Annotated in this window: 47 protein-coding genes, 3 tRNA genes and 3 rRNA genes (2 of these 53 only partly in view); 25 read left to right on the top strand and 28 right to left on the bottom strand. The window is 61.4% G+C overall.

The window, feature by feature from the left end; genetic code table 11:
* From F7R90_RS16645 to F7R90_RS16635, 3 genes are all read right to left on the bottom strand, one after another.
* Positions 1-46 carry the start of a metallophosphoesterase family protein gene (locus F7R90_RS16645; protein WP_158058518.1) on the bottom strand. The gene continues 614 nt to the left of window position 1, outside the view, so only the first 46 of its 660 coding nucleotides appear in the window; it begins with the start codon at positions 44-46; its stop codon lies beyond the left edge, outside the window.
* Positions 47-70: 24 nt separating this feature from the next.
* A complete protein-coding gene (locus tag F7R90_RS16640) occupies positions 71-703 on the bottom strand; it encodes an IMP cyclohydrolase (RefSeq protein ID WP_158058517.1) in 633 nt (210 codons plus the stop codon).
* Positions 704-806: 103 nt separating this feature from the next.
* Positions 807-2186, bottom strand: a complete 1380-nt coding sequence (locus F7R90_RS16635) for an arylsulfotransferase family protein (RefSeq protein ID WP_225741201.1) — start codon at positions 2184-2186, stop codon at positions 807-809.
* Between the two features lie 391 nt (positions 2187-2577).
* Here F7R90_RS16635 and F7R90_RS16630 point away from each other — a divergent pair.
* A tRNA-Gln gene (locus F7R90_RS16630) sits at positions 2578-2650 on the top strand.
* A 148-nt stretch (positions 2651-2798) separates the two neighbouring features.
* On the opposite strand, the gene F7R90_RS16625 is transcribed toward F7R90_RS16630, so the two are convergent.
* Genes F7R90_RS16625 through F7R90_RS16615 form a run of 3 tightly spaced genes read right to left on the bottom strand, consistent with a single transcriptional unit; the run spans position 2799 to position 5948 of the window.
* Positions 2799-3143, bottom strand: a complete 345-nt coding sequence (locus F7R90_RS16625; protein WP_158058515.1) for a DUF5789 family protein — start codon at positions 3141-3143, stop codon at positions 2799-2801.
* A 55-nt stretch (positions 3144-3198) separates the two neighbouring features.
* Entirely contained in the window at positions 3199-3714 is a 516-nt protein-coding gene (gene cgi121, locus F7R90_RS16620; RefSeq protein ID WP_158058514.1) for a KEOPS complex subunit Cgi121, read from the bottom strand.
* Positions 3711-5948, bottom strand: a complete 2238-nt coding sequence (locus F7R90_RS16615) for an ATP-dependent DNA helicase (RefSeq protein WP_158058513.1) — start codon at positions 5946-5948, stop codon at positions 3711-3713. The genes cgi121 and F7R90_RS16615 overlap by 4 nt, the downstream gene beginning before the upstream one ends.
* 249 nt (positions 5949-6197) lie before the next feature.
* On the opposite strand from F7R90_RS16615, the gene F7R90_RS16610 reads away from it, so the two are divergent.
* Positions 6198-6443, top strand: a complete 246-nt coding sequence (locus F7R90_RS16610; protein ID WP_158058512.1) for a ferredoxin — start codon at positions 6198-6200, stop codon at positions 6441-6443.
* 306 nt (positions 6444-6749) lie between these two features.
* Here F7R90_RS16610 and F7R90_RS16605 read toward each other — a convergent pair whose 3' ends face one another.
* The 6 genes from F7R90_RS16605 to F7R90_RS16585 form a co-directional block, all read right to left on the bottom strand.
* Positions 6750-7532 carry a DUF7089 family protein gene (locus tag F7R90_RS16605; protein WP_158058511.1) on the bottom strand — a complete coding sequence of 261 codons (783 nt, stop codon included), beginning with the start codon at positions 7530-7532 and terminating at the stop codon, positions 6750-6752.
* Positions 7532-7624, bottom strand: a complete 93-nt coding sequence (locus F7R90_RS22920) for a hypothetical protein (RefSeq protein ID WP_449272370.1) — start codon at positions 7622-7624, stop codon at positions 7532-7534. The genes F7R90_RS16605 and F7R90_RS22920 overlap by 1 nt, the downstream gene beginning before the upstream one ends.
* 106 nt (positions 7625-7730) lie before the next feature.
* On the bottom strand, positions 7731-9224 hold the full coding sequence (locus F7R90_RS16600; protein WP_158058510.1) for an MATE family efflux transporter: 1494 nt from the start codon (positions 9222-9224) through the stop codon (positions 7731-7733).
* Positions 9225-9753: 529 nt separating this feature from the next.
* Positions 9754-10521, bottom strand: coding sequence for a Zn-ribbon domain-containing protein (locus F7R90_RS16595; protein ID WP_158058509.1), 768 nt, complete (start codon positions 10519-10521; stop codon positions 9754-9756).
* Positions 10521-10907 carry a DUF2073 domain-containing protein gene (locus F7R90_RS16590; RefSeq protein ID WP_158058508.1) on the bottom strand — a complete coding sequence of 129 codons (387 nt, stop codon included), beginning with the start codon at positions 10905-10907 and terminating at the stop codon, positions 10521-10523. The genes F7R90_RS16595 and F7R90_RS16590 overlap by 1 nt, the downstream gene beginning before the upstream one ends.
* A gap of 4 nt (positions 10908-10911) precedes the next feature.
* Entirely contained in the window at positions 10912-11553 is a 642-nt protein-coding gene (locus F7R90_RS16585; RefSeq protein ID WP_158058507.1) for an Era-like GTP-binding protein, read from the bottom strand.
* Between the two features lie 1653 nt (positions 11554-13206).
* Between F7R90_RS16585 and F7R90_RS16580 the strand changes: the two genes are divergently transcribed.
* Positions 13207-14697, top strand: coding sequence for a Cdc6/Cdc18 family protein (locus tag F7R90_RS16580; protein ID WP_158058506.1), 1491 nt, complete (start codon positions 13207-13209; stop codon positions 14695-14697).
* Positions 14698-14760: 63 nt separating this feature from the next.
* Here F7R90_RS16580 and F7R90_RS16575 read toward each other — a convergent pair whose 3' ends face one another.
* The gene (locus F7R90_RS16575; RefSeq protein ID WP_368408520.1) at positions 14761-15516 is read right to left on the bottom strand and encodes a S26 family signal peptidase; all 756 of its coding nucleotides are present in this window, start codon (positions 15514-15516) and stop codon (positions 14761-14763) included.
* A gap of 26 nt (positions 15517-15542) precedes the next feature.
* The gene (locus F7R90_RS16570; protein WP_158058505.1) at positions 15543-16304 is read right to left on the bottom strand and encodes a S24/S26 family peptidase; all 762 of its coding nucleotides are present in this window, start codon (positions 16302-16304) and stop codon (positions 15543-15545) included.
* A gap of 120 nt (positions 16305-16424) precedes the next feature.
* On the opposite strand from F7R90_RS16570, the gene F7R90_RS16565 reads away from it, so the two are divergent.
* A complete protein-coding gene (locus tag F7R90_RS16565; protein WP_158058504.1) occupies positions 16425-18101 on the top strand; it encodes a DNA-directed DNA polymerase II small subunit in 1677 nt (558 codons plus the stop codon).
* Between the two features lie 71 nt (positions 18102-18172).
* Here F7R90_RS16565 and F7R90_RS16560 read toward each other — a convergent pair whose 3' ends face one another.
* The gene (locus F7R90_RS16560) at positions 18173-18649 is read right to left on the bottom strand and encodes a hypothetical protein (protein ID WP_158058503.1); all 477 of its coding nucleotides are present in this window, start codon (positions 18647-18649) and stop codon (positions 18173-18175) included.
* Positions 18650-18806: 157 nt separating this feature from the next.
* Between F7R90_RS16560 and F7R90_RS16555 the strand changes: the two genes are divergently transcribed.
* The 4 genes from F7R90_RS16555 to pheT all read left to right on the top strand — a co-directional run bounded on the left by F7R90_RS16555 (position 18807) and on the right by pheT (position 25182).
* On the top strand, positions 18807-19979 hold the full coding sequence (locus F7R90_RS16555; protein ID WP_158058502.1) for an ATPase domain-containing protein: 1173 nt from the start codon (positions 18807-18809) through the stop codon (positions 19977-19979).
* Between the two features lie 156 nt (positions 19980-20135).
* Positions 20136-21317: an aspartate kinase gene (locus F7R90_RS16550; RefSeq protein WP_158058501.1), complete on the top strand. Its 1182-nt coding sequence runs from the start codon at positions 20136-20138 to the stop codon at positions 21315-21317.
* Positions 21318-21916: 599 nt separating this feature from the next.
* The gene (gene pheS, locus F7R90_RS16545) at positions 21917-23425 is read left to right on the top strand and encodes a phenylalanine--tRNA ligase subunit alpha (RefSeq protein ID WP_158058500.1); all 1509 of its coding nucleotides are present in this window, start codon (positions 21917-21919) and stop codon (positions 23423-23425) included.
* Positions 23425-25182, top strand: coding sequence for a phenylalanine--tRNA ligase subunit beta (pheT, locus tag F7R90_RS16540; protein ID WP_158058499.1), 1758 nt, complete (start codon positions 23425-23427; stop codon positions 25180-25182). Before pheS ends, pheT begins: the two co-directional genes overlap by 1 nt.
* 28 nt (positions 25183-25210) lie before the next feature.
* On the opposite strand, the gene F7R90_RS16535 is transcribed toward pheT, so the two are convergent.
* Together F7R90_RS16535 and F7R90_RS16530 are read right to left on the bottom strand one after the other, a co-directional pair.
* Complete coding sequence (locus tag F7R90_RS16535) at positions 25211-26263, bottom strand: quinone-dependent dihydroorotate dehydrogenase (protein WP_158058498.1); 1053 nt, start codon at positions 26261-26263, stop codon at positions 25211-25213.
* Positions 26264-26309: 46 nt separating this feature from the next.
* Positions 26310-26507, bottom strand: coding sequence for a hypothetical protein (locus F7R90_RS16530; protein ID WP_115798291.1), 198 nt, complete (start codon positions 26505-26507; stop codon positions 26310-26312).
* 253 nt (positions 26508-26760) lie between these two features.
* On the opposite strand from F7R90_RS16530, the gene F7R90_RS16525 reads away from it, so the two are divergent.
* The 6 genes from F7R90_RS16525 (at position 26761) to F7R90_RS16500 (ending at position 33040) form a co-directional block, all read left to right on the top strand.
* Entirely contained in the window at positions 26761-27069 is a 309-nt protein-coding gene (locus tag F7R90_RS16525) for a non-histone chromosomal MC1 family protein (protein ID WP_158058497.1), read from the top strand.
* 748 nt (positions 27070-27817) lie between these two features.
* Positions 27818-29289 (top strand): 16S ribosomal RNA (locus tag F7R90_RS16520).
* Positions 29290-29432: 143 nt separating this feature from the next.
* Positions 29433-29504 (top strand) — tRNA-Ala (locus tag F7R90_RS16515).
* A 165-nt stretch (positions 29505-29669) separates the two neighbouring features.
* A 23S ribosomal RNA gene (locus tag F7R90_RS16510) occupies positions 29670-32588 on the top strand.
* Positions 32589-32722: 134 nt separating this feature from the next.
* Positions 32723-32844: ribosomal RNA gene (rrf, locus tag F7R90_RS16505) — 5S ribosomal RNA — on the top strand.
* Together the 16S, 23S and 5S rRNA genes with 2 tRNA genes alongside form the textbook arrangement of a ribosomal RNA operon.
* Positions 32845-32964: 120 nt before the next feature.
* Positions 32965-33040, top strand: a tRNA-Cys gene (locus F7R90_RS16500).
* Positions 33041-33323: 283 nt separating this feature from the next.
* Here the strand turns inward: F7R90_RS16500 and F7R90_RS16495 are convergent.
* From F7R90_RS16495 to F7R90_RS16480, 4 genes are all read right to left on the bottom strand, one after another.
* Positions 33324-34034: a 5-formyltetrahydrofolate cyclo-ligase gene (locus tag F7R90_RS16495; RefSeq protein ID WP_158058496.1), complete on the bottom strand. Its 711-nt coding sequence runs from the start codon at positions 34032-34034 to the stop codon at positions 33324-33326.
* Positions 34035-34037: 3 nt separating this feature from the next.
* Positions 34038-35015: a Gfo/Idh/MocA family protein gene (locus tag F7R90_RS16490; RefSeq protein ID WP_158058495.1), complete on the bottom strand. Its 978-nt coding sequence runs from the start codon at positions 35013-35015 to the stop codon at positions 34038-34040.
* Positions 35016-35074: 59 nt separating this feature from the next.
* Positions 35075-36070, bottom strand: coding sequence for a hypothetical protein (locus tag F7R90_RS16485; RefSeq protein ID WP_158058494.1), 996 nt, complete (start codon positions 36068-36070; stop codon positions 35075-35077).
* Positions 36071-36231: 161 nt separating this feature from the next.
* The gene (locus F7R90_RS16480; RefSeq protein ID WP_158058493.1) at positions 36232-37725 is read right to left on the bottom strand and encodes a molybdopterin-dependent oxidoreductase; all 1494 of its coding nucleotides are present in this window, start codon (positions 37723-37725) and stop codon (positions 36232-36234) included.
* A 139-nt stretch (positions 37726-37864) separates the two neighbouring features.
* On the opposite strand from F7R90_RS16480, the gene F7R90_RS16475 reads away from it, so the two are divergent.
* A complete protein-coding gene (locus tag F7R90_RS16475) occupies positions 37865-38695 on the top strand; it encodes a hypothetical protein (protein ID WP_158058492.1) in 831 nt (276 codons plus the stop codon).
* 9 nt (positions 38696-38704) lie between these two features.
* Here F7R90_RS16475 and F7R90_RS16470 read toward each other — a convergent pair whose 3' ends face one another.
* On the bottom strand, positions 38705-38905 hold the full coding sequence (locus F7R90_RS16470) for a hypothetical protein (protein ID WP_158058491.1): 201 nt from the start codon (positions 38903-38905) through the stop codon (positions 38705-38707).
* Positions 38906-39005: 100 nt separating this feature from the next.
* On the opposite strand from F7R90_RS16470, the gene F7R90_RS16465 reads away from it, so the two are divergent.
* The gene (locus F7R90_RS16465) at positions 39006-39647 is read left to right on the top strand and encodes a methyltransferase (RefSeq protein WP_158058490.1); all 642 of its coding nucleotides are present in this window, start codon (positions 39006-39008) and stop codon (positions 39645-39647) included.
* A 21-nt stretch (positions 39648-39668) separates the two neighbouring features.
* On the opposite strand, the gene endA is transcribed toward F7R90_RS16465, so the two are convergent.
* Positions 39669-40712, bottom strand: a complete 1044-nt coding sequence (gene endA, locus F7R90_RS16460; RefSeq protein ID WP_158058489.1) for a tRNA-intron lyase — start codon at positions 40710-40712, stop codon at positions 39669-39671.
* A gap of 45 nt (positions 40713-40757) precedes the next feature.
* A complete protein-coding gene (locus tag F7R90_RS16455) occupies positions 40758-41537 on the bottom strand; it encodes a topoisomerase DNA-binding C4 zinc finger domain-containing protein (RefSeq protein ID WP_158058488.1) in 780 nt (259 codons plus the stop codon).
* 110 nt (positions 41538-41647) lie between these two features.
* On the opposite strand from F7R90_RS16455, the gene F7R90_RS16450 reads away from it, so the two are divergent.
* Both F7R90_RS16450 and F7R90_RS16445 read left to right on the top strand, forming a co-directional pair.
* Positions 41648-42292 carry an HAD family hydrolase gene (locus F7R90_RS16450; RefSeq protein WP_192498344.1) on the top strand — a complete coding sequence of 215 codons (645 nt, stop codon included), beginning with the start codon at positions 41648-41650 and terminating at the stop codon, positions 42290-42292.
* A gap of 108 nt (positions 42293-42400) precedes the next feature.
* Complete coding sequence (locus F7R90_RS16445; protein ID WP_158058487.1) at positions 42401-44743, top strand: DEAD/DEAH box helicase; 2343 nt, start codon at positions 42401-42403, stop codon at positions 44741-44743.
* 23 nt (positions 44744-44766) lie between these two features.
* On the opposite strand, the gene arsN2 is transcribed toward F7R90_RS16445, so the two are convergent.
* The 3 genes from arsN2 to F7R90_RS16430 all read right to left on the bottom strand — a co-directional run bounded on the left by arsN2 (position 44767) and on the right by F7R90_RS16430 (position 47269).
* Positions 44767-45240 (bottom strand): arsenic resistance N-acetyltransferase ArsN2, encoded by a 474-nt coding sequence (gene arsN2 / locus F7R90_RS16440; RefSeq protein WP_225741200.1) that lies wholly within the window; start codon positions 45238-45240, stop codon positions 44767-44769.
* A gap of 42 nt (positions 45241-45282) precedes the next feature.
* Entirely contained in the window at positions 45283-46743 is a 1461-nt protein-coding gene (locus F7R90_RS16435; protein ID WP_158058485.1) for an MATE family efflux transporter, read from the bottom strand.
* A 175-nt stretch (positions 46744-46918) separates the two neighbouring features.
* Positions 46919-47269: a DUF378 domain-containing protein gene (locus tag F7R90_RS16430; protein WP_158058484.1), complete on the bottom strand. Its 351-nt coding sequence runs from the start codon at positions 47267-47269 to the stop codon at positions 46919-46921.
* 180 nt (positions 47270-47449) lie between these two features.
* On the opposite strand from F7R90_RS16430, the gene lipA reads away from it, so the two are divergent.
* The 5 genes from lipA (at position 47450) to F7R90_RS16405 (ending at position 53670) form a co-directional block, all read left to right on the top strand.
* On the top strand, positions 47450-48388 hold the full coding sequence (gene lipA / locus F7R90_RS16425) for a lipoyl synthase (RefSeq protein WP_158058483.1): 939 nt from the start codon (positions 47450-47452) through the stop codon (positions 48386-48388).
* 415 nt (positions 48389-48803) lie between these two features.
* Positions 48804-49913, top strand: a complete 1110-nt coding sequence (pdhA, locus tag F7R90_RS16420; RefSeq protein ID WP_158058482.1) for a pyruvate dehydrogenase (acetyl-transferring) E1 component subunit alpha — start codon at positions 48804-48806, stop codon at positions 49911-49913.
* Positions 49914-49916: 3 nt separating this feature from the next.
* Positions 49917-50921: an alpha-ketoacid dehydrogenase subunit beta gene (locus tag F7R90_RS16415; RefSeq protein ID WP_158058481.1), complete on the top strand. Its 1005-nt coding sequence runs from the start codon at positions 49917-49919 to the stop codon at positions 50919-50921.
* A 1-nt stretch (position 50922) separates the two neighbouring features.
* Positions 50923-52425 (top strand): dihydrolipoamide acetyltransferase family protein, encoded by a 1503-nt coding sequence (locus F7R90_RS16410; RefSeq protein ID WP_158058480.1) that lies wholly within the window; start codon positions 50923-50925, stop codon positions 52423-52425.
* Positions 52426-52539: 114 nt separating this feature from the next.
* Positions 52540-53670: an acyl-CoA dehydrogenase family protein gene (locus F7R90_RS16405; RefSeq protein WP_158058479.1), complete on the top strand. Its 1131-nt coding sequence runs from the start codon at positions 52540-52542 to the stop codon at positions 53668-53670.
* Positions 53671-53713: 43 nt separating this feature from the next.
* Here F7R90_RS16405 and F7R90_RS16400 read toward each other — a convergent pair whose 3' ends face one another.
* Positions 53714-54841, bottom strand: a complete 1128-nt coding sequence (locus F7R90_RS16400; protein WP_158058478.1) for a methyltransferase — start codon at positions 54839-54841, stop codon at positions 53714-53716.
* 557 nt (positions 54842-55398) lie between these two features.
* Between F7R90_RS16400 and lpdA the strand changes: the two genes are divergently transcribed.
* Together lpdA and F7R90_RS16390 are read left to right on the top strand one after the other, a co-directional pair.
* On the top strand, positions 55399-56823 hold the full coding sequence (gene lpdA, locus F7R90_RS16395; RefSeq protein ID WP_158058477.1) for a dihydrolipoyl dehydrogenase: 1425 nt from the start codon (positions 55399-55401) through the stop codon (positions 56821-56823).
* A 237-nt stretch (positions 56824-57060) separates the two neighbouring features.
* A protein-coding gene (locus F7R90_RS16390; protein ID WP_158058476.1) for a bacterio-opsin activator domain-containing protein crosses the window boundary here: on the top strand, positions 57061-57671 show its 5' portion. 49 nt of this gene lie beyond the right edge of the window; the window shows 611 of its 660 coding nt (coding positions 1-611); it begins with the start codon at positions 57061-57063; its stop codon lies beyond the right edge, outside the window.

Genomic DNA, 57671 nt, shown 5'->3' with positions numbered 1-57671 from the left:
GTGCGACCCTGTTCGAGTGAACGTCCGAGAGGACCCCGACTTTCATGCCGGGTGATAGGACGCCCAGGCCTTAGTTTCCGTCGCCGTTCTCGACGGCGAACTCGAAGCCGTCGTCGGTTCGAGCGACGCCCGCGGCACAGACTGCGTGTTCGAAGTCGAGGTCGTACGCCGCGGTCGCGGCGACGGAAGCGGTTTCGGCAGCGAAGTCGAACGGCTCCGGCGCGTCTTTCTCGTAGGTCGCCACGAGCGTCGGTTCGGTGACTTCGCGGACGAGCAAGGCGTCTTTGCGGACAGTGCCGACGTAGGCGCCGCCGTTCTCCTCGCTACCGACCACGCCCGCAATCCGGGGCGTGTCGTAGTCGTCCTTCTCGTAGTCGAGTGCGAGCAGACTCTCTGCGAGCGCGTCACGCGCGGGGTAGCCTAGTTGCAGTTTCTCGGTGATGGGGTCTACGTGCGACCCGTTGCCGACGACAGCGGCGTCCGCTCGCGGTTGACCATCGCGAGCGCGTTCGGTCGAGTCGCGTTCGACCCGACGCGCGCAGTTGTACGAGATGTAGGGGTTGTCCGTCTCCGGAGCGTCTTCAGTCGGCCCGACGGTCAGGGCACCGTCGCGCTCGATTATCTTTCGGTTCGGGAACGACCGCGAGGAGACGCGGTAGGCCGCGACTTCGGGACCGACGACGACGAAGCGTCCGACGTACATACACGAACGTGCGTAGTTCACCGGCAAGTAGGTGTTGATTTAGGCATGGTCGAGCAGATATCGAGGAGTGGACGAAGAGACGAGCGGAAAACGTGAATCGCGTTCAGTCGTCGTCCGACTCCCCGCTCAGTGTGCTGTCCATCGTGTTCGACGCTGTCGGCCCACTGGACGCGTCGTGCGTGCCGAGTCGCACCGGTTTCGCGAACGAGAGCGTGTACTTGCTCCAGCGGAGTTCGAGGAGCAGCCAGAACAGCAAGAGACCCGCCATGCCGAGGATAGCGATGGCGCTCAGCGGGCCGACCCACGCCGGGAACACGTACAGCAGTGCGTGCAGTGCCTGCGTCGGAAGCAAGTCGAGGAACCCGTAGACGAGGGTCTCTGCGAGCGAGTAGTCGGCTTCGGCCGACTCGGCGGCGGTTCCGCTACCGAAGTTACGCGACGACAATCCGAGCGCGGCCGCGCTCTTCCCGCCCGTACTCTCGTCACCGGTACCCAGACGCTCTGCTTCGTACGGGCCGGGGAACTTCATCGACCAGACGATTTTGCCTTTCTCGTTGACTTCGAGGACGCGGTCACTGTTCGTGTCGGTGATGAGCGTGTTGCCGTTCGGGAGGCGGTCGGCGTCGCGGGGCCACTGCATCTTCGCGTCTCGCCAGACCCAGGACTGTTTCCACTCGCTTCCTTTCTTCTGGTACTCGATGACCCGATTGTTCTCACTGTCGGCGACGAGAACCGACGGGCCGCCGTTCGACTCGTTGATGTAGTCGGGGTTGTGCGCTTCGAAGAGAATATCGTGGTTGTCGTCTTCGCCAAGCGTCTGGTTGTCCAGCACGCCTTCACCAGGTTTGACGAACGCGACTTGGTCTTGGTTTCGGACGCTGATCATGATGCGGCCGTCGTCGAGCAGTTCGACGTCGTTGATGTGTGTCCAGTCGCCCGGATACTTGCCGCCGCTCGAAAGTTTGTAGTCCTGCTCTGCGCGCCACTTCCACTCGATGTCGCCGGTCGTCGTATTGTAGAGCGTGACGCCGTCGGGGTAGCCGATTTCCGCGACGAGAATCTTGCCGTCGCCGACGTAGTCGATGTCGTGAATCGCGCTCGAACCGCGCTTCGGTCGAGTGTCCGACCAGAGGCGAGTCACTTCACCGGTCGTAAGATTGAGCCGCTCGGCCACGCTGATGCGGCATTTCACTTCCGAGTGGCACTCTTCTTTCGACACTTCTTTCGTTGCGACGTAGAAGACGGTCGTTTTCCCCTCGTCGCTCGGGTCCACATCGTGGTAGTACTCGTACGTGTTGTTGTAGTATATCGTGTCGCCGTTGGAATCGTACGCCGCGATTTGGCCGCCACCGTACGCGTCGGTCGTGACGACGGTTATCCCGCTGTTGGTGGGTTCGACCGAACGGTTCTCCATCCGCGATTCGGTCCACTTGTCGCCGCTCTGCATGTAGGCACTCCCGATGGGGACCATGAGGCCGAGCATGACCACGACCATGAGAACGCGGAGTGTTCGACGTGAGGGCGCGTGCTTTCGTACCGAACTCGCGAGCTTGTTTCTTCTCGAATCGCCGCTATCGCTAACCATCCTGGTATTATTCTACAAAGGATTTTCTCATTAACACATAGATGTGTTTCACGAGAACCGACCGATGAAACAGAGTTAGCAGACCGATAAACTTCGTGAAACAGTTCTCTTAGCGAAGTGATAGCTATACAGCAACGGAAAATCAGTCGTGGTTGACTGTTTGGACCGGTCGATGTCGATGTAAGACTGCCAGTGCAGTCCGACTCGGAGAGATTCGACTGTCGGACAGTACCACGACCGATTCAACACGCAATGCTTACAAACCCCCAGAGTGTACCAGACTATGCGAAGTTCCATGGGGTAGTGGCCAATCCTGTTGCCTTCTGGGGGCAACGACCCAGGTTCGAATCCTGGTGGAACTATTCTTCGTCTCTCGTTGATCGTGAGCGGTTCCCCTGTGTACCCCTTCGTTTCGATTGGAAAAGGGCTATTTTCGGGATAGATAGCAGTCACGAAACGGGACGGCGGTCGATTCGAAACTGCGGTCTAGCGAGGAGAGTTTCGAGGCAATCAGGTCTCGTCTAACTCGTCCAACTCCCGCTGGTCGTTGTATTCCTCCTCGCCAGCGGCCTCACCAGTAATCTCACCGTAGACAGCCTCTCGTGCCTCCTCGGCTGACTCGAATCGCTCGTCCACGAGGCGGTCGAAGACGCTCCCCAACGTCTCCGTCTCGTTCGGCAGGTCGAGTCGCTGGTCGCCGTACTCCGCGGCGAGTTCTTCGCTGGTCGCCGGGTACTTGTGTTCGCCGAGCATCGCTCCGGCCTCACCGAGCAAGTCCTCGGTAATTTCGGCTCGTTCGTGCTGACGTTCGCGTGCGCTCCGCTGTTCACGCTCCGGGTCGGGGTCGTCACTCATGCGCAATCCTGCAACGATGAACCACGTAACCGTGGTGGCCTACAATTCAGGGCGACTACTTTTCGACTTCGAGCAGCGCGACTCGCTCGCAGACGAGGTCAGCGAGCGTCACGTCGGTGGCGGCGAGTTCGGCGTCACCAACGTCGAAGAACTCCCTGACTGCCTCGCGGTCGGCGTGGTCGATTCCGAGCGTCGTCGCTGGCGTGACCAGCTCTCGCACCGCGTCTGCGGCCGCCCCCTCGCGCACTTGGTTGTCTTCATCACCAGTTCCGTGGACGACCACGACGAGTCGATTCTCGCCTTCCGAGACGCCCATCCGGAGCGCGCGATTGATTTGGCGGCGACCGGCGGCGTACAGCAGAATTTCGACGGCGCGCTCGCGGGCGACGTTCTCGCCGCGGTCGAAGGCGCGGTCGGCGTGTTGGGCGGCGGTTTCGAGGTGTTCGCGCCCGACTACGAGGTCCGCGTCGAACGCCTGTATCGCGCAGTCGTACTCGTCGCCGATTGCCTCGATGTTCCCGAGGAAGCTATCGAGGTCCTCGATTTCGGCGTGGCCTTCGACAACTTTCACTGGAAATCACCGAGGCTCTGCTGGCCGTCGTTGCTACTGCTGGTCGCGGTCGCTTCGGCCTCTGCGTCCGCCGAGACGCCGTCGAGGTCGGGGTCCTTGCGCCCAACGTTCTCCAGAATCGTCTCGGTGGTCTTGCGCCGACCACGGAGCGCTCCGAGGACGACCGACTTGTCGGCCTCTCGGAGGTCTGCGCGGGATTCGATACCAGCAGCGAAGAGGCGGCGAGCGCGCTTTCGACCGACGTTCCGAACGCCCGCGAGGTCGAGCAGTTCGTCTTCGACGCCGTACTCGACGCGTTTCTTTGCTTCGCGGATTGCCGCTCCGAACTCCAAGTCGAGTTCGCCAGCGAGGCGTTCGGCGGCGTTGAGGAGCCATTCAGCTGTCTCGACCTTGCCACGGATGTCGCCGGGGCCGACGCCGTAGCGTTCGGTGATATCGTCTTCGTCCAGTTCGCTGGCCCAGTCTTCGAGCAGGCGGGCGGTCTTGAGCGCGGAGAGCCAGTCCTCGAAGGCGTGGTCCTCGAACTCCGAGGGCATCGACCCCAAGAACTCCGTCTCGCGCTCGTAGGCGAGTTCTGTGTACTCCTCGCGGTCGCCCGACCGCAGATAGAGTTCGTACATGTCCGGCGTGCGCGCGACGAGGTGGAACAGCCCCATCGCTGTCGGTCGGTCCTCGGCGGCGCGTAGGCCGTCGATAATTTCGGCGGCGCTCATCGGGTCGATGTAAAGTTGCGAGACGCGGTGGCCCAGACCTGTCGCGCGCAGGCCGCCGTCGGCCTCTCGTTCAAGGAACTCGTTGCGTTCCAGATATTCGAGGACGTTGTCTGCGACCGCGGCCAGTCGGCCGGATTCGGTGGTCTGGGTCGCGTACAGCGTCCGTTCGAGGAACGACAGCAGTTCGTCTTCGCTGTCGGCGAACCCGGAGGCGACGGTAGCGAGGATGTGCGTTCGTAGGGCAGGTTCGGCGGCGAGTTTCGACTGGACGGCTTCGGGGTCCGCCCAGACGTAGCGGTCGAACAGTTCGTCCATCTCGTCGTGGTTATTCGCGATGAGGACCGCCTCGCCGTAGGGGTCCAGTCCGGGTCGGCCAGCGCGGCCGAACATCTGGTGGACCTCCAGCACGTCGAGCGGTTGCATTCCTCCGACGTCGCCGTCGTAACGTCGCCAGTCGCGGACGATGACTCGCCGGGAGGGAGTGTTTACGCCTGCCGCGAGCGTCGGCGTGGCCGAGATGACCTTCACGAGTCTGTCGCGGAAGGCGTCCTCGACGAGTGCCCGGTGTTCGCTGGCGAGTCCGGCGTGGTGGAACGCCGCGCCCTTCGCCACTGCGTCGGCGAGGTCGTCGCTGGTCTGGGTGTCGCTGGCGTCCCGGATTTCCGCCGCGATATCCCGGAGTTTGGTTCGCTCTTCGTCGGTGAGGTAGTCACGAGTCACGTCCGCGAGTCGCCGCGCCGCCGCCTCTGCGTTCTTCCGGGAGTTGACGAAGACGAGCGACGACCCGTCGTCGCTCAGGGTGTCTTCGACCAGTGCGGCCGTCGCCTTCTCGTTGCCACGCGAAATCTGGGTCTTGCTGCCGTCGTCGAAGTGGAGCGCCTGTCCGTAGAGGACGCCCGCTCGGAGGTCGATGGGCCGCCAGTCCGAATCGACTAAGGTAGCATCGAGCCATTCGGCCATCACTTCGGCGTTGCCGACCGTCGCCGAGAGCGCGACGGTTTGGAGATTTTCGTTGAGTTTCCGGAGTTTGGCGAGCGTGACTTCGAGCGTCGGACCGCGATGAGAGTCGTCCACGAGGTGAACTTCGTCGGCGACGACACAGGAGAGATCGTCAACCCACTGCGCGCCGTTTCTGACGAGCGAGTCCACCTTCTCGCTGGTGGCGACGATAATGTCCTTCTGGGCGAGCCAGTCGCCGTCGCTGTCGTAGTTGCCGGTCGAGACGCCGACGGAGACGCCGTACTGCTCGAATTCCTCGAACTCGGCCTTCTTCTCGCTGGCGAGTGCCCGCAGGGGGACGATGTAGAGTGCTTTCCCGCCACGGGCGATACTGGAAAGCATGGCGAGTTCCGCGACGAACGTCTTCCCGCTGGCCGTGGGGACGCTGGCGACGACGCTGTCGCCCTCTGTGACGCCCGCTTCGACGGCCTCGGCTTGCGGCGGGTACAACTCCTCGATTCCTTGCTCGTGGAAGTGGTCCACGACGCCCTCGGGGAGGCCCGTGAGTTCCTCGACTTTCACGGCGACCACCCCCGAGAGAGAGCAGTGTAGGTGGTCATTACCCGACTTTGGCGCGTCTTCTGGTTTAAACTGTCGGGTGATGGCGTCGGGGTCGATGGTACGCAGTGCGAGACTGGGTGCTCGGGACTGCCGTCAGACGCCCGTCGTGCAGAGAGACGCCGAGTTAGCGCTCGTTCGACCCGAAACGAAGGGGTTCGCGGAAGAGAAGTCTCCGTCAGTGCTTTGGGGACACCCCGCCAACCCCGAACCATGCGAATCGAGTTCGACCGCGACACCTGCACTGGCATGTTCCAGTGTACCGCCGAGTGGGACGCCTTCGAAGAGAACCGCGACGAGGGGAAAGCCGACCTGCTCGACGCCGAGGAAGAGAGCGAGGACACGTTCGTCCGCGAAGTCCCCGAGGACGCCGAATTCGACGCGAAGATGGCCGCTCGTGTCTGTCCTGTGGACGCTATCCGGGTGTACGACGACGACGGCGAGCAGTTGATTCCGTAAATAGGCAGCGATTTCCAGTTGAAACGAGGGGGTTGAGAATCGTTATGGAGCGTCTGAAAGTCGGCTACGTCGGAGAGAATCTAGAGAATCGCGTCGATTGGCGCTTCGTCGCCGTTCTGTTGACGCGTTCGTCTGCGTCGTATCGTTATTCGGTCGTCAGTACGTCGTCCGTCGTGTCTTCTTTCTCCGTGGTGTCGGGGTAGAGCTGTTCTTCCCACCCGTCCGCCTCACCACGAACGTTCCAGATATCACTCATTTCGACACACCAGATACACGTTATGCGTGAAGCCACAAAACTATTGTGTGCTACTCCGACTCGTGTTCAAAAGTCTTCTCGGCCCACTTGACAGCGTACGCCGCGCCGTGGTCTCGGTAGGCCGACGTGTCGAGTGCCGCGAACGGCGCGGGCAGGTCGAGACCGTGTTTGACCGCGGCGCAGGCCAGTTCTGTGGCGTCGGCGAAGTCCGTCTCGTCTCGTGCCATCGCCGAGGGGAGACCGTCTACGCGCGGTTCGATGCGCTCGCCTGCGTCCTCCCACGCTGCGAAGAGTCGTGGATTGGTGTCTGCCCATCCTCCGAAGACCTGGCGAGTCTGGAGTCCGAGATAGGCGTCGTAGAGCGCCGCGGCTATCTGGTAGACGCTTCCCGAATCGTAGGGGAGAGCGGCCGCAAGGTCTCGGAACTCCCCGTCGAAGAAACCGAGGAAGTGTTCTGGTTCGCACGTGCCAACCTCGACGAGTGCTTGGGCGACGAGGAAATCGACGAACTCTTCGGGTGAACCTTCGACTCGGGCCTTCACGAAGACGGTCGGTGGAACCGTCTGGCGAGTCCACGCGACGCTGCCGTCGCCGGGCATGCCGACGACGAAGTCAGTCGAGGCGAACCGCCGGAGTAGTTCCGGAGTCTCCTCGGGAAGCCACTCGTCGGGGTACGAGAGCGGGTCGAGAGAATCCACCAGCAGACCGAGGTCCTCGGCTCGTCCCGGTGGAAGCGACTCGAAGTCGGTCTCGCAATCTAGTACGAGTGCGTCTGGTGCGTGTTCCTCGCGAACTGTGGCGACTTCTTCAGAGAGGGAGCGCTGTTCGAACATCAGGCCAGCAGCCAGAAGTTCGCCAGCAGTACGACCGCGAGAACTGACGTAATGGCGACTGTACCGACCACGATTTTCGTTGCCGTGCTCATAGCCGGTCGTTCGGGCGCGAGCGTTTAAAACCTCACTACTCCGGGTTGCAGTCTCACTACCTCGGGTTGCAGTCTCACTACTCCGGGTTGTATTCAGGTCGCTGTCTCAGTCGGCCCCTGCACCGACGTTGGACTCACGGGCGATTCGCTTCCACTCGCCGGTCCAGAACCGCACGACGTTCACGACTGCTCGGAGGTACATGTCGCCCAGAATTGCGACGTAGACGGCGAGCAGGCCCCAGCCGAGACCGGGCGCGAACTGCCAGCTACCGGAGATAAACGACCCGCCGCCGAGGGTAAAGAGCGCGACACCCGGCGCGACTGCGAGGAACGCGACGGGAAGCTTGAACAGGTACGTGCCAGCGAACGCGCCGTAGAAGGGCCAGCTAGTGTCACCAGCGCCCCGGAGGCCGCCTCGCATCGTTCGAGAGACGCTGAACGCCGCGACACCGAGGCCGAACACGCGGACGAACTCGACGGTGAGGTCTACGTGATTGGTGCCGAACGCGAGAGCGAGTGGGCGCGCGGCGACGAACAGTACGGCAGCGATGAGCAGTTGTGTGACGAGCGCGATGCGGAGCGTCTGCCAGCCGTAGGCGTCGGCCTCCTCGTCGTCTCCGGCACCGATGGACTGGCCAACGAGTGTGCTGGAAGCCGTCGAGTAGCCCCATGCGGGCATCAGCGCGAGGAGCATGACTCGGCGACCGATTGCGTAGGCTGCGACGACAGGCGTGCCGAGCGTCGTGAGGACGATGAGAAACGGGAAGCGGCCGAGCGTTCTGGAAAGTCGAGTGCCCGCGAGTGGCGCACCGACACGGACGATTTCGCCTGCAATCTCCCAGTCCCACTGCTTACCGCCGAGCGGGAGTCGCACCGAGTAACGACCAGAGAGCAGTGCGCCAGTGAAGAGCGTTGCCGCGAGAACGTTGGCGATGGCGGTTCCCCACGCCGCGCCCGCGACGCCGAGTTCCGGGAACGGCCCGACGCCGAAGATGAGCAGAGCGTTCAGCACGATGTTCGTCGGCAGTGTGAGCAGGCGGATGTACATCGGGGTGCGCGTGTCGCCGACGCCAGCGAGCGCGCGGGCCGCAATCATGCTCCAGAAGCGAAACGAGACCGAGAGCATGATGATTTTGAGGTAGAGCGCGCCGAGTTCGATGGTCCGCGGGTCGTCGGTCAACACGTCGAGCATCGGCACGGCGTAGACCCACGTGGCGGCGGTGATGGGAATCGCGAGGGCCAGCGCGAGCCAGAGCGACTGCTTGATGGCGAAGTTCGCCTTCTCGTGTTCGTCCGCTCCTTCGAACCGAGAGACGACGCTGATTGTGCCGCTGGTCAGCGCCAGTGAGAGGCCGAACGGGATGAAGAAGTACTGAAAGCCGAGTTCGAGCGCGGCGACTGCCTCGTCGCCGAGCGCACGGCCGACCATGAGGAAGTCCGCCGCGCGAAGCAAGGTGCGCATCCCACCGGTGACCATGACTGGCACTGCGAGGTCGAACGCCTCTTCGCCCTTCTCCCGGTCGAGGAGGCCGAGACGTGCCAACGCCGCGGGGAAGAGAAAGACGAATCGGCGAGCGCGCTCCTTGGCACCGTCGAGCATCCGTTTCGATTCGTAGCGGCGACTCGCGTAAACAGTTTTGGAATGGCGAAGTGGTTGCTGAGGTCGAAGGGCAGTGTTTCGGGTGGAACGGCGGTGGTACGCGGAAATTTAGGAATCGAACACCCGGCGCACGCGGTCACACCCTCGTGGTACGACCAGTCCGCGCGGGGGATGAGCGAACGAACGTGAGCGAGTCGGTTGGGGAGGTGTGTGGCTCGCGCAGTGCGGAGCAGTGCTGTGCGGTGTGGGAGTCGTACCAACACCGCAGCAGACGCAAAAAATCCGTGCGCTTTGCGCGCGGATTTCGAGTGTCGCTTTTTTGGTCCAGATTTATTGAGTGCCGAGGGACTCCGTCCCTCGAACCATGCGAATAGCGCGGAACGACGTTCCGCGGACCGTGCGAGCGGCGAAGCCGCGAGCAGACGGCCTGCGGCCGTGAGCAGAGAGCGGTGCCGAAGCGCGACGAAGTCGCGCACTGGCATCCGACGAGAAAAAAGGTGGAGACGAAAAGGTGGTCGTCAAAAAGTCGCTACTGTTCCCAGGAGTCCGGCACTTCGATGACGTACTTGCCGTCCTGTTTGAGCGCGATGATGTACTCTTCACGGTTGTACAGTTCCATCAGGTTGAGTTCGTACTGGCCGGGGTTGACGATGCGGATGCTCTCGAACTGGTCGTTCAGTTCCTTGCGCAGTTCGTCGAGTCCCGGACTCTCTTCTTCCGGTGGACTGACGACGTTGGCGTCATCCGTGTCTTCTGCAGGTGGGTCGTCCGGGAGTTCATCCTCGCTCACGAGGTCGCGGCGAGCACTAGCCTGGGCGCTGTCCTCGTTCGATTCGGCGGCTGGCGCAGCATCGGTGGCGGCCGATTGCCCTTCGTTTCGAGTCGAACCGGAGTTCGGCGCAGAGCGTGATTGGGTCTGCGAGCGCGACTGTGACGCGCTCGCGGCCGCCGACTGTTCTCTCTCCCCTCGGTCGCGTTTCGTGCTGACCCAGTCGCGGACAGTCGCGGCCGCTCGGTCTACGGCACCCGACGGAGTGCTGTCGGTGTCGCCCCCTGTTTCGGGTGCGTCGGGGGAACTGGCGGCGTTCGCAGTGCCCCCAGCGTTTCCAGTGTTCGCGGCTTGTGGTTGCTTCTTCGGCGCGGTTCCACCCGTTGTTCCGCCAGATCCACCCGAGTCACCTACGGCTCCCGCGGGCAGGAACTGGAACTTGTTCCCGCCGCAGTCCGGACAGCCCGAAAGCATCTCTTTCGAACCGTCCTCGAACGCTCGGCCGCAGTTGGTACACTGGTGGGGCATTATTTACGGGAGACGAGTGCGCTGATGAGGTTGTCGTCCTTGTGAAGCGTCTCTATCTGGTTCGCCGGGCCGATGACGGTGAGCTTCGACGTCGATTCCTTGCCCATCAAGCGGTCGAGGAAGCTTTGGTCGGCCGTCTCGGAGCGCGGGTACGTTTCGATTTCGATGCCGTTGAACTCGTCGGGGCTAATCTCGGTCATCGTGACCTCGATGAGTTTGCTCTCCTCGTCGGGGGAGAGCCCTTGTTCGAGGATGACGATGTCGCCGTCGCGCACCCCGTCGAGTATCATTCGAATCTTCTCCATCGACGCCATGCCTTCCATTCGGTTGGCACCGATGAGGTCGATTTGTACACCGTTCGAGCCGTCGGGTTTGACTTCCGGCATCGAATCACCCGAAGTACTTCGCTATTTTGTCGTACACTTCGTCCATGTTACTCCCTTCCAGTGCCGAGAGCGGAATCGTCTCGTGCTGCGGGTACGCATTCCGGATACGTTGGACGCTGGAGTCATCCAGGTCTGTCTTGTTAGCCAAAATGAGTACCGGCAGGTCTTGGCTCTCGATGATGCCGATGAGCATCGTGTTGACCTGCGTGAACGGGTCGGTCGTGCTGTCGAGGACGTAGATAACGCCGTCCACGTCCTCGCGGAGCCAGTGCATTGCTTCAGCGACGCCTTCGGTGGCCTCGCGCGAGCGACGCACGGCGTCTTCTTTCTCCATGTCGTGGTCGAGGAACTCCTCGTAATCGACCTTCGTCGTGACACCCGGTGTGTCCACGATGTCGATGGAGACAGTACTACCGTCTCGCTCGATTTCGACGTTCTCCTTGCGCCGAGCGCGTCGGGTCTCGTGTGGAATGTGGCTCTCCGGGCCAACCGCGTCGCCAGTCCAATCGCGGGCGATGCGGTTCGCGAGAGTCGTCTTCCCGGCGTTCGGAGGGCCGTAGATACCGATGCGCTTGGGCTCTTGGGCGGAGAAGAGCTTGTCCGTAACGCGTGATACGCTGTCTTTGAGTCCAGTGAACAATCCCATCCTTACCTCCCAGACCCCACTATCGGCGTCAAAACCGGTGTGAGGGGGCTGTTGCCCGAACCACTTTACCCCATCTACTTAATACCTACGTCAGACATTAGTCTGGGGAAATGACGTGTCTAGTTTCGTGGAAGAATTCCCGAACCGAGACTCTGGTAGCGTGAGACGTAGAAGAGGGGTTCGAGAGTGGGAAATCGGACACAAAGCAAAGGTTCTGTGGATCTGAAGCTGGGAAATCTAGTTTGTTGTTTCGCACGCTCGCGTGTGGAGTTTCACCCGTAAGTGGTAGTTTCTCCGTAAGTGGTAGTCGAGGAGATGGTAACCGCGTAGGTGGTAACTGCGTAAGTAGTAGCCGTGTAGGTGGTAACCGTGTATGCAATTCCAGTGGGAGGCTCCGACCGGTCAACGACCCGACGGCACCAGCGACCCGACGGCACCACCAACCAGACGAAACCAAAGACCGGAGGGGTTCACCCCTGGCATGGTTCGTCCGCAACTTCAGCGAATCGCCATTCCACTCGAAACAGAGGGGTGACGGAGAAACGAGCAGTCGTTACCGTGGGGGTGGTAAGGAACGGTCGATATCGAGAAAACTAGGGAACGTTCAGGTAAGATTCGAGGTGGAAACTCGGAGCGGTGGCGAATCCGGGACACCCCCACCCCTTCGTTTCAGGTGGAGCGGTGGAACCGTCTGGGTGGGGAGGGGACGCAGTGGTGGGTAGCCGATTCATTCTACACTATCCCAACTCAAAAATAACTATTCTCTTTGGTTCGCGGATATTGTTTAATTGGGATTGTATTAAATCTTCGTGTTCTCTAGACACCCCACCCCTCCCCGGCCCTTCTCGACGTTCCACCCGAAACAATGGGGTGGGGGGCAGGGGTGGTCTCCCCTCGCCAACTCTCTTCACCAATTCCTCTCACCATTTTCCTCACCCTTGCCCTCACTCTCACTCTCACTCTCACTCTCACCAACTCACTCACTCGCCCATTCGCCCATTCGCCCATTCGCCCACTCAACCGCTCTCCCACGCCGGGAATAATTGTGGCCGAAATCTCGTGCAGAACGGACTTTCGTGGTATCGGTCTGTTTTCGAGACGTACGAACACCGATATACCGAATTCTCGACATATGGTGTTCGCACGAATACACAATCCCTCTGCGACGGTACCGTACGAGAAAATTCCACGAGAACGAACTGTTCGAACCGTTGCTGGGTCAGTCGCTAGTGGGTTAGTCGCTAATGGGTCAGTCGCTAATGGGCCAGTCGCTAGTAGCCAGTCGATGGTGGTCGAGCCATTACCCGACAACTTCGAACGGTTAGCGTTCGCTTTCGTTCGCTCCGCCCACAGGAAGGGTCTCGTGACCAGGTGCCCAGTGTCTCGTGACCAGGTGCCCAGTCGGGCGATTCCAAGCGAAACCCTCCCCGTGATTCGACGATTGTCGGAATTACGAACGCCACGACGGTTCTGGACAGTAGACTCGTCTAAACAAAGAAAGATTTTAATACCTTCCCCAACCTTTAGTTCTCCTGCATCATTTGGACGCGCTCGCGTCTTCTGCTGGCCGAATCTTCGGTGTTACGCTCCGAACTCGGCGGAATCCACCGGCGCGCCGCGCGAACTCCACCCGAAACGAAGGGGTCGAACCACATGACGGACGAAGATACACAATCGACGGACGAGACGGTCGAAGTCAGTCCAGACCGAAGTTTCGACAACGTCGATTTAGACGACGTGGTCCTCGACGACGACGACGGCGACCAAGGGCTGTTCGACGACCTACTCAGCGGCGAACCGATTTTCGAGAACAAGGAGGTCCTTCGGCCGTCCTACACTCCACACGAACTCCCACACCGTAAGGACCAGATCAACAACATGGCGACGATTCTCGTCGCCGCGCTCCGCGGTGAGACGCCGTCGAACATCCTCATTTACGGCAAGACTGGGACCGGCAAGACGGCGAGCGCGAAGTTCGTCAGCAAGGAACTGGAGAGCACCTCCCAGAAGTACAAGGTACCCTGCAACGTCGAGTACATCAACTGCGAAGTGACGGACACGCAGTACCGCGTCCTCGCGCAGTTGGCGAACAAGTTCATCGAGAACAACCGCGAGTTCATCACCGACCGAATCGAGGAACTCGAAGGACTGCGTGAAGAAGCCCAGAGCAATCCGAGTGCCTTGGACGACACCGAATTCGACGCTCCAGACGAAATAGAGGGCCGAATCGAGGAACGGAAGGCCGACCGCGAGGAGATGGAACCCGTCCCGATGACAGGGTGGCCGACCGACCGCGTCTACAACACGTTCTTCGAGGCCGTCGATTACGAGGAGCGGGTCGTCGTCATCATGCTGGACGAAATCGACAAACTGGTCGAGAAGTCCGGCGACGACACCCTCTACAATCTCTCGCGGATGAACTCCGAGTTGGACAATTCGCGCGTGTCTATCATCGGTATCAGCAACGACCTGAAGTTTACCGACTTCCTCGACCCCAGAGTCAAATCGTCGCTCGGAGAGGAGGAAATCGTCTTCCCACCGTACGACGCCAACCAGCTCCGAGACATCCTTCAGCACCGCTCTGACGTGGCGTTCAAGACCGACGTGCTGTCGGACGACGTGATTCCGCTCTGTGCCGCCTTCGCCGCGCAGGAACACGGTGACGCCCGGCGTGCGCTCGACCTCCTCAGAACCGCAGGCGAACTCGCCGAGCGTGACCAAGCCGAGGGCGTCAACGAGAAACACGTCCGGAAGGCTCAGGAGAAGATAGAACTGGACCGCGTGGTCGAAGTCGTCCGAACTCTACCGACCCAATCGAAACTGGTCCTCTTCTCCATCATCTCCTTGGAGAAGAACGGCGTCCACAACATCAACACGGGCGAGGTGTACAACATCTACAAGCGACTCTGCGAGGAAATCGACGCCGACGTGCTCACGCAGCGCCGCGTCACCGACCTTATCAGCGAACTCGACATGCTCGGCATCGTCAACGCCGTCGTGGTCAGCAAGGGTCGCTACGGACGGACGAAGGAAATCAGTCTCTCGGTACCCATCGACGAAACCGAAGCCGTCCTGATGTCGGACTCTCGACTCGGCGACATCGAGAACATCCAGCCGTTCGTACAGGCGCGCTTCGAAAACTGACTATTTACTTTTCGCTCTCGACTCGAAACAGAGGGGTTCGGGGGTCGAAGGAAGCACTTCGAGCTACGCCGCGCCGGAGAACTGGAGTCGGACCCAACCGAGCCACGGGATGCGAACCTCGGCAGTGCCGCGAATCCATTCCGGTTCTACTGGATCGCTGATCGGACCCATCCTATTAGACTGGTCGTAGTACTGGTTCGCGTCACCCTTCGTTATGAATCCCGAGTTCGGTGCGGGACAATTCGCTAGCTCCTCGCAGCTATCCACGTTACTACCGATGTACTCCTTGTCCGCCATCTCGTACCAGTTGTCGCCCTCGTCCACCCAGAACCGCGCGCGATGGATTATCGGGGTCGCGTAACTCTTGCCGTCAGGTTCGTAGACGATGACGTCGCCGGGTTCCTTGAACTTCGTGTAGCCCGTTTGCTGGCCTCTCTGGTAGGTCACGACTCCGGTATCGCCGTGGGCCGCAGCGGGCGCGAGTCGGCCTTCCTCCATGATAAAGACGAGGTCGCCTTTCTGCATGTGCGGGTTCATGCTACCGCTCTCGATGGCGACCATCGGAGGCCAGACGCCGCTGATGGCGAACAGCAGGAGTCCGATGGCGAGGACGATTCCAGCACTGCTCAGCATCTCGCGGACGAACACGACGGCCTCGTTGTCGCTGTCGCGGAACTGCCGCACGTACGACATCGGACCCGAACCGTGGTCGCCCTGCGACCGTCCGCCGCCGTCGGAGGCGGCCCGACGAGAATCTCGTTCGCTGGCATCGGGCCGCGTCTCACTATCCGACGAATGGTCGTCACCGGGAGAACTCATTGGGTCCACTTATCTTTCAGCGGTTGTCAATTTTCCGGGTCCGGCACGAGGTCGATCGGCACTCGATTCGAAACGGAGGGCTCGCTGGGAACGCTCGATTGCGCGAAGAACAGCCTGAGGTGACCGAGCCACGGAATCCTCACCTCGGCGGTGGCCCGAATCCACTCCGGCTTGACCGGTTCGCCGACGATGCCACCGGCTTGGTCGTAGTGTTCGTTGTTGTCACCTTTCGTGATGAATCCTGCGTGGGGAGCAGGACAGGCGCGCAACTCTTCGCAGTTATCGACGCCAGCAGGAAGGTGCGACTCGTTCGCCTTCTCGTACCAGTTCTCTCCCTCTTCGACCCAGAACCGCGCACGGTGGATGATAGGCGTCTCTCGCCTACTTCCGTCCGGTCTGAAGATGATCACATCTCCGGCCTTGTTGAAGCTCTGGTGGTCCGCTTGCTGACCTCGCTGGTATGTCACGACGCCCGTCCCATCCGTCGCCGCGTCCGGCGCGAGACGATGTTCCTCCATGACGAAAATCAGGTCACCACGCTCCATCTGTGGCTCCATGCTCGGACTCTCGACGGCGACCATCGGAGGCCAAACGCCACTGATGGCGAACAGCAGGAGTCCGATGGCGAGGACGATTCCAGCACTACTCAGTATCTCGCGAACGAACACGACGGCCTCGTTGTCGCTGTCGCGGAACTGCCGCACGTAGAATAGCGGAGCGAAACCACTACTGTCCGAGGGGGAGGAATCGCCATCGTCCGAGGAGGATTTATCTCCAGGAGGGCTCATTGGGTCTGGATTTCGTTTCAGTGACAGTCAACTTTCGGGTACCGACCGAATTGATTCGACTCCCCACCGACCTGTCCACAGAAGAGAGGACTTTTTTACTCACCGCTTGTTTGGTCGTCTGTGCCGCTGGAGACGCCGGTTCGTATCGTCAGTGAACTCACCAGTCGCGGTTACAACGCCGACCGCGAAGCGGTGACACTCATCGCAGGTACAGACGACCCCACCGCCGCGGTGGAGGCCGTCGTGGAGAACGCACCCGAGGACGCATTGATACTCTCGGCGTCTCACGTTCGCTCCGTACTGGCCGAACTGGACCAGAACGGAGCGACTGGAAACAACAACGGAACGACTGCAAACAACGCCACTTCGCGTGAAACTACCTCCAGTAGTTCGACTACCAGTAGTTCGAATGGAGCTAATTCCGGAGAAATTTCAGCGACTAGTTCTACCTCTCCACCTGAAACGAAGGGGGTCGAATCGGGCGGTTCCTCGGCCTCCGGACGGTCGAGCGGGCCAGATTCAGGCGCGACCACCGACGTAACCCGACCTGACGAATCGGTTCGGAACCCCGACTTCGACGCGCGCTCGCTAGAAGTCATGGAGGACATCACCGGTGAGAGTACGGGAACTGGCGAGTACAAGGACTTCGTCTCCGTGTTCCGCGACCGGTTCCAGCGACTCTCGAAACAGCTTCGGTCTCGGGTCAACGCTCGCCCGACGTCGGCAATCCAGAAGATGCCCGGTGGTGGTGACACCGCCATCGTCGGGATGGTCAGCGACATTCGCTCGACGGCGAGCGGTCACTGGCTAATCGAGCTAGAAGACACGAGCGGAACGTACCCTTGTCTCGTCATGAAGGACCGCGACTTCGCCGACGCGGTTGACGAACTGCTCCACGACGAGGTCATCGCAGTCGAAGGGACGCTCTCGGACGACAACGACGACGGCGACGGCATTCTGTTCGTAGACGACCTCTACTTCCCGGACGTGCCCCGCACCTACAAGCCGAACACCGCAGACCGCCACGTGCAGGCCGCGCTCATCAGCGACGTACACGTCGGTAGCCAAGAGTTCATGGCCGACGCGTGGTCGAGTTTCGCCGACTGGCTCCACACCGAGGAGGCAGAACGCATCGAGTACCTGCTCGTCGCGGGCGACATGGTCGAAGGCGTCGGCGTCTACCCGAACCAAGACGACGAACTCGACATCATCGACATCTACGACCAGTACGAGCAGTTCTCGGAGTATCTGAAGGAAGTGCCCGGCGACATGGAGATTCTGATGATTCCGGGCAACCACGACGCGGTGCGACTCGCCGAACCGCAACCCGGCTTCGACGAGGAACTTCGTGACATCATGTCGGCTCACGACGCCCGGATTACGGGGAACCCGTCGATGGTGGACGTAGAGGGCGTGAACATCCTGATGTACCACGGCGTCTCGCTGGACGAGGTCATCGCCGAGTTGCCCGAGGAGAAAGCGAGCTACGACGAACCGCACAAGGCGATGTACCAGCTACTGAAGAAGCGCCACGTCGCCCCGCAGTTCGGCGGCAAGACGCGCCTCGCACCCGAAGAGAAGGACTATCTCGTCATGGACGAGGTGCCGGACGTGTTCCACACCGGCCACGTCCACAAGTTGGGATGGGGCAAGTACCACAACGTCCTCGCGGTCAACTCGGGCTGTTGGCAGGCCCAGACGGAGTTCCAGAAGTCTGTCAACATCGACCCCGACGCCGGGTTCGCGCCGATTCTCGACCTCGACACGTTGGACATGACCGTTCGGCAGTTCAGCTAAAACTCCCGATTTCCGCCACGTTTCCACCTGAAACGAGGGGGTCGAATCGTTCACTACTCACGCGATTCGAACTATTCGCTCGGGTCGTCGAGACGGTAGCGTAGCGTTCGCTTGCCTTCGAATCGGGGACCGTTGCCGACCTGCTCGAATCCGGCGTCCTCTACGACAGACTGCTCTTCGTCTTGGTCGTCGGGAACCAGCACTTCGACGGGCATCGACTCCTTGCGGGCGAACCGCAACGGCTCTTCGAGCAGTTGCTCTCGTGCGTCCCGAGAGCCACGAAGGTAGGTAACTCGAACTGCCTCGCGGTCGGCGTCGAAGCCGACGAAGCCCTCGATTTCGGTGCGTTCGTTCGTACTCACCTCGCCGTCACTTTCGCTCGCTCTCTCCTCGTCGTCTCCGTCCTCGTCATCGCTTCCGCCAGCTGACTCGCGCACTGCCACGCACACCGTTCGGTCGTGGACAACGTTGCGCATCACCTCTGCCGGAGCGTCGGCGAGGTCACCGAGCGCCTCCCCGTCGTCTTCGACTGCATCTCGTACGCGCATTGTTGGCACACTCTATCGTCCGTAAAGTTAAACTTCGCGGGCAAATCGGTGTCGTCGTTCGTTCGGTTCAACCTCGCCACCCGTCCGGTTCGGCTACGCTGTCCCGTTGGGTTCGTCCGCACGGAGGACCTTTGACACCTCGGTCCTAACCGGGTGTATGGTTGACGCGGACGCTCCTGAATCGGGCGACTCTTCCCTCAACGACGCGGAGGAGACCGAGCCCGGCGAAACCGACCCGGACCTCTGTGACTTCTGCCGACTGCCGCGTTCGAAGGAGTCGGTCATCCTCGAACGCGACGGGGCGACGTACGAGTTCTGTTCCGAAGCGTGTCGCACCGCGATGAAAGAGAGCGACCGCGTCTTCACCGAGTACCACGGCTTTCGGCGCTTCGAGACGGGCGTCGCGGGGTTCGACAACTCGCTTCCACAGGGGTTGCCTCGGAACTCCTTCGTCCTCCTCTCGGGCAGTTCCGGAACCCGTGAGACGGCACTGTTGGCCGAACTCGTCTGGCGCGCGCTCCAGCGCGAGGAACCCGCCGTCGTCGTCACCTTCACTGAGCCACCGATTTCGGTAGTCGAGCAGTTCCTCTCGTTGGACTGGAATATATTGCCGTATCTCGAAGACGGACAAATCCACATCGCCGATTGTTTCACCTATCGAGTGAGCGAGCGCAGTCGGATGTTCGAGCGCATGAACGAGTGGAACCGCCACCTCTTGCAGATTACCGAGGACGTGACCGAGACGATTCGAGACCCTAGCGACGTGAGCGAACTTCAGAACAAACTCGACAACTGCTTGGAGGGGTTGGAGATGAGCGACCGAGGCGTCGTCGTCATCGACTCGCTGACGGAGTTCGGCACGCTCGTCCAACCGGTGCAGGCGTACAACTTCGTCAAGGACATCCGCGCAGACATCTGCAAGGGTCGGTTCGTCCCCATCTTCGCTGGCGCGACCTACACCGGTAACGAAGAGACGTTCCCTCACGACTTGGGGTACGCCGTGGACGGCGTCGTGGACCTCGAACTGAACGGCACCATCGTGAAGGACACGCTGCTCAAGCGACTCCGAATCCGGAAGATGAGCGGCGTTCTGGCCATCCCGGAGTGGACCACCTACGAGTTCACCGCTGGAAAAGGACTCGTCACCTTCGACCCGATAGCGGAGATGGACGACACCTACGACGACGGGTCTGACGAAGAGTCGGGCGGTCCCGACCAACCGTCGGACGCTCCCGAGTCGGCCGAGACGACCCAACCACCGGACGACGGCGGACGCGTTCGTCCACCTGGCGATGGGCGCGGGGAATCGAGTCACGACAGAAAGCAGTAGCCGAAGCTACCGCCACGGAGACGTGTCGAATCACCGGCAGGCGACGGTGGCAAGCTTCTCAGACATGAAAGCAGTTATCTGGTCCCCAGAGCTATCCACTGTCATGCACAGGAGTCACGCGCGGGGGCCCGACGGACGACAGGAACGGGTGTTCGTATGCGCGTAGTCGCAAAGTTCGGCGGCACGAGTCTCGGCAGTGGCGACCGAATCAATCGCGCGGCCGACTCTATCGCCGCGGCCGTCGCCGAGGGACACGAAATCGCGGTCGTCGCGAGTGCGATGGGTAACACCACCGACGACCTGCTCGAAGAGATTCAGTTCGACGCGGCCGACCCCGACCGCGCCGAAATTGTCAGCATGGGCGAACGAACCAGCGTCCGGATGCTGAAAGCCGCCCTCTCGGCGCGCGGCGTCGAAGCTATCTTCCTCGAACCGGGGAGCGACCGCTGGCCGGTGTTCACGGACGAACTCGGTGAAGTAGACGCCGAGCGGACGAAAGAAGCCGCGGCAGACCTCGCGGCAGATCTTGACAACGTCGTTCCGGTCATCACCGGTTTCCTCGCCGAAGGGGCAGAAGGCGGCGTGACGACGCTCGGTCGCGGTGGGTCCGACACGACGGCCGTGATGCTCGGCAACTACATGTCCGCCGACGAAGTCGTCATCGTCACCGACGTGGAGGGTGTCATGACCGGTGACCCCCATGTGGTCGAAGGTGCGCGAAACGTCGCCGAAATATCGGTGGACGAACTGCGAAACCTCTCGTTCCGCGGTGCGGAAGTCGTCGCACCCAGTGCGCTCTCGTACAAGAGCGACCGACTCGACGTCCGAGTCGTCCACTACCAGCACGGCGATTTGTTGGGCGGCGGGACGAACGTCGTCGGCGAGTTCGAGAGCCTCATCGACATGCGCGAGGAACCGCTGGCCTGCCTGACCGTGGCTGGTCGGGCCATGCGAAATCGGCCGGGCATCCTCTCGGAACTATCGAGTGCGCTCGGTGACAGCGACATCAACGTCGATGCAGTCGCGAGTGGGATGGACTCCATCACCTTCTACGTGGACGAGACGGTCGCCGAACGCGCCGAAAACATCCTCCATCAGGAAGTCATCGACGAGGGCACGCTGTCGAGTGTCACCGTGGACGACGACGTGGCGGTCATCCGGGTGATGGGTGGCGAACTGCCGAATCAACCGGGTATCATCAGCGGTCTGGTCAATCCGCTGGCGGAGGCCCACATCAACATCCACGACCTCATCACCAGCGCGACCAGCGTCGCGCTGTTCGTGGCGTGGGACGACAGGGAACGGACCTTAGAGATTATTCAAGACCACCTGTCGTGAATCACGGCGCGCGCTGGCGCGACCGCGAAGCGTGTCGCGCCAAACTCCGCGCGAGGGATGAGGACCGCAAGCCCAGAAGACGCGACGTGTCGCGTCTTCTGTACTGAGGACCGCAGTCGGGTGGGGAGGGATGTGGCTGTCACGCGAGCGAAGCGAGTGTGACCTCGGCGGACGCGGATTGTCCGCCGGCGCTCGCGGCACTGTGCGGCGCGGTGCGGCCTTCTCGGTATCGGGAGTAGCTAGCTTCACTTCGAACTTAACCACCACGCAACCGCCGCACCGAATGCAAACCACACCTGTATTTCCTATCTCCCGAACCTTTTTGACCAATCGAGCGAAACCTTCGAGTATGCCATCCGAACCCCACAGTGGCAGTATCACGGACGAGCAACGCCTACGCAGAGGGTTCGGCTTTTTCTTCGCGGCCTGAGCGAGCGGCGGACTCCCCGAGGACCGAACCCACGCTCGGAGACGAAACCGCTCGAAGCGCGCCGACCGTCGGCGCGCACGAGAGCGCGTCAATCCACCAAACACACGAGCGCGCTTCAGAAGGGATAAGCGGGCGCACAGGGACGTACCACACAAAGCCAGCAGACACGATGAAACTACCAGAGTCACAGGTCGCGGTACTACAGGCCGCGGACGCGAACGAAGCACAGACGATAGACCAATTGGCCGACGAGACCGGTCTCAAACCGGAAACTGTCACTGGGGCCGCCTTCGAACTCGAATCCGAAGGTCTCCTCGCCGTCGCCGAATCCGTCGAGGAGCGCATCTCCCTCACCGACGAGGCAGAGGAGTACCTCGAAGACCTCCTCCCAGAAATTCGGCTCTACGAGGCCGCCCTCGACGCAGGAGCGGACGACGAAGCCGTGCAGATGGGCCGGGTTATCGGACAGTCCGGTCTCGAAGGCCCGCAGGTGGACATCGCGCTGTCGAACTACGCCCGGAAGGGATACGGCGTCATCGACAGCGGCGAGATTACGGCGAACGCAGACGCAGACCCCGAGAACGACGAGGAAGCCGCCGCGCTATCCGCGCTCGAACTCGGCGAACCGGTCGCCGACGAGGACGTGTTGGACCAGTTGGAGAGTCGCGGTCTCATCGAAATTTCCGAATCGACCGTCCGCTCGGTGACGCTGAGCGACGACGGCGTGACCGCGCTGATGGAGGGCGTCGAAGCCGCCCAGACGGTCGGCCAACTCACACCCGAGATGCTCACCTCCGGCGAGTGGGCGGACGTGGAATTCGCCGAGTACAACGTCGAAGCCGACGCCGAACGCCTGGACGGTGGGAAGACTCACATCCTGCGCCAGACCGCGAATCAGGTCAAAGACACCCTCGTGGGAATGGGCTTCCAAGAGATGGAAGGCCCACACGCGGACGCGGAATTCTGGATCAACGACTGTCTGTTCATGCCTCAAGACCACCCCGCGCGAACTCACTGGGACCAGTTCGCGCTGTCGAATCCACGGGAAATCGACTCGCTTCCCGAAGAACTCGTGGAGAAGGTCGAGCAGGCGCACCGCGAGGGTGTCGGCGAGGACGGCGAAGGATACCACTCGCCGTGGACCGAGAAAGTCGCACGGGGTATCGACCTACGAGGTCACACCACCTCGCTGTCGATGCGCTACCTCTCGGGCTACGCCGAGGGCGACCTTGAACCGCCACAGCGTCGGTTCAGCGTCGAGAAGGTGTACCGCAACGACACGCTCGATCCGACGCACCTGCTGGAGTTCTACCAGATAGAAGGCTGGGTCATGGCCGAAGACTTGTCGGTACGCGACCTGATGGGCACTTTCGAGGAGTTCTACGCCCAGTTCGGTATCACCGACATCGAGTTCAAGCCCCACTACAACCCCTACACGGAACCGAGCTTCGAGTTGTTCGGCACACACCCCACGACCGGCGAGATGGTCGAAATCGGGAACTCGGGCATGTTCCGCGAGGAAGTGCTGGAACCGCTCGGCGTCGAGTGCGACGTGATGGCGTGGGGACTCGCCCTAGAGCGACTGCTCATGCTGATGTACGGCTTCGAAGACATCCGCGACGTGCACGGGACGCTGTGTGACCTCGAACTGCTGCGGGACACGGAGGTGCTTCACTGATGCCAGTCGTAGACGTAAACCCCGACGAACTCCGCGAACTCACCGGCCACGACGAGAAGAGCGACGACGAACTCATCGACGACATGTTTGCCCTCGGACTGGAGTACGAAGGTGAAACCGAGGACGGCGACCTCCAACTGGAATTCGCGCCGGACCGACTGGATAGGCTGTCGGTCGAAGGTGTCGCGCGCTCACTTCGCTACCAGTACGGCGACGACCGGGGCGTCTACGTCCCGAACACGAACAACGCCGATTGGACTATCGAAGTCGATTCGTCGGTGCCCGACGAGCGCCCGTACGTCACAGGCGCAGTCGTCCGCGGCGTGAATCTGGACGAGGACGCACTCGACTCCCTCATCCAATTGCAGGAGAAGTTGCACGCGACGATGGGTCGAAAGCGCGCAAAGGGTGCCATCGGGATTCACGACCTGACGATGCTGAAGGGGCGTATCGCAACAAGCGAGGAGGGCGCAGACGCTCGTAACGCCATCAGTTACCGCGGTGTCGAACCCGACGGTGACCGGTTCGTCCCACTGGACTCCGACGCGGAGATGACGCCCGCACAGGTCTTGGCGGACCACCCGACCGGCGAGACGTACGCCGACCTCGTCAGCGAGTACGAGCGATATCCGGCCATCTACGACGACATCGGTCTGTTCTCGTTCCCGCCGGTCATCAACGGCCGCCGGACCGAGGTGACGACTGACTCCCGTGACCTGTTCGTCGAGTTGACCGGCACCGACCAGTGGACCATCGACCACATGTGCAACATCATCTGCTACGCGCTGGACGCCCGCGGGGCGACCATCGAAGAGGTCGAGGTCGAGTACGCTGACGGTCCCGACCTCGTTCGCCCCGACTTCGAAGTCCGGGAGAAGACGGTGACCCACGAACGCATCGAGCAGATGCTGGGCATCGACCTGAGCGGCGAGAAGGTAATCGACCTCATGGAGCGGTCGGGTCTCGACGCGACGACGGAGGAAGTTGGTGACGACGAAATTGCGTACGAGGTCGAGGTGCCGCCGTACCGCGTGGACGTGCTGCATCCGCTGGACATCGTGGACGACGTGGGTCGGGCCTACGGCTTCAACGACCTCGAACCGCGGTATCCCGATGTCGGGACGGTCGGCGGTCGCCACGACCGTTCGAAGTTGGAAGACGCCGCGCGCGAAGTGTTGGTGGGTCTCGGCTTCGAGGACCTGCTGAACTTCCACATGATAAACGAGGCAGAGAACTTCGAGCGGATGGGTATTCACTCCGAGGAAATCGAGTCCGGAGAATACGCCAAAGACGGCGTCGTTGGTGCGGCCACACCTGCGACCATCATGGAACCCTACAGCGAGGACTACACGATGCTCCGCACGTGGGCGCTCCCCTCGCTGATGATGGTCTTGGAGAACAACACCCACCGGGCGTATCCGCAGGACCTCGCCGAAATAGGTCTCGCAGCACAGGTAGACGAGTCGGAGAACACGGGCGTCGCCGAGCATCGAACGGTGGCAGGCGTCCTTGCGCGTCACGACGCCTCCTACGAGGACGCGAAGGCTCGACTTCAGGCCATCGCGCGCAACTTCGACGCCGGACTGGAGACACCGCCGACCGACCATCCGAGTTTCATCGACGGCCGCGCTGCGTCCGTCGTGCTCGACGGCGAGACTGTCGGCGTCATTGGCGAGATTCACCCCGAGGTGCTGGTCGAACACGACCTCGAACTGCCAGTCGCGGCGTTCGAGTTCCGACTGGACGCGTTAGAATAGCGCTCAAGTCTCCACTTTCTGATTCGTTTTAGAGGTCCGCGCCGATGGCGTCCTCGACAGACTCGAAGTCGTCTGCTTCGAGCAGTTCGAGTAAGCCTTCGTTGATGTCGCGCGCGATGGACGGGCCACGGAAGACGAGGCCAGAGTAAAGTTGGACTACGTGTGCGCCCGCACGAATCTTTCTGTAGGCGTCGAGTGCGGTGGAGACGCCGCCGACGCCGACGACCGGCACGTCCACGCGTTCGGCGACGAACCGGACCATCTCGGTCGAACGTTCCTCGATGGGTTTTCCGGAGAGACCGCCGTCCTCCGCGCGGTTGTGGCTCTGCAGGGTATCGGGACGTTCTGTCGTCGTGTTGGTGGCGATGACGCCGTCAAGTTCGAGTTCGTTCACGAGGTCCAGTGCGTCCTCGACGGCCGGGTCCGGGAGGTCTGGTGAGAGTTTCACGAGGAGCGGACTCGCGCCCGCGTCCTGTAGTTCCGTGAGGATGGCTTCCATCGAATCGCGGTTCTGGAGGTCGCGGAACCCTTCGGAGTTCGGGCACGAGACGTTGACGACGAAGAAATCGCCGCCCTCTGCGACTCGCTCGTAGGTGTAGCGGTAGTCTGCCGGGGCGTCTTCGGTCGAGACGGTTTCGGTCTTCGCGAGGTTGACGCCCACCGGGACGGGAGCGTTCGTGTTCGCCAGACGCTCGCCGACCACGTCCGCGCCGTGGTTGTTCAGTCCCATTCGGTTCACGATGCCTTCGTCTTCGCGGAGGCGAAACATCCGCGGGCGAAGATTTCCCGATTGGGGGTCTGCAGTGACGCCGCCGACTTCGACGGCACCGAATCCGAGACTCGCGAGCGCAGTCGGAATCTCCGCGTTCTTGTCGAACCCGGCCGCGACGCCGACCGGATTCGAGAACTGTTGGCCGAACGCTTCGACGTGGAGGCGTTCGTCGGCAACGGTGTAGTGGTCCCGGAGAACGTCGGCTACTGGTGTGTTCTGTACTGCTCGTAATCCCGCGTGGACCATGTCGTGAGCCGTCTCTGGTGGGAGTCTAAAGAGAAGCGGTTTGAGTAACTCGTAGTAGTTCATCGTTGAACGACCGCGCGCGTAGGGAGAAAAAGCCCCTGGAGTGGCGCTAGAATTCGTGTTCGACCTCGTCCTTGTCGGCTTTTTGGATGATGATCTTGTCCTCTCGGACGCGAACGAACACTTCGTCACCGATGTCCATCCCAGCTACAGCCAGCTCGTCCTCGTGCAGATTGATGTGGACGTTGTGGTACTCGCCGTCCTCGCCTTTCGCGCCACTGGGACTGAGCTTCTTTTTCCGTACCATCGCGGTATCCTATGCGTACGTTCGCCAGAGAATATACTTAAGTGTTTTCTACCGGGCGACTGCGCTCCGGTTGTGAACGGCGTATGTGTTCCGAGGACTTACGTTGTGCGGTCGAACCGCGCAGACCGCGCAGATTCGACCGGAAATCGCGCGACGGGTTCGGCCTTACATATAAATGTATCGCTGAGAACGGCTCATATCGGCGATATATTTATATCAGGTCCTGTGCTGGGTTGGCATGGAGGAGAAAACCATGGTACGTGAGGACGGTAAGCGAAACTTCGCACTGCGCGGTTCGAACGGAGACGAGGAGAGCGTCTTTTCGGGGAACACTCCTCGACAAGCAGCACTGAAAGCTGCCCGGCGTCTCGACCCGGCTTCCTCGGAAGACTCCGCGGATCGAACCGAACTACGCCTTCGAGAGAAGGGGACCGACAAGGTCCACATCTACGAGGGTTGGGCGTGGCACGAGACTGCTCCCGACGACAAGCCGGATTGGATGCCCAACGAGATTACCGAAGCCAACGTCTCGAAGCAGGGTATCGAACACCTCGATGAGTAGCGGGCCGTACCGCTCATACTTTTCTGACGGTCGTGACGCCGACGCTCGACGTGAGTAGCCTTTTGTTCGTCCCGAATCTACGCCCAGGTGCGCGGGAAACACTCACCGTGACGACGCGCACGACGCGCAGGATGAACGGCCGTTCTCCGCCCGCGCGATATCGGTGGCCGAGTCGCCGCTGTGCTGTCGTTCGTCTTCTTCGAAGTGACTGACAGGGTAGACCGTCTCTACAGTAGACATCCGAACCGCACGCGCACGAATCTCGATTGTAGTCGATACTGTCGTTCGTTCGACGAGTGCTACTCGGTGGTACGTCACTGCACCCCGAAGCCGTCTACGTTCGACGGCCTTAAATGTACGACGGGCATTCGTAGGAGTACGAAGGTGGCTTCGGGGGTCATCCCCCACCGAAGCCGATTAGAGTTCGACGCCGAACGACCGTTCGGCGTTTTTGACTCTGTTGCGGAAAATGAATCAACGAGATTCGTGTGGGCGTTCAAACCGCTCCACAGTCTCGGACCTGGCGCGAACTTCGATGGGTTTATGACTCACCGAAGACTACGTTCAAGTCCGAAGGAAATGAGGATTCCACCCCTGCGGTCCGCCGTACACGATGGGATCTGATGTTAGCCCTGGCAGTTCGGTGACACCCGACCAACGATTTGGTTCGACGTCGCCGAACTGACGGACCTTGATACATCTGATAGATGTGTCTCCGCCAGACCCCCGAGCATTGTGCTCGGAACCCATTCCGGTTGATCCTGCCGGAGGCCATTGCTATCGGAGTCCGATTTAGCCATGCTAGTTGTGCGAATTTAGATTCGCAGCGGAAAGCTCAGTAACACGTGGCCAAACTACCCTATGAACTGGAATAACCTCGGGAAACTGAGGCTAATGCCAGATACGGCTCCTCATCTGGAGTGAGAGGAGCTACAAACGCTACGGCGTCATAGGATGTGGCTGCGGCCGATTAGGTAGACGGTGGGGTAACGGCCCACCGTGCCGATAATCGGTACGGGTTGTGAGAGCAAGAGCCCGGAGACGGAATCTGAGACAAGATTCCGGGCCCTACGGGGCGCAGCAGGCGCGAAAACTTTACACTGCACGCGAGTGCGATAAGGGGACTCCGAGTGCGAGGGCATAGAGCCCTCGCTTTTCTGTACCGTAAGGTGGTACAGGAATAAGAACTGGGCAAGACCGGTGCCAGCCGCCGCGGTAATACCGGCAGTTCGAGTGATGGCCGATTTTATTGGGCCTAAAGCGTCCGTAGCTTGCTAGACAGGTTCATCGGGAAATCTACCCGCCTAACGGGTAGGCGTCCGGTGAAAACCAGCTAGCTTGGGGCCGGAAGATCCAAGGGGTACGTCCGGGGTAGGAGTGAAATCCCGTAATCCTGGACGGACCACCGATGGCGAAAGCACCTTGGAAAGACGGACCCGACGGTGAGGGACGAAAGCTAGGGTCACGAACCGGATTAGATACCCGGGTAGTCCTAGCTGTAAACGATGTTCGCTAGGTGCGGCACGCACTACGAGTGCGTGCTGTGCCGTAGGGAAGCCGAGAAGCGAACCGCCTGGGAAGTACGTCCGCAAGGATGAAACTTAAAGGAATTGGCGGGGGAGCACTACAACCGGAGGAGCCTGCGGTTTAATTGGACTCAACGCCGGACATCTCACCAGCATCGACAGTAGGAGTGATAGTCAGTATGATGAGCTTACTGGACCTACTGAGAGGAGGTGCATGGCCGCCGTCAGCTCGTACCGTGAGGCATCCTGTTAAGTCAGGCAACGAGCGAGACCCGCATCTCTAATTGCCAGCAGCACCCTTGTGGTGGCTGGGTACATTAGGGAGACTGCCACTGCCAAAGTGGAGGAAGGAACGGGCAACGGTAGGTCAGTATGCCCCGAATGTGCTGGGCTACACGCGGGCTACAATGGTCGAGACAGTGGGTTGCTACGCCGAAAGGCGACGCTAATCTCCTAAACTCGATCGTAGTTCGGATTGAGGACTGAAACTCGTCCTCACGAAGCTGGATTCGGTAGTAATCGCGCTTCAGAAGAGCGCGGTGAATACGTCCCTGCTCCTTGCACACACCGCCCGTCAAAGCACCCGAGTGAGGTCCGGATGAGGCCAGCATGCGCTGGTCGAATCTGGGCTTCGCAAGGGGGCTTAAGTCGTAACAAGGTAGCCGTAGGGGAATCTGCGGCTGGATCACCTCCTAACGAACGGGACCAGACTTCACGTCTGGCCCATTTCACCCGTCGCATCGTGCGACGGACGAGGGTTCCTCGGCGACCTCGACCACTTCGGTGGTCGGGCACCTTCGAACTGCCAGGGTTAACACATCTCCCCCAAGGGGAGTCGGGCCCATAGCTCAGTGGTAGAGTGCCTCCTTTGCAAGGAGGATGCCCTGGGTTCAAATCCCAGTGGGTCCATACAACCGATGCACCATCCCGTGCAAGCGCGGATGGGAAGGGTTCGACGAACGCGACTGCTTCACCTGCAGGGCGTTCGATGACGACCGTATGTACGTGCAATCCAGGCGTCCACTGGATCCGAGTACGGAACTCCGGGTCACAGTGAATGCAACAATTCAACCACAAGCGTGGCTACTGTGCCAGCTAGTGGATGGCTCGGCTCGAGCGCTGATGAAGGACGTGCCAAGCTGCGATAAGCCTCAGGGACCCGCACGGAGGGGAAGAACTGAGGATCTCCGAATGAGAATCTCCCTCGCAATTGCCTCGCGCAATAGGGAACGCCGGAAATTGAAACATCTCAGTACCGGCAGGAAAAGAAACCGAACGGGATGTCGTTACTAACCGCGAGTGAACGCGACACAGTCCAAACCGAAGCCCTCACGGGCAATGTGGTGTTCGGACTGGTAATCAGCGACCGACCCATCTTCTGAAGTCTCTTGGAACAGAGCGTGATACAGGGTGACAACCCCGTAAGAAGATGCAGTACGTCGTGAACCAGTTCCAGAGTAACAGGGATTGGAAATTCCTTGTGAATTCCGCCAGCATCGATGGCGAAGACTAAACACGACTCGAGACCGATAGCGAATAAGTAGCGTGAGCGAACGCTGAAAAGCACCCCACAACGGGAGGTGCAATAGAGCCTGAAATTAGTTGGCGATCGAGCGACAGGGCTTACAAGGCCCCTCGAAAAATGACACGGGAGCAATCCCGCAGTAAGAATCGAGGGGAGCCGAAGTTCTGTCGTGCGTTTTGAAAAACGAACCAAGGAGTGTGTTTGTTTGGCGAGTCTAACCTGAGTATCAGGGAAGGCGTAGGGAAACCAATATGGTCGCAGCCCTTACGGGCGAGGACCACCGTGCCCAAGCGCGGGGAGTCAAACTGACACGACCCGAAACCGAGTGATCTACGCGGAGGCAAGGTGAAGCGTGGCGAAAGCCACGTGGAGGCCTGTTAGAGTTGGTGTCCTACAATACCCTCTCGTGACCTCTGTGTAGGGGTGAAAGGCCCATCGAACTCGGCAACAGCTGGTTCCAATCGAAACATGTCGAAGCATGACCTCTGTCGAGGTAGTTCGTGAGGTAGAGCGACCGATTGGGGGAGCAGACTCCGAGAGGAGTCGGCCCCCCTGTCAAACTCCAAACTTACGAACGCTGTCGACGCAGGGAATCCGGTGTGCGGGGTAAGCCTGTGCACCAGGAGGGGAACAACCCAGAGCCGGGTTAAGGTCCCAAAGTATAGACTAAGTGTAATCGAAGGTGGTTCCGAGCCCTAAACAGCCGGGAGGTGAGCTTAGAAGCAGCTACCCTCTAAGAATAGCGTAACAGCTTACCGGCCGAGGTTCGGAGCGCCCAAAATGATCGGGACTCAAGTCTATCACCGAGACCTGGCCGCACCAGTCAAATGGTGATTGAGTAGATTGGCATTCTGATCGGGTGGAAGTACGGGCGAGAGTTCGTATGGACCGATTGGGAACGAAAATCTTGGTCATAGTAGCAGCGTGAGTCGGGTTAGACCCCCGACGGCCGAATGGGTAAGGGTTCCTCGGCAATGCTGATCAGCCGAGGGTTAGCCGATCCTAAGTCACACCGCAATTCGAATGTGACAAATGGGAAACTGGTTAATATTCCAGTGCCACCGTCCACCAAAAGCCGACGCCTCAGGAAAGATCAAGCCGGACTTTCGTCCGGTCGAACCACCGAACTCCGTGGAAGCCGTAATGGCAGGAAGCGGACGAATGGTGGAATAGCGTAAGTTGGTCGTACCTGGGGCCCGTGAAAAGGCGAGGACGTGATCGTACCAAGATCCGACACAGGTACCCAGGCGGAGAAAGCCACGGCCTGTCGGGAGCAACCGACGTTAGGGAATTCGGCAAGTTAGTCCCGTAAGTTCGCGATAAGGGATGCCTGCTCTGTATAAGAGCAGGTCGCAGTGACTCGGACGCTCCGACTGTCTAGTAACAACATAGGTGACCGCAAATCCGCAAGGACTCGTACGGTCACTGAATCCTGCCCAGTGCAGGTATCTGAACACCCGGTACAACGGGGCGAAGGACCTGTTAACGGCGGGGGTAACTATGACCCTCTTAAGGTAGCGTAGTACCTTGCCGCTTCAGTAGCGGCTTGCATGAATGGATCAACGAGAGCGTCACTGTCCCAACGTTGGGCCCGGTGAACTGTACGTTCCAGTGCGGAGTCTGGAGGCTCCCAAGGGGAAGCGAAGACCCTATAGAGCTTTACTGCAGGCTGTCGCTGAGACACGGTCGCTAATGTGCAGCATAGGTAGGAGACATTACACAGGTACCCGCGCTAGCGGGCCACCGAGTCAACATTGAAATACTACCCGTTAGTGACTGTGACTCTCACTCCGGGAGGAGGACACCGGTAGCCGGGCAGTTTGACTGGGGCGGTACACGCTCGAAAAGATATCGAGCGTGCCCCAAGATTTCCTCATCCGTGTCGGAAACGCGGAACAGAGCGCAAGAGCAAAAGGAAGTCTGACAGTGACCTACATAACGAGGGTCGCTGACGCGAAAGCGTGGTCTAGCGAACCTATCAGCCCGCTTGATGCGGGCGATAGATGACAGAAAAGCTACCTTAGGGATAACAGAGTCGTCACCGGCAAGAGCACATATCGACCCGGTGGCTTGCTACCTCGATGTCGGTTCCCTCCATCCTGCCCGTGCAGAAGCGGGCAAGGGTGAGGTTGTTCGCCTATTAAAGGAGGTCGTGAGCTGGGTTTAGACCGTCGTGAGACAGGTCGGCTGCTATCTATTGGGAGTGTTACGGTATCTGACGGGAACGATCGTATAGTACGAGAGGAACTACGATTGGTTGCCACTGGTGTACCGGTTGTCCGAAAGGGCACGTGCCGGGCAGCCACGCAACACGGGGTAAGAGCTGAACGCATCTAAGCTCGAAACCCACCTGGAAAAGAGATACCACTGAAGCCACTCGTAGAAGACGAGATCGATAGGCTTGGGGTGTACGCGCCGAGGCAACGAGGCGTTAAGCCCGCGAGTACTAACTGGCTGAGCCACACATTCATCAGTTGCACCGCACTGCGATTCGAGTACCGCACTCGGATCCAGGCGCGAACTGGATTGCACGTACATTACGGTCACAGTTGAACCACCGATACTGGCGTATTAGACGCGGTTCGATTCCGCGTGTCGGCGTTAAGGCGGCCATAGCGGCAGGGTCACTCCCGTACCCATCCCGAACACGGAAGATAAGCCTGTCTGCGTTGTGGTGAGTACTGGAGTGCGCGAGCCTCTGGGAGACCCACTTCGCCGCCTCCACTTATACCACATTCAATCCTCGGTTAGCTGCGGCGCTAACCGGGGATTTTTGCATTTACACCGCTCGAAACGACCAGAGACCGCTATGTTTAAGCGCGACGAGCGATTAGCAGAACTCGCGCCAAGGTGGCAGAGTCCGGCCGAACGCAGCGGCCTGCAGAGCCGCCCATCGCCGGTTCAAATCCGGCCCTTGGCTTGCACCTTTTTACTTCGGTGAGTGACGACGAGGCGCTTCGCGCCTCTGTCACTCACCTCGCAAAAATCTGCTCCGTCAGAGCAAGTTCTGACGAGCCTTCGTTCGTGGTTCGAGAGAGCAAAGCTCTCTCGTCATCACGAAAGGGCTTCGCCCTTTCGAACGACTTCGCTCACGAAGACACCAAAAACGTCGATGCTCGCTCAGCGAGGCCGCTTCGCGGGTCGCTTCGCTCGCGTTCAGGGTCACATACACGACTACCGCACAGCAACCGCCCCGCACAGCGTCAGCCCTGCCGCTCTTTCAGTACTGGAATCTCCGCGAGTCGCTCGTCCGAGAGGTCGTCCCAGAACACGCCGCTCGGACGCTCGTACTCCGTTTCGGTGCGAATCGTCCGCGTCGGGGTGACGACGAGGTCCATTGGCACGTCGTGGGCTTCGACGGCCACGTCGTCTTCGACGACTTGCAGGTCGTGAACCGTCGTCGCGATGGGAGTCTCGTCGCCGACCAGTTCCAACTCTCGTAGTATCGCGTATTCGAGGTCGCTGTAGCCTTCGCCTTTGCCGACTCGGGCACCGTCTTCGGTGACGGCGACGCTTCCCGAAACGACGAGGTCGATGGCTGGTACTTGCTCGGGACCGACCTGCCGGGCGTACTCCTCGACGTGCGAGATGGTCGGGGCGCTGTCGAGTTCGTCGTCCGGAATCGCTTCGGGGTCAAGTTCGTAGAACGGGTTCTCGTCGCGCAGGCGCGGAACAGCCATGTAGACGGTCTTGCCTTCGTGGAGCGCTCGCCGTCGAACGGGTAACTGGGGCGCGTCGGGATTCGCCTTGATAGCGTCGGCGTTCTCCCACTCGCCCGTGTCGGCGAGTCGCTCGGCGGCGTCCTCGGCACCCGAAAAATTCGGGATTCGGTCGTGAGGCGGGAAGGGGAACCGAGCGATACCCTCAGCTTCGAGGGCGTCCCAGATTCGCTCGCGGAGTTGCTGTTTGCTCATGACTCACTGCTGCTCCACAGCGACCGATTCACCCTTCTCCGCGCTCTCGTACAGCGCGTCGATGACCGCCAGGTTCCGAACTGCCTCGTCGCCGTCGGTGTTCGGGGTCGCCCCAGATTCGACACAGTCGGCGAAGTGTTCGACCTCCAGTCGGTACTGGTCTGTCGAGTCGAACTCCTCGATGACGTGACGGCCGTCAACCTCGTACTCTATCGTTCCCCCGCTGTCATCTCGCGGAACGAACGCGCTCGGTGCTTCGAGCCACCCATCCTCGGTTTCGACGCGATAGTACTGGGTGTCGCTCGTCTCGAACCCGCAGGACACCTGCGCAGTTCGCCCGTCGTCGTACTCCAACACGCCCGCCAGTTTCGTGTCCACGCCGTAGTCGCCCGCGTCGTGAGTCGTCGCGTAGGCCCGTCGTGGCTCTCCGAGGAACAATCGTGCGGCACTGACGGCGTAGCAGCCAACATCCATCAGACTCCCACCGGCGAGGTCGGGGTTGAGTCGAACGTCCTCGGGGTCGTCCAACGGGAACTGAAACGACGACTTCACTGACCGAACGTCGCCCAGTTCTTCTCGCACGACTTCGGCGGCGCGCTCGGTTCGAGGGTGGTAGCGATACATGAACGCCTCCATCAGCGTCACGCCCTGTTCTGCACAGTACTCACTCACTTCGCGGGCTTCCTTTGCATCGCTCGCCAGCGGTTTCTCACAGAGGACGTGCAGGCCAGCGTCTGCGGCCCGTTTCGTCCACTCGGCGTGGAGCGCGTTCGGGAGCGGGTTGTACACTGCGTCGAGGTCGTCGTCCGCCAGTAGTGCTTCGTAGGAGCCGTAGGCGTTCGCGATGCCGAACTCGTCGGCGAACGTCTCGGCCTTCGTTCTGTCGCGCGAGGCGACGGCCGTCACTTCGTGGTCGGTCGCTGCGATGCCGGGAATGACTGCGCGTCCGATGTTAGCGGTGCTGATGATTCCGAAGTTCATGTCCGACGTATCGGGCGTTCCGGGCAAAAGTGTGGGTACTCTCCGAACGTACCCAGTCGTTAGGCGGTCGTCGTTCCCTCGACCACTGTTTCGTTATCAGCGGTAGTCGTCTCGAAGACCGTCGTCTCGAACATCGTCGTCTCGTTGCCTGTCTCGTTCGCGGTCGTTTCGAACGAGGTAGTCCCAGTCGTTGCGTTTCCGGTCGTCTCGTTCGCACCGACCGTCGTGCCGAAGACTGTCGTCTCGTTCGCACCGACCGTCGTCTCGGTTCCCGGTTCGACTCCGGAGACGAAGAGAGTGAGTTCTCGGACGAGTGCCGATTCGGCGTTCACCGACCCGATTTCGACGCTCTGGGTCGCTTGGGTCTCGTTCGCGCCTTCGGCCGCCGTCTCTTCGTCCGTCGGGATGCTCTCGACGGCACGGCGCTCGAACGTGACGAAGTTGCTCGTGAACACCGCCGCTTGGTCGATGGTGACGCCGCTAATCGTTCGGTCTTCGATGACGAACCGAGTGGGACTCTGTCCGGCCCGGTCAACCCGTTCGGCGAGCGCTTGCTCGTCGATAGAGATGTTCTCCAGCGTCACGGCTTGGAACGACCCAGTCATCCTGACTGCGGGAAGTGTCACGTTGACAAGCGTGTTCCCGTTCGGGAGGGTCAGTTCCCTGACGGTGACGTTCTCTACGACCACGTTGCGGAGCGTCAGATTCTCGACGAAGAGGCTGTCTCTCTCCAACAGTGCCTCTTCGCCCTCGCTCACGGTTTCGTTACCCGCGACGGCAGTGGTCTCGTTTACTGCCGTCGTCTCGTTCGCACCGACCGTCGTACCGAAGACTGTCGTCTCGTTCTCCCCAACTGCAGTGGTCTCGTTGAACTCTGTCGTTTCAGTTACTGTCGTCGTCTCGTTGACTCCGACCGTTTCGTTTACTGTCGTCTCTTGCGCGCCGACTGCTGCTGGGCCTGTGTCGCCCACCGAGCCGCCGAGGACGAGCGTCGAGGCTCCAACGAGCATGAGAACGGCTACGATTACCGCTGTGACTCGATTCTTCTCGTACATCACCGCTGTAAGGCAACGACGAACGGCTTAAGCGGAGTCGATAGTTCGGTCGTTCAACGCAGGCTGTCGGGTCCTAGGTTCGACTTTACTCGCGTTCAATGCTCACAACTGGAAGAAGACGAACCCTACCAGCTATTCCGACTCCAAAAATGCAAGAACGGTCAGTTATCGACGGTACGAGAGACCCATCCCGTCGGCCCGCTCGGATACGGTTGTGAGAACGACTCCGGTTGCAAGGTTCCGGTGCCGTCCGTCGCCCGGACGACGACCTCGTGTTCGCCCGGTTCGGCCTGCCACTCGTAGGTCCACTGTCGCCACACGTCTTCACCCGGGAGCGGTTCCGAGAGCGTCGCGTCCTGCCAGGTCGCCTGCCCGTCGGTCGAAATCTCGACTCGCTGAATCCCTCGCGTCCCGGCGTAGGCGTGCCCACCGAGACGAATCTTCCCGTCGTCCAACTTCTCGACGGTGTGAAGCTTGGCGACGGTCTCGACCGGACCAGTTCCGTGCCAGCCACGCTTCTCCCAGTAGCCCTCTTGTTCCTCTTTCAGCACCTCGATTTCGGTGAGCCACTTCACGTTGATTTCGCCCCAGTGGCCCGGCACGAGCGCTCGAACTGGGTAGCCGTGCGCCCGCGGCAGACGGCGGCCGTTCATGCCGAACGCGAGGAAGCCGTCTTCGAGCGCGGCCAGCGGAAACTCCTCGTAGTAGCCGTCTGCGGCCCGAAGCATCACACAGCAGGTCGAGGATTCCGGGACGCCTGCCCGTTCGAGCAGACGACTAACCGGCACGCCGGTCCAGAGCGCGGTGTCCATCTTCTTGCCGTTCAGTCCCTCGCCGACACAACGGAGCGTGACGAACCGATGCTCGATGCTTTCTACCATTTCGGTCAATTCCGCGTAGTCGAGTGAGAACGACTCTTCGACGGCACCGGTCACGGACAGTTCCCAGCGACCGTCGCTGAGGTTCGGGTTCACACCGTTGATATCGACTTCGTAGAACCCGCCGATTTCGGTGACGAGCGGTGCTAGCTCCGGCACGTCGAGAGACCGTTCCGCCGCGAGGCCGAGCAGTTGCTCGGCTTCACTTTGAGTCTCGGCATCGGTCACGTCGCTAATCGGTCCCGGTTCCGCGCCGGTGATGTTCCGGCCGCGATAGCCCGCGACGCCGAGGAATCCAGCCAACGCGCCGACTGCCGCGAGCGTCTGTCGGCGCGTCCGCGAGACGGGTCGTCGCCGTCCGACCGCGAACCCGCGCTCGGCCACTGCGACGACGCCACCGACCGGAACCGCCGACCAGAGTGCGGTTTCTGGCGCGCGTGCCACGGCGAGGGCGAACAGCCAACCGCCGAGTCCAGCGGCCAAGACCGCAGTGTAGGGCACCTCCGAGCGACTCCCGACGCGGGTGGCTCCTAATGCAATCGCGGCGAAGACTCCGACCGACAGCACGAGCGCGACAGTGAGCGCCAGCGTGTGCCCGAACTCGCCGAGATTCTGCACGACTGCGGTCGTCACTTCGCCCGGAGCGGCGTTCACGAGCGCACTGGCGAGCGGTGCGGCGACGAACGCGGGCGTCCGTCCCGCGGCGGCGAACGACCCAGCGACACCCGCGACTCCTGCGGCCGCGCTCGTCGCAACTTCTGCTCGCGTCACGTCCATAGCGGGTGCATCGCACGAAGCCGACAAAGGCGTTCTTCCAATTTCGTTCCACTTCGCTCCACTCGCACACTGGTCTCGTCCCCTCGCTTCCTCCCGCCAAAAAGTAACCATTAAACGGCGCGCGTCCGTCGCCTCGGATATGCAACGACGAGCAGCGGCGGTGTACGCCGTCCTCTTTCTCGTAGTCGCTGCTGGCGCGTACGCCCTCATCGGTGCGGCCGAGGAGCCCCAAATCGACGTTCAAGGGCAATCGTACGCTCAGAACGACACGATAACGGAAGGCGGGCGCACCTACACCGTGGCGTCCGCAAGCGACGGCGAAGGAACGCTCGAATGGACGAACGAGTCGGCAGCCTACTCTGCGACGTGGTCGAACAACACGACCGTCCAGATGGCCAACAACGAGACCTACCGGGTCCTCATCCCGAACGAGTCCGACCCCGGCCAGTTCACGCTCCGCCAGGAGTTCAACCTGAGCGACAATACCACCACGGTGCAGCAGGGTGGGACGACGTACGTCGTCGTCAACGAGACCGACGGCAACCAGAGCGAGGGCAACAAGTCGCTCGTCCCGGTTGACGAGTACAAACGTCAGCAGTTCGGCACGCCCGAGAACCGGACGTACAACGAAGGCCAGACCTTCCAGTACGAGGGCAACCAGACGACCGTGAGCAACATCACGGCCGACTCCGCGACGCTGACGTGGACCGCACCGAGAGTCAACACGGTGTCGGTCAGTGCTGGCGCGAACGTCAGTCTCGGACCGACGGGACAGAACACGAGTTACGTCGCGTACTTCCCGAGCAACAGCGACGGGTTCGTCCTCTCGCCGCAGACGGGCGAGTACCAGACGCAGGAGAACGAAATCAGCCACTTCAACGAGCGCATCGCCGGTCTCTGGGGCGTCGTCATACTCAGTTTCCTGACGGTCGTCCTGCTGCTCGGGATGGCGTTCCTGCCGAACAAGTAGAAAAACAGTCTATTCTTTCGCTATCCACGCGAGACCTGCACCGATAGCCACCGCCGAGAGCGCGCCGACTATCTGACCGACCATGACGAGCGCGCCGCCGGACTTCTGGGCCCACGGCGTGCCGACGAGCGTTGCGATGCCGACGAGGACGAGGAGGACGCCCACGCCGAGTCCGAGCGGTTGGAGTCTGTCCGAAGTCGCTGTTGCCATACATCGACTCAGCAACTGCGGCCGGTTAACTGTTGTCGAAATGTACCGAAGTGGACGAGACCCACAAGAGCGAAGGCCCGTCCGAGAGAAGCCAACCGCGATGGATTGGGACTGGGAGCAGTTCTACCGCAACGCCGACTACGACCGCTGTGTCTACCTCGCGGGCGAGGAGATGGCAGACCTGCTCGCACGATTCTTCGAGCGCGAAGCGCGGGGAGGGGGCGACACCTTCCCCGAAGACGTCGCCTCTGTCGGTTGCGGTCCCGCCGTCACGCTGTTCGACCTCGCGGAGCGTTTCCCAAGGACCGAGTTCTACGGCTACGACGTGTCCGAGACCGTAATCGAGGACAATCAGAAGAAAGCCACCGACCAGCCAAACCTCCACTTCGAAGTGGATGCACTCCCGTCGCTCGACATCGACCGCACTTTCGACGTGGTGTACTGCGTAGCGACGCTGTTCTTCGTCGCGGACCCCGAGGAAGCCCTCGAAAGCCTCTTCGACCGGGTTCGAGACGGTGGATCGCTCGTCGTCAACTACCCGAACGACGAACTCCGCAAAGCGGCCGACTCCTTCGAGGGTCGAAAGCGCGAAGCCTTCGAACTCGTCCGGAACGGCCAGAACGTCCTCACCGAAACGGACGTATCGCGCGGAATCGGCACCGAAGTGCGCGACTATTGGAAGGCGGTCGATGCCGAAGAACTCGCCAAAGACCAGTGGCCGACCGTCTACGCGAAGAAGTAGGAGAGAACCGCAACTCCCCTATCAGGGCGTCAATCGCGACACTTCTAGCCACGATACCTTCTCGCCATCGGTCAGTCCGTACACCACCCGCTTGCGGACACCGTGGGCAAGTCGAACGTCGAGCGCGAGGTCCCGCGGTTCGAAGACGTGCTCGCCGGGAAGCACTCGCACGAGACACTCGGAATGACCCAAGTCGTCGATAGACTCCACGTCGGCGTAGGTCCGGAAGTCAGCACCGAACTTGAACCCCGTCTTTGGCACCACGCCGCGTTCACGGAGCGCGCGGTACACCCGGAGTCGGCGGACGAAGCGGTCGCCCTCGACTTCGAGACCGCGGGCGCGCACTGTCTCGGCATCGACTCCCAATCGTCCCTCCGCGGCGAGGTGCGTCGCCTCCACGAGCGACAACTGGAGCGCGCGTGGTCGGTTTTCTCCGGGTCGGTCGGCGAGCAGTTGCCCGTAGAATGCCGACTCGTGGAGTTCGGCGGGCGGGTCCCACGCCAGCACGCGCTCGCCGAGCAGGTCGGCAGGGACGCGTTCGGGCAGGTCGCTCTCGGAACTGCCGCGGACGTCGGCGCGCTCGGTGTCGAGGTAGGTTATCTCGCTCTCTTCGTCCACGACGGCCAGCACGACGTTTCCGAGGTCCTCGGCGGCCACGTCCTCACGCTCGCCGACCACGCGGATTCGGTAGAGGACGGCGTCGTCCCACGGTCCCTTGCCGCGCGGGTAGACCACGAAGTCCGAATCGCTTCGGGGCGCACCGACCCACGATTCGCGGTCGGGCGACAGGTAGAACCCCCGGTCTCGCAAATCGGCGTAGACCAGAAACCGCGTCGTTATCTCGCCGCCGGCGTCGGCGAAGAACTCGCGGAAGTCCATCGACGTGCCGTCTTCCTCCCGTACCACCTCGTCCAAATCGCCCTTGAACAGCAGGTAAGCCGCTTCGACCCGTGAGAGCGCGATTTCGTTCCCTTGCAACGGGCGGCCGTAGCCGCTCGAATCGTAGTACCGCTGGCGGGCGTCGCCACCCACGACCACTTCCCCGTCCCGGAGGCGTCCGTCCATACTCTACCGTCGCGTCGGGCGAGTCAAACGGTTTCCGGTCCGGAACTACGTTTCTGCCGTCTCCCCGCAGTCGCCGAGACAGCGCGGGCCTGCATCGCCGTCACTGTCTGACCCGACTCCCGACCCGACTTTCGGAAGGCCACACTCACAAGTCCCGACGACCCGTTCTTTCGGCAGTCCCAACGACGCGTCGCAGTCGGGATAGTTCTCACAGCCCAGAAACAGCGCGCCCTCCCGAAGCACTCGTAGGTCGCCGTCGCAGTCGGGACAAGGCCACTCGCGGTCGAACCGCTTGCGGATGGCTTCGTCCAGATTCTCGCAGGTGCGGTCCACGCAGAGTTCGAAGCGGTCGCCGCGCTCGACGGTCATCTCCGGCAGGCCGCAGTCGCACGTCGTTTCGAGGACGGCCGCGTCTCGTGGCAGGCCGTGTTCCGTCTCACAGCCGAGGCACGTCACTGCGCCGCGAGCGCGGACGAGTGGCGAGCGACAGTTCGGGCAGGTGCCGACTGGACTACCTGCGGCGGTTCCTTCCATCTCCACCTGTTCTACGTCGTGGGCCTGCACGCGGAGGCGTTCGCCGTCCTTCACCGCGACGAGTGCGATTTGGTTATTACCCTGTTCGCTCTGACTCTGCTCGCGGTACACTGCGTCGGCGCGGGTGAGCCACGCCACTGGCTGGTACCCCTCTGCGTCGTGGACGAGGACCGTGTCGTCTGGCTTGTGGACGACGACCACGCGACCGCGTTGCGTTCGGTCGTCGGCCGTCGAGCGACCCTGATACTCCGTCGTACACTCTCCGGCGAGGAGACTGACTGTCTCGGACATGGGCCGGGTTGGTCCCGGCTTGGTACTTGAACGTTCGCGTCGGTCGGCGTGTACTCGCACGACCCGCTGGTTGGCGAACTACTAACTCGATTGCTATCGTCTGTCCGCTCGTGAAATCGAAGGCTGTGCTGTTCGACATGGACGGCGTCATCGTCGATTCCGAGCGCCACTGGGTCCCGACCGAGGAGGAGGAAATCTTCCCCGACGTGGTGGCGGACGGAACGCCCACCGACGAGACGACCGGGATGAACTTCCGAGAGATCTACGACTACCTCGACGCGAACTACGAGACGACCGTCGAAAAGGACGCGTTCGTAGAACGCTACGAGGAGGCCGCCCGCGACATCTACGGCGAGAAGGTCGAGCTGATGACCGGATTCGAGGACCTCGTGGCCGACCTTCGCGCGGAGGGTGTGCAAATCGCGCTGGTCTCCTCGTCGCCACCGGACTGGATAGAGCGCATGCTCGACCGCTTCGACCTCCACGACGCGTTCGACGAGGTCATCAGCGCCGAACATATCGCGGGCGACGGCAAACCGGCCCCCGACATCTACGAACACGCCGCGGTCGAAGTCGGGGTGGAACCCGAAGAGTGCGTCGCAGTCGAGGACTCCGAAAACGGCATCGCGGCCGCGAAAGCCGCGGGAATGGCCTGTATCGGTTACCGGAACAAGTCCGAGGAAGTGCTGGACTTGTCGGAAGCGGACGCCGTTGTCGATTCTCCCGACGCGCTCCGAGACGAACTGCTCGGCTAATCGAGTCCGAACTACTCTGCTAGCGTGGGCTCTCTTTTCGGATAGTTTCGGCAACTTGTCGAACCGGTAAAGAAACGCCTTTCTTCCCCCCTCACTGTGCATCCGGTAATGGAAGTCGCCGAGGTCGTCCCCAAGTTCACCGAGGCGTTCCCCTTCGAGGAGTTCAACCCGATGCAGCGCGAGGTCGTCCCCGCGCTGTTGGAGGGCGAGGAGAACGTCGTCGCGAGCGCGCCGACCGCCAGCGGGAAGACCGCGCTGGCCGAACTGGCAATCTGTCGGACGCTACAGGAGGGCGGCACCGCCCTGTTCGTCGCGCCGATGCGCGCGCTCACCAACGAGAAGGAGAGCGAATGGGAACGCTTCGAGGAATTGGGCTACTCTGTCTACGTCGTCACGGGCGAGCGCGACCTGAACCCCCGGCGCGCCGAGCGCGCCGACATCCTCGTGATGACGCCAGAGAAGACCGACTCGGCGACTCGAAAACACGACTCGCGGCGCTACTCGTTCATCCGGGACGTTGACTGCGTCGTCATCGACGAGGTCCACCTGCTCGACTCCGAGAAGCGCGGGAGCGTCCTCGAAGTGACCATCTCCCGGATGCGGCGACTCTGTGACCCGCGCGTCGTCGCGCTCTCGGCGACCATGCCGAACGTCGAAGACGTGGCCGAGTGGCTCGACGCCCCGCCGGAGAACACCTTCGAGTTCGGCGACGACTACCGCCCGGTAGACCTCCACTCGGGCGTCGAAACGTACACGCACGGAGACAACTCCTTCGCCGACAAGTACCGCCGACTGTATCGCGCGCTGGACCTCGCCGAACCGCACATCCGCGACGACGGCCAAGCACTCGTCTTCGTCTCGTCTCGGCAGGACACCGTGCAGGCCGCGAAGAAGGCCCGCGACGAAATCGGTGAGCGCGACATCCCCGTCGGCGCGCGCGGCGACTACGACTTCCACAACGACGCGAAGGAACTCCAGAACGACACCCTGCGAAAGTCCGTCCTCGACGGCGTGGCGTTCCACCACGCCGGACTCTCGAAGGCCGACAAGGACAAAGTGGAACAGTGGTTCAAGGAGGACAAAATACAACTCCTGTTCTCCACCTCCACGCTCGCGTGGGGCGTCAACCTCCCCGCGCGCTGCGTCGTCCTCCGGGACACGAAGCTCCACGACCCCTTGGAGGGCGAGGTGGACATGAGTCCGCTCGACATCCTCCAGATGCTCGGGCGGGCTGGGCGACCGAAGTACGACGACGTGGGCTACGGGTGGGTCGTCTGCGACCGCTCGGAGGCCGACAAGTACCGGCGACTTCTCGAGGAAGGCAAGGAGATAGAGTCGAGACTGGACGAAGATTTAGACGCGCATCTGAACGCCGAAATCGCGATGGGGACCATCCGGGGCCTCGAAGACGTGATGGACTGGTTGGAGACGACGTTCTACTACGTCCGTGCGAAGAACAACCCCGACGAGTACGACTTCGAGAGTCTGCGCGAGCGCGTTCGAACGAAACTCAACCGCCTCGTCGATAGGGGGTTCGTCGAAACTGGCGAGGACCTCTCGGTTTCAGGGTCGCCGCTCGGCCGCCTCGCTTCGAAGTTCTACCTCCGGATGGAGACCGCAGAGCAGTTCCACGAGGTCGCCCAGCAAGACGAAGTCAGGACCTCCGACATTCTCCAAGCCGTCGCAGACGCCGCGGAGTTCGACAGCGTGAGCGCACGGCAATCCGAGCGCGAGGCGGTGAACTCCGTCCTCGTCGGTCAGGAGACGGGCGACCTCGAAGCAGGTCCCCGGAAAGTACTCGCTATCCTGCACTCCTCGATGACGGGCGCGACCCCCGGCGAACTGCGAAGCGACGCGTGGGTCATCACGCAGAACGCGCTCCGACTGCTCGCCGCGCTTCGGGCGTTCCTCGAACGATTCGACTGTCCACAGGCCGCGAACCTCGCCAGTCGGGTCGAAGCACGAATCGAACACGGCGTCAGCGACGACGCCGTCGGCCTGACTGCCATCGACGGCGTGGGGTCTGGCCGAGCGAGCAAACTCGCCCAAGAAGGGCTCGCAACGCCCGCAGACGTTCGCGCGGCAGGCGTCGATGGACTCGTGGACGCGGGTCTCACCTCGGGCGTCGCCGAACAGGTTCTCGGAAGCGCGAGCGACCTCCCGCGCGCCAAAATCGAGTGGGGGTCGTTCCCCAGCGAAGTCGCGCAGGGCGAAAACGACATGCGGGAAGTCGTCGTCCGAAACGCTGGCGACGGCCGAACCGTCGGCATCCGCGTGACTGTCAACGGCGTCGAGATGACCGAAACGACGACGTACCTCGACGGCGAGACGACCGTTCCAGTTGGGGTCTTCGGCGGCACTGACGACGAGATGGAGTACACCGTCGAAGTCGTCTTCCCCGACTTGCCACTAGTGCCGACGACGGACTCGCGGACGGTACAGGTCGAGTGACCGGTTCGGTGCAGTGAACCGAATCAGGAGAGCGACTTCTTCATGCAGGTCGCGCTCGTCGGACAGAGGTCGCTAAACTCCGCGGTGTCCCGAATCGCTTTTGGGACGGTCTCCCGCTCGACGGCCTCGAATCCGAGGTCGGCGAAGAACTCCGCCGCAGTCGTCGTCAACAGATACACCGTGTCGAGGTTCTCGGCGCGCGCCCGGTCGAGCAACTGCTCGCAGATAGCGGTTCCGAACCCTCGTCCTCTGGCGGACTGTTCGACCGCGACCGAGCGCAGTAATCCGACGTTTCCCTCGACTTCGAGACCTGCGACTCCGATTCGGCGTTCTGTTTCACGACTCTCCAAGTCACTACGCTCCGACTCGCCGACGCAGACGAACAGTGCGGGGAACGCCGCGTCGAGGTCGGCCGTCGGGAGGTCGTTCGCTTCGAGTATCGTCTCGACGTACTCGCGGTCGCTCGATTCGGCGGGAGATAGTCGGAGTGTTGGCACGCTACCCAGTTCGTGCGGTGGGCCACTAACTCTATCGTCGGGTCAGTCTGCGGGACTCGACACCTTGTCGGCCGCTCGTCGCAACATTCCGTTGTTCGTCGTGTAGTAGTAGTAGAGACCCAATCCGACGGCACCGACGACGTTCGAAATCGTGACTCCCCAGAAGACCGCCCGAACGCCCAAGTCGAGCCACATCGCGCCGACTGCCGCGATGGGGAGTCGAACGGCCCAGTACTTCAACAGCGACGCCATCATGCTCACCTTGGTCTTGCGAGCGCCGTTGAAGCCCGCGTTGAACAGGTACATCGCGCCGATGCCCCAGTAGCCCAAGACGAGGATACGCAGGTAATCGACGGCCAACTCGAAGCCGTCGGGCGACATGGCCGGTACGAACAGGTTGACGAGGAACTCGGGAGCGACCCACTGGAAGACGCCGACGAGGGTCAGTCCGACGGCCGCGATTGTCGCCCCGGTCCACGTCGCTCGCTGGGCGCGCTCGGGGTTGTCTGCACCGAGGTTCTGCCCGACGACGCTCTGGGCGGCGTCTCGCAGGCCCTGCGCGGGAACGAACGCGACTGTCGCAACCTGAGCTCCGACGTTGTACGCCGCGAGACCGGCGGACGCACCGACGGCCGAGATAACGGCGATGATGAGCACGCGGACTGATTGAGCGGCGACGGTCTGTCCGCCCGAGGGAAGCCCGATGTCGAGTATCTCTCGGTACTCTTCGGTTTCGAACCCGATGACATCGGAAGTGACTGTGAAGCCGTCGCGGCCGCGGACGTACATCGCTAGGGCGAGCAAGAACCCGACAAAGTAGCCGATAGCGGTCGCCATCGCGGCACCTGCGATTTCGAATCCCGAAAAGCCAGTACTCGCGTAGAGAGACGACTGCAGGCCGCCGAGTCCAAGCATAGCGAACAGCGGGTTCTCGGTGAACCCGAAGATGAGGAACGGGTCGAGCGTGATGTTGACTGCGACCGCGACGACGTTGACGTACATCGCGGCTTGTGAATCTCCCCACCCGACGAATCCGCCTTCGATAGCGTCGCTCATCCCCATGAAAGGAAACACGAGAACGAGCGTGGCGATGTACGTCGCCGCGAGCGGGGCGACGTCGTTACCAGTGAGAACGATTTCGACGATGGTGTCGACGCCGAGGAAAACGAGAGCAGCGACGGTAGTTCCAGCAACCAGTCCCAAGGTGAGTCCGTGGAACGTCGCGCGGCGGGCACCGTCGAGATTCTCCGACCCCGCTCGTTGCGAGACGAGAACTTGTGTACCACTGAAAACGACGACCGTGACGCTCGCTATCAACGCAATCACGGGAAAACTCGCACCGACCGCGGCGACAGCGTCTTCCCCGAGGCGGCCGACCCAGAACGTGTCTACGATGCTCTGGACGACGTGAACGACGTTTTGAACGACGAGTGGCGTCGCCAGCACCAGCATCGCGTGGACGAGCGAGCCGTCGGTGATATCTTCCCGTGAGACGTCTAGCATGATTGTTCCGTCTTCCCTTGTGCTAAAATCACACGAGTACTTATATTTGTACCAACTACTGCTCGCGTAACGGAGATTACTCCCATGGTACGGTGAACGTATGGTTCACGCTAACTGGGGTATGGGTAGAATATATATTTGACTTTTTCCATCTATCGCTCAGATGGTAAGAAAACTACGAATCGGTGTTTTCGGGCGTCTCGGACCGGCCAGAAGTGTCGTTTGGTCGGTTCGACGTGTCAGTGGACTCCACTCGTGTTGGCGTTCGGCTCGTTCGCGCGGCGCGGCGACTCGCGCGCCCCATCTTGTAACTCGTGTAGAGGAGGTAGACGCCCGCGACGCCGACCAGTACGTAGACGAGGTTGCGGACGACCTCCGCGGCCGCCGGTCTGAACACCGGGTCGAGCGCCAGCACGAGGACGTTCACCTCGTCGCCTGTGAACCCGGTCACGCCGATGATACCCCACGTTACCGCGCCGAAAATCACTAGCAAGAGTGCGAGCCAGTCGAAAGCGTTGGTCTTCATGCAAAGGCGTTCGGATTTGGCGTGCTTTGTTATTGGGCGGCTACGAACGGAAGTGGGACGTTGCCCTGATGGAGAAAGTCAGCGGGTGACGCAAGTGAGAGTAGTTAACGAACCAACCGAGGCGTGACCCCAGATTGGAATACCCCACCCTTTTCACGACCCCAATCCAACCACTAACCAATGAGTCGCCGTCGGAAACCCGACTGGCTGAAGATACAGCCGCCCGCCGGACGGGAGTTCACGGGCATCAAACAGACCCTTCGGGACCACGACCTGCACACCGTCTGCGAGGAGGCTAACTGCCCCAACTTGGGCGAGTGTTGGAGCGGTCGAAACTCCGAGGCGGGCGGGACGGCGACGTTCATGCTGATGGGCGACCACTGCACCCGCAACTGCGGATTCTGCGACGTGGCGACCGGTGGTGGCGAACCGCTGGACCCCGACGAACCGGAGAACGTGGCGAGCGCCGTCGCGGAAATCGGCCTCGACTACGTCGTCCTCACCTCCGTGGACCGCGACGACTTGGATGGTATGGGTGCGGCGCACTTCGCCCAGACCATTCGGGAAATCAAGAAGCGCGACTCCTCGATTCTCGTGGAGGTGCTGATTCCGGACTTCCAAGGCGAAGCCGACCTCATCCGCAAGATTATCGACGCCCAACCCGACGTCATCGCACACAACATCGAGACCGTCGAGCGGATTCAACAGCCCGTTCGGGACCCTCGCGCGGGCTACGAACAGAGCTTGCAGGTCCTCGAACAGGTAGAGCGCGAGTCGGACATCTACACCAAGACTTCCATCATGCTCGGTCTCGGCGAGTACGACCACGAGGTGTACCAGACGCTCTCGGACCTCCGGGAGGCAGAAGTGGACATCGTCACGCTCGGCCAGTATCTCCAGCCGTCGCGCACGCATCTCGACGTGGACGAGTACGTCCACCCCTCGAAGTTCGACACGTGGCGCGACGTTGCCGAGGACGAACTCGACTTCCTCTACTGTGCGAGCGGCCCGATGGTCCGCTCGTCGTACAAAGCGGGCGAGTTGTTCGTGGACGCGGTGGTCCGAGATGGGAAGTCTATCGAGCAGGCGAGGAGGGAAGCCCGTAGGGCTTCCGTATAGGCGAACGGCGAAGCCGTGAGAAGGGAAGCTCGAAGGGCTTCGGTGTAATCTTTCTCCCTGCGCCTGAGAACGCGCCGCTCACTTACGAGACTTCGAATTCTGCACGCCACCACCTCACTTTCTAAATCAAGCTGGACTGTGGTAGCTATTCACATTCGAATCCGTTCCCGTCTACCGAAATTGGCGAAAATCACGCAATTCTTGCCGTTCGTCCACCCAACCCCACCGAACGACCATTACCGTTAGACGAACGTGGATATTCACCGATATAATTGCGGAAGTTAAGTTTTCACGCCGGTGTTACTGTGGATTTCCACCGGAAAATGGCGGGAGAATAATACCTATGGAAAGTTGGTTACGAAAACCCTATAATGCGCGCGCCTGACTTATCTAATATGTCAGGACGGGTTCGACCGTGAGTGTTGTACACCAAGACCCCCAAGACCGCGTACAGGTCTTGGACGAGGACGGCAACGTAGTAGAGGGCGCGGAAGTCCCCGACCTCTCCGATGAGGAGCTCATCACGATGTACCGCCAGATGCGACTGGCTCGCCACTTCGACGAGCGAGCAGTCAGTCTGCAACGACAGGGCCGGATGGGTACGTATCCGCCGCTGTCGGGCCAAGAGGGTGCCCAAATCGGGAGCGCGTTCGCGCTGGCCGACGACGACTGGCTATTCCCGAGTTACCGCGAACACGGTGCCGCACTCAACCGCGGCCTGTCGCTGAAACAGACGCTCCTGTACTGGATGGGCCACGAACAGGGCAACGCCATCCCCGACGACGCGAACATCTTCACCGTCGCAGTGCCGATTGCGACCCAGATTCCCCACGCGACGGGCGCGTCGTGGGCATCGAAGTTGAAGGGCGAGAACAAAGGGTTCCTCTGCTACTTCGGCGACGGCGCGACGAGCGAGGGTGACTTCCACGAGGGACTGAACTTCGCGGGCGTCTTCGACACGCCGACGGTGTTCTTCTGTAACAACAACCAGTGGGCTATCTCGGTGCCCCGCGAGCGACAGACCGCCAGCGAGACCATCGCTCAGAAGGCAGAAGCGTACGGTTTCCAAGGCGTTCAGGTTGACGGAATGGACCCGCTCGCCGTCTACAAGGCGACGAAAGAAGCACTCGACAAGGCGAAAGACCCGGACGAGGGCGAACTTCGCCCGACGCTCATCGAGGCGGTCCAGTACCGCTTCGGTGCGCACACGACTGCCGACGACCCCTCCGTCTACCGCGACGAGGACGAAGTCGAGGAGTGGAAGCAGAAGGACCCGATTCCGCGACTGGAGAAGTACCTCCGTGGCGAGGGCATTCTGGACGACGAGACAGTCGAAGAAATCGAGGCGGACATTCAAGAGAAGGTCGCCGACGCCATCGACGAGGCAGAAGCAGTCGAGCGACCCGACCCCGCAGAGATATTCACGCAGGTCTACGCGGACATGCCCAAGCGACTGGAACAGCAACTCGACTGGTTCGAGCGAATCCGTGAACAGTACGGCGACGAAGCGATGCTGGAGGAGTAATCTATGAGTCAAACTCAGGACCACGAACAAGAGACGCAGAATCTCACGCTCGTGCAGGCCGTTCGAGACGGTCTGTACACCGAAATGAAGCAGGACGAAGACGTGCTCGTGATGGGCGAGGACGTCGGGAAGAACGGCGGCGTCTTCCGCGCCACCGAGGGCCTCTACGAGGAGTTCGGCGAGGACCGCGTCATCGACACGCCGCTCGCGGAATCCGGCATCGTCGGCACCGCAATCGGCATGGCCGCCTACGGCCTAAAGCCGGTCCCCGAGATGCAGTTCTCCGGGTTCATGTACCCCGCGTTCGACCAAATAGTCAGTCACGCCGCACGTCTCCGTACCCGGAGTCGCGGTCGGTTCACCTGTCCGATGGTCGTTCGCGCACCGTACGGCGGTGGCATCCGCGCGCCGGAGCACCACTCCGAGTCGATGGAGGCGTTCTACACCCACCAGCCCGGTCTGAAAGTCGCCATGCCGAGTACGCCCTACGACACGAAGGGGATGCTCATCTCGGCCATCCGCGACCCGGACCCGGTCATCTTCCTCGAACCGAAGCTCATCTACCGCGCGTTCCGCGGTGACGTGCCCGAGGAGGACTACGAAGTGCCGCTCGGTGAGGCCGCGACCCGCAAGGAAGGCACCGACATCTCGGTGTTCACGTGGGGTGCGATGACTCGACCGACGATGGAAGCCGCAGAGCAGTTGGAAGGCGAAATCGACGTGGAAGTCGTGGACATCCGCACCGTCTCGCCGCTCGACACCGACACCATTGTCGAGTCGTTCAAGAAGACGGGTCGCGCGGCAGTCGTCCACGAGGCACCCAAGACGGGCGGTCTCGCTGGCGAAATCGCCGCGACGATTCAGGAGGAAGCGCTCCTCTATCAGGAGGCTCCCATCGAACGCATCACCGGTTTCGACACGCCGTTCCCGCTGTACGCGCTCGAAGACTACTACCTGCCAGAACCGGCCCGCATCAAGGAAGGCATCCGCGACGCGGTGAACTTCTAACATGGTACGCGAGTTCAAGCTTCCCGACGTTGGCGAAGGTGTCGCAGAGGGCGAAATCGTCAGTTGGCTGGTCGAGGAGGGCGACGAAGTCTCCGAAGACCAAGCGGTCGCCGAAGTCGAGACCGACAAGGCCATCGTGGAGGTCCCGTCGCCGGTCAACGGCACGGTCCGCGAAATCATCCCCGACGAGGGCGAGATGGTCAAGGTCGGCTCGGTCATCATCACCTTCAACGTCGAAGGCGAAGACGACACGAGCGAGACCGCAGAATCGCAGGAAGAAGTCTCCGAAGAGCCGGAAGTCTCGGCGGACGAAGAATCCGAAGAAACCTCGACTAGTGACGGCCGTGTCTTCGCCGCACCGAGCGCGCGCCGATTGGCCCGCGAACTCGGCGTAGACATCACGACAGTCGAGGGAACCGGCCCGAGCGGCCGCGTGACCGAGAACGACGTTCGAACTGCGGCGGAATCCGGTGGCGAGGACGCAGCGACCGCAGACGCAGCGGAGTCCGACGACGAGAGCGACTTCGAACCGGCTGAAGTCGAGGAACCACCAGCGTCGGCCGCAGGCGGGGCCGCGGGTGGCGCACCCGCACAGGTCGAATCCGCAGACCGTGAGAAGACGCTGGCCGCACCTGCGACCCGACGCATGGCCGAGGAGCAGGGCATCGATATCAACGCCGTGCCCTCGACCGAGGAGCGAGACGGCCAAGCGTTCGTCACGCCCGAAGCGGTCACGGAGTACGCCGAGGCTCAACAGCAGGCCCAAGCCGCGGACTCCGCCGCACTCGCCGCTGGCGAGACAGGCCCGCGCGAGGAGCGCGTGGCCTACAAGGGTATCCGACGCACCATCGGCAAGCAGATGGAGAACTCGAAGTACACCGCGCCCCACGTCACCCACCACGACTCCATCGACGTGACGGAACTGGTCGAGACGCGCGCGGACCTGAAGGAAGTCGCCGAAGAGCGGGGTATCCACCTGACCTACATGCCGTTCATCATGAAGGCCATCGTGGCCGCGCTCAAGGAGTACCCCTACCTCAACTCCGCGCTGGACGAGGAGAACGACGAAATCGTCCTGAAGAACTACTACAACATCGGCGTGGCCGTCGGCACGGACCACGGCCTGATGGTTCCCGTCGTGGACGACGTGGACAAGAAGGATATGCTCCAAATCGCCTCGGACATGAACGAGAAGGTCCAGAAGGCCCGGGACCGCTCCATCGCCCGCGAGGAGATGCAGGGCGGCACCTTCACAATCACCAACTTCGGTGCCATCGGCGGCGAGTACGCGACGCCGATTATCAACCACCCGGAGGTGGCCATCATGGGTCTGGGAGAACTCAAACAGCGTCCAACCGTCGTGGACGGCGAAGTCGAAGCGCGCTACACGCTCCCGATTTCCCTGTCCATCGACCACCGCATCATCGACGGCGCGGTGGCGGCGGAGTTCGCCAACACGGTGCTGGAGTACCTGCACAACCCGAACCTGCTCCTGCTGGAGTGAGTTCGGTCGCTCCCGTCTGACTTCTCTACCTGTTTTCGTTCTTCGTCGCTGTTGCTCGCGGTGGTCATTCTCTGCTGGCGAAGCTATTACTGCCTGCCCGCCGTGTGTCGGCGCATGCCCTTCCAACTGACAGAGCCCCAGCGAACGCTCCGCGAGGAAGTTCGGGAGTTCACCGAGCGCGAAATCCGGCCGAAAGCTATCGAAGCCGACCGAAACGAGGAGTATCCCGAAGAGATACTCCAGAAACTCGGCGACCGGAAATACACCGGTCTCACGCTCCCTGAGGAGTACGGCGGCCGCGGCGAGGGACTGGTCGAACTGGTCGTCCTCACCGAAGAACTCGCCGCTGGACAGATGACCGTCGCCAGTGCGCTCGCGTTGAATCTCGGCGTCGCCACCGTAATCGAGCGGTTCGGAACCGAGGCGCAGAAAGAGCAGTATCTCCCCGAGATGGCGACCTACGAAACCGTCGGCGTCCTGGGATTGACGGAAGCAAACGCCGGGTCGGACAAGTCCCGGATGGAGACCACAGCCACCAAGGAAGGCGGCGAGTGGGTGCTGAACGGCCACAAACAGTGGGTGACGAACTTCCTGCACGCGGATGTCGTCCTGACCTACGCGAAGACCGGTGTCGATAGCGACACGTCCCAGAACGTCAGCGCGTTTCTGGTTCCCACCGAGCAGTTCGAAGTCGAGGAAGTGTGGGAGACGCTCGGCGCTCGCACGGTGAAATCCCCTCGCGTCCGACTCGAAGACGTTCGCGTCCCCGCAGAGAACCTCGTCGGCGAAGAGGGGCACGCCCTCCGCCAGCGCGGCCAGATTCACAACGGCGTCAACGTCCCGGCGCGCGGCGTCGGCATCGCCCGCGCCGCGCTGGAGGATACTGTGGCCTACACCAGCGAGCGCGAGCAGTTCGACCAGTCTATCGGCGACTTTCAGGGCGTCCGGTGGCGCGTCGGCGAGATGGCTCAGCGGGTCGATTCGGCGCGCTTGCTGACGCTCCGCGCCGCCGATAGAGCAGACCGCGGTGAGGACCCGACCCGCGAGTTCGCGATGGCGAAAGTTCACGCGACAGAGGCCGCCGTGGACAACGCCAACGACGCGATGCAACTCCACGGTGGGAAGGGATACACGAAGGAGCATCACGTCGAACGGTACCTACGGGACGCCAGATTGCTGACCATCGCTGGCGGGCCGAACGAACTGCATCGGAATACGCTGGCGGACGCGGTGTACGACGGCTGAAAGGGTGTTTTGTCGGAGGGAGTGGGAGAACGGAGTATCCTGGTTACGGTCTCGCGCAGACCACCTCGTGTTCTCGGCCGGTACGCAGTCGTTCGACGACGCTGAACTGGGAAAGATGCTCTCGGAGAGAAAGTGCTTCGTGACGGACGAAGGTTAACTCTCCATCCGGAGCGAGTACGTCGTGGACACCTGCGAACAACTCGGAGAGGACACCGTTGCCCGCGTATGTCGGCGGGTTGCTGAAGACCTTGTCGAAGGTCGCGCCTGCGACTCCCTCGGTGCAGTCTGCGGTCACGACTGTCCCCTCCGCTCCTGACGCTCGAAGGCTCCGCTTTGCGCACGAAGTTGCGACCACGTCATCGTCGCTGAGCCAGACCTCGCAGTCTACGGCGAGCGCGACGTAGGTCCCGATTGCACCGTAACCGCAGGCGATGTCGAGGACGCGGTCACCTTCCTCGACGGTGCTACTCTCCAGCAACAACCGCGTCCCATCGTCGAGTCCGTCCGCAGCGAACAGTCCGGGCGTCGTCACGAGTTGGAGGCCTTCGCCAGCGACAGTCGGTTCGAGCGTTCGGAACGTGACGTAGGACGGTGGTTCGAAGACTCGGGGTCGGGTCGCTTCGAACAGTCGATAGCCGTTCCGGTCGGCGAGGCAGGTAACGCTCCCCGCTATGTCGCACAGTTGCTCCTCGTACCTGTTGAGTCCGGTTTCCTTCGACGCGGCGAGGTAGAGGCTCCCACCGGGTCGAAGCACGGAGAGTGCGTCCGCGATGCGCTGCTTTCCGACTGTGATTGGCGTGTATCGCTTGGGAGCGTAGGCGACTGTGTCGAACTTCGGTTCGAGCGTCGTGAGGTCCGCACGGAGGGAGACTGATGCTTCGACGTCGTTTTCTCGAACGTTGCGCTCGCACAGTCGGGAAGCACGGGCACTGGTCTCTGTCATCTCGACGCTGTCGGCGGTGTCGGCGAGAATTACGCCGACGACGCCGTAGTTCGCTTGCGGACAGAGAACATGCCCAAGTTCACGGTCCCATAGCGATTCGAGTATCAGCAGTTCTGCGTCTCGAAACGACTGCTTCGAGACGACGCCGTCGGCAGTGTGAAACAAGTACTGTGACCGGGCGTCGGTGACGTGTGATTCGAGGGCGAGTTCGTAGGGCGCGTGCCTCATTGTTTCCACCCCCGGTTCGATTGCTGGCTCTCCGTCTCGGCGTCGTCTGTCGGAAGTCGGTTGACGGGGTGCTGTCGGTGGCGGTGCTGTCGTAGTCGAACGGTTGCGTGCATTGCGTTGAGTCGGCTAACTTCGGGCTGTTGACGAACGAAGCAACCCACGCGCTACGCGAAGCGTCGTGACCGAGAGAAGCGGCACAGACACAGCTACGCGCAGGGCGCGGAGCCAAGTACCAAACAGCGTGACGGCCCGACTGAATCACGACCGCTCACGTTCGGTCGTGTCGTCGAACCGCCCACAGTTGGCGAGTCAGCCGACCTCGTTCTGCGAGTGCCCGCAGTTACGAGTTCGACCCGTAGCCGTTGTTCAACGTATCAACTGCTTTTCTCACTTGTAACTAAAACATTCCCGTTCGGAGAGTGAACGGTGACCGAAGGTTCGCGGTCGGAACGCACCGAGCAACCGAATTCGTGGCCGCTATGCGTGCTACGATAACACACACTTCCCACCGCAAAATCCGCCTGATTTTTCACACAGAAGCCCGATTTTCCACGTAGATGGTCGTTGGAGACATCTCTACTGGAACGGACGTGTTGGTCATCGGCGCGGGACCGGGCGGCTACGTCGCCGCGATTCGCGCGGGCCAACTCGGCAAGGACGTAACGCTGGTCGAAAAGGACGCCTACGGTGGGACTTGTCTGAACTACGGCTGTATCCCGTCGAAGGCGATGATTACGGCCTCGGACCTCGCCCACGAGGCGGGCGACGCCGAGGAGATGGGCATCTACGCCGACCCCGACGTCGAGATGGACGAGATGGTCGGCTGGAAAGACGGCGTCGTGGACCAACTCACCGGCGGCGTCGAGAAGCTCTGCAAGGCCAACGGCGTCTCGCTGATGGAGGGCCGCGCGGAGTTCGCCAACGAGAACAGTGCCCGAATCGTCCACGGCGGCGAGGGTCAAGGCTCCGAGACCGTCGAGTTCGAGGAGGCCATTATTTCGACTGGAAGTCGCCCAATCGAGATTCCCGGCTTCTCGTTCAGCGACGACCCTGTGCTGGACTCCCGGCAGGCACTCGCGCTGGACGAAGTCCCGGAGAGCCTCGTCATCGTCGGCGCGGGCTACATCGGCATGGAACTCGCGGGCGTCTTCGCCAAACTCGGCACCGACGTTACGGTCGTGGAGATGCTCGACTCCGTGCTGCCGGGCTACGAAGACGACCTCGCGCGCCCTGTCAAAAAGAAAGCCGACGAACTCGGCATCGACTTCCACTTCGGCGAAGGCGCAAGCGAGTGGGAGGAGTCCGGCGACGGCATCACCGTCATGACCGAGGACGAAGACGGCAACGTCGCGGAATATGGCGCGGAGAAGGTGCTGGTCGCGGTCGGTCGCAGTCCGGTCACGGACACGCTCGAACTCGACAACGCTGGCATCGAGACGAACGAGGCTGGCTTCATCGAGACGGACAACCGCGCTCGCACCGAGAAAGACCACATCTACGCCATCGGCGACGTGGCGGGCGAACCGATGCTCGCGCACAAGGCCAGCAAGGAAGGGCAGGTCGCCGCTGAGGTCATCGCAGGCGAACCCTCGGCGCTGGACTACCAAGCAGTTCCGGCGGCCGTCTTCACCGACCCCGAAATCGGTACTGTGGGACTTACTGAGGCCGAGGCCGAAGAGCAGGGCTTCGAGCCAGCGGTCGGCAAGTTCCCGTTCAACGCCTCCGGTCGCGCGCTGACGACGGGCCACGCGGACGGCTTCGTGCGGATTGTTGCGGACGAACCGAGCGGTTTCATTCTGGGCGCCCAGATTGTGGGACCAGAAGCCTCCGAGTTGATTGCCGAGATTGGACTCGCAATCGAGATGGGTGCCACGCTGGAGGACGTTGCGGCGACGATTCACACGCACCCGACCTTGGGCGAGGCTGTGATGGAAGCGGCGGAGAATGCGTTGGGGCACGCGATTCACACGCTGAATCGGTAACAGACTCTATAGTCTCTCGCACGTCTGTTTCGAGCCTACTTGCCTAGTCAGGCTTCCTCGTCAGGTGTAACACTCGGAGAGTGAGTTTCTCGATAACTTTGTTTAGCGGTTTCGACGGGGTGAGACGGTCGAAGTGGTCTCGTGTAAACGTGACGTGCAGTCCCGACAGCGGGCTACCGTGCAGTGATTATCAGGCATCATCACTTTATGGGCAACTTTCGAAATCGCAGTTAATTAATGAGCGTCATCGTAGAGTTCTCTATCGAGAGCGACGAATTTACTCTTGGGAGGGCGCTCGCTGAACCTCCAGGGATGGATATCGAATTCGAACGAATCGTTCCGCTGGCTGATTCCGTCGTTCCATTCGTGTGGGTCAGCGGTGGTGATTTCGAAGTCTTCGAAAACCACGCTGTAAACAACCCGTCGATTCAGGAGATCGTCGCAGTCGATCGCGTCCGCGACCACACGCTGTATCGCATCGAGTGGGTCGGAGAAGACGACGACTTGATTCAGTATCTCGCCGACGCTGGCGCGACCATTCTCGAAGGATACGGGAACAATGGCTGGGAGTTCCGGTTACGGTTTCCGAATCACGAGATGCTCTCGGAGTTTTACAACACGTGCACGGAAAACGAGATCTCGATTCACATAGACAGAACGTACACGCTCACCGAAAAGACCGAGTACGGACGAACGTTCGACCTCTCGCAAGAGCAGCGCGAAGCCCTCGTCGCAGCACTACAACAAGGGTATCTCTCCACGCCGAAGGAGACGAATCTCGAAGCGCTCGCCGAGCAGTTCGAGGTGTCGCAACAGGCAATGTCCAATCGGATTCGGCGAGGGACGGA

The sequence above is a fragment of the Halorussus halophilus genome (assembly GCF_008831545.1).
GTDB classification, from domain to species: domain Archaea; phylum Halobacteriota; class Halobacteria; order Halobacteriales; family Haladaptataceae; genus Halorussus; species Halorussus halophilus.
This window is presented reverse-complemented; position numbering and strand designations above follow the sequence as displayed.

What these genes read in the sequence shown, in the direction of transcription:
- F7R90_RS16640 (WP_158058517.1), bottom strand. Translation starts at nt 703, where the DNA reads ATGTACGTCGGACGCTTCGTCGTCGTCGGTCCCGAAGTCGCGGCCTAC.
- F7R90_RS16635 (WP_225741201.1), bottom strand. Translation starts at nt 2,186, where the DNA reads ATGCTCGGCCTCATGGTCCCCATCGGGAGTGCCTACATGCAGAGCGGC.
- F7R90_RS16625 (WP_158058515.1), bottom strand. Translation starts at nt 3,143, where the DNA reads ATGAGTGACGACCCCGACCCGGAGCGTGAACAGCGGAGCGCACGCGAA.
- F7R90_RS16610 (WP_158058512.1), top strand. Translation starts at nt 6,198, where the DNA reads ATGCGAATCGAGTTCGACCGCGACACCTGCACTGGCATGTTCCAGTGT.
- F7R90_RS16605 (WP_158058511.1), bottom strand. Translation starts at nt 7,532, where the DNA reads ATGTTCGAACAGCGCTCCCTCTCTGAAGAAGTCGCCACAGTTCGCGAG.
- F7R90_RS22920 (WP_449272370.1), bottom strand. Translation starts at nt 7,624, where the DNA reads ATGAGCACGGCAACGAAAATCGTGGTCGGTACAGTCGCCATTACGTCA.
- F7R90_RS16600 (WP_158058510.1), bottom strand. Translation starts at nt 9,224, where the DNA reads ATGCTCGACGGTGCCAAGGAGCGCGCTCGCCGATTCGTCTTTCTCTTC.
- F7R90_RS16595 (WP_158058509.1), bottom strand. Translation starts at nt 10,521, where the DNA reads ATGCCCCACCAGTGTACCAACTGCGGCCGAGCGTTCGAGGACGGTTCG.
- F7R90_RS16590 (WP_158058508.1), bottom strand. Translation starts at nt 10,907, where the DNA reads ATGCCGGAAGTCAAACCCGACGGCTCGAACGGTGTACAAATCGACCTC.
- F7R90_RS16585 (WP_158058507.1), bottom strand. Translation starts at nt 11,553, where the DNA reads ATGGGATTGTTCACTGGACTCAAAGACAGCGTATCACGCGTTACGGAC.
- F7R90_RS16580 (WP_158058506.1), top strand. Translation starts at nt 13,207, where the DNA reads ATGACGGACGAAGATACACAATCGACGGACGAGACGGTCGAAGTCAGT.
- F7R90_RS16575 (WP_368408520.1), bottom strand. Translation starts at nt 15,516, where the DNA reads ATGAGTTCTCCCGGTGACGACCATTCGTCGGATAGTGAGACGCGGCCC.
- F7R90_RS16570 (WP_158058505.1), bottom strand. Translation starts at nt 16,304, where the DNA reads ATGAGCCCTCCTGGAGATAAATCCTCCTCGGACGATGGCGATTCCTCC.
- F7R90_RS16560 (WP_158058503.1), bottom strand. Translation starts at nt 18,649, where the DNA reads ATGCGCGTACGAGATGCAGTCGAAGACGACGGGGAGGCGCTCGGTGAC.
- F7R90_RS16555 (WP_158058502.1), top strand. Translation starts at nt 18,807, where the DNA reads ATGGTTGACGCGGACGCTCCTGAATCGGGCGACTCTTCCCTCAACGAC.
- F7R90_RS16550 (WP_158058501.1), top strand. Translation starts at nt 20,136, where the DNA reads ATGCGCGTAGTCGCAAAGTTCGGCGGCACGAGTCTCGGCAGTGGCGAC.
- pheS (WP_158058500.1), top strand. Translation starts at nt 21,917, where the DNA reads ATGAAACTACCAGAGTCACAGGTCGCGGTACTACAGGCCGCGGACGCG.
- pheT (WP_158058499.1), top strand. Translation starts at nt 23,425, where the DNA reads ATGCCAGTCGTAGACGTAAACCCCGACGAACTCCGCGAACTCACCGGC.
- F7R90_RS16535 (WP_158058498.1), bottom strand. Translation starts at nt 26,263, where the DNA reads ATGAACTACTACGAGTTACTCAAACCGCTTCTCTTTAGACTCCCACCA.
- F7R90_RS16530 (WP_115798291.1), bottom strand. Translation starts at nt 26,507, where the DNA reads ATGGTACGGAAAAAGAAGCTCAGTCCCAGTGGCGCGAAAGGCGAGGAC.
- F7R90_RS16525 (WP_158058497.1), top strand. Translation starts at nt 26,761, where the DNA reads ATGGTACGTGAGGACGGTAAGCGAAACTTCGCACTGCGCGGTTCGAAC.
- F7R90_RS16495 (WP_158058496.1), bottom strand. Translation starts at nt 34,034, where the DNA reads ATGAGCAAACAGCAACTCCGCGAGCGAATCTGGGACGCCCTCGAAGCT.
- F7R90_RS16490 (WP_158058495.1), bottom strand. Translation starts at nt 35,015, where the DNA reads ATGAACTTCGGAATCATCAGCACCGCTAACATCGGACGCGCAGTCATT.
- F7R90_RS16485 (WP_158058494.1), bottom strand. Translation starts at nt 36,070, where the DNA reads ATGTACGAGAAGAATCGAGTCACAGCGGTAATCGTAGCCGTTCTCATG.
- F7R90_RS16480 (WP_158058493.1), bottom strand. Translation starts at nt 37,725, where the DNA reads ATGGACGTGACGCGAGCAGAAGTTGCGACGAGCGCGGCCGCAGGAGTC.
- F7R90_RS16475 (WP_158058492.1), top strand. Translation starts at nt 37,865, where the DNA reads ATGCAACGACGAGCAGCGGCGGTGTACGCCGTCCTCTTTCTCGTAGTC.
- F7R90_RS16470 (WP_158058491.1), bottom strand. Translation starts at nt 38,905, where the DNA reads ATGGCAACAGCGACTTCGGACAGACTCCAACCGCTCGGACTCGGCGTG.
- F7R90_RS16465 (WP_158058490.1), top strand. Translation starts at nt 39,006, where the DNA reads ATGGATTGGGACTGGGAGCAGTTCTACCGCAACGCCGACTACGACCGC.
- endA (WP_158058489.1), bottom strand. Translation starts at nt 40,712, where the DNA reads ATGGACGGACGCCTCCGGGACGGGGAAGTGGTCGTGGGTGGCGACGCC.
- F7R90_RS16455 (WP_158058488.1), bottom strand. Translation starts at nt 41,537, where the DNA reads ATGTCCGAGACAGTCAGTCTCCTCGCCGGAGAGTGTACGACGGAGTAT.
- F7R90_RS16445 (WP_158058487.1), top strand. Translation starts at nt 42,401, where the DNA reads ATGGAAGTCGCCGAGGTCGTCCCCAAGTTCACCGAGGCGTTCCCCTTC.
- F7R90_RS16435 (WP_158058485.1), bottom strand. Translation starts at nt 46,743, where the DNA reads ATGCTAGACGTCTCACGGGAAGATATCACCGACGGCTCGCTCGTCCAC.
- F7R90_RS16430 (WP_158058484.1), bottom strand. Translation starts at nt 47,269, where the DNA reads ATGAAGACCAACGCTTTCGACTGGCTCGCACTCTTGCTAGTGATTTTC.
- lipA (WP_158058483.1), top strand. Translation starts at nt 47,450, where the DNA reads ATGAGTCGCCGTCGGAAACCCGACTGGCTGAAGATACAGCCGCCCGCC.
- F7R90_RS16415 (WP_158058481.1), top strand. Translation starts at nt 49,917, where the DNA reads ATGAGTCAAACTCAGGACCACGAACAAGAGACGCAGAATCTCACGCTC.
- F7R90_RS16410 (WP_158058480.1), top strand. Translation starts at nt 50,923, where the DNA reads ATGGTACGCGAGTTCAAGCTTCCCGACGTTGGCGAAGGTGTCGCAGAG.
- F7R90_RS16405 (WP_158058479.1), top strand. Translation starts at nt 52,540, where the DNA reads ATGCCCTTCCAACTGACAGAGCCCCAGCGAACGCTCCGCGAGGAAGTT.
- F7R90_RS16400 (WP_158058478.1), bottom strand. Translation starts at nt 54,841, where the DNA reads ATGAGGCACGCGCCCTACGAACTCGCCCTCGAATCACACGTCACCGAC.
- lpdA (WP_158058477.1), top strand. Translation starts at nt 55,399, where the DNA reads ATGGTCGTTGGAGACATCTCTACTGGAACGGACGTGTTGGTCATCGGC.